This window comes from Oerskovia flava (genome assembly GCF_026163685.1).
GTDB lineage: Bacteria > Actinomycetota > Actinomycetes > Actinomycetales > Cellulomonadaceae > Oerskovia_A > Oerskovia_A flava.
This window is the reverse complement of sequence record NZ_JAOXSR010000001.1, coordinates 916,724-974,394: the sequence shown is the minus strand read 5'-3', so window position 1 is coordinate 974,394 and position 57,671 is coordinate 916,724. Positions and strand designations below refer to the sequence as shown.

Below are 57,671 nucleotides of genomic sequence, written 5' to 3'. Positions count from 1 at the left end.
CCGTGTTGGCGATCTCGACGCTCCGGCCGGAGTGCAGCCGCAGGACGTCGCCGGGTCGGTAGGACGCGGCGCCGACGTGGTTCTCGGCGAGCGGCAGGACGGCGGTCACCCGGTGACGGACACCGGCGTCGGCCGCGGCGAGCACCGTCGCGAGCGCCACCGCCGCACCGGCCATGTCGGTCTTCATGGGGACCATCGCCTCGCGAGGCTTGATGGAGAGCCCGCCGGTGTCGTACGTGATGCCCTTGCCGACGATCACGACGTGCCGTGCGCCCGGTGCGGCGTCGACGGGCTCGTAGGTGATCGTCGCGAGCCGAGGAGGGCTCGCGGAGCCCGCTCCGACGGCGAGGATCCCGCCGAAGCCCTGCGCCGCGAGCTCGCGCGGGCCGAGGACGCTCGTGCTCAGCCCTGCGGCGTCCGCGAGCGCCACGGCCCGGCGGGCGAACCAGGCCGGGTCCTTGATGTTCGAGGGGGTGTTGGCGAGGTCACGCACCAGCCACGTGGCCCGAGCCGCTCGCGCGGCCTCGGCGATCGTGTCCGGGACGTCGTTGCCGAGGAGCACGAGCTGCTCGGCGGGGTCCTGCGTGGCCGTCTCGCCCGAGCTCACCGGTGCGGGCCCGGTGAGGCGTGGCGGCCGGTAGGCGGCGAGGAGGTAGCCCTCGACGAAGGCCCGCACACCACGGGTGCCGGCACCTGCCGTCGCGGCGCTCACGACGCGGGCGAGCCCGCGCGTCGCACCGGCGAGTGCCGCGCCCGCGCGACGCAGATCGGTCGTCGTCCCGCCGCCGATTCCGAGGAGGACGATCCGCTGGGGCAGACCGTCCCAGGGCAGCCGGCCCGCACCGTGGGTCCGCGGCAGGTCGACGACCGCCACCTGACCGGCCACCCCACGGAACGCCGCGCCCCCCGCACGGTCGGACAGCTCGGCGAGATCGATCCCGTAGCGCGCGGCGGCGTCGACCGTCCCTGCCCGCGGCTGGAGGCCGTCCTCCGCCTCGCGCGGTGGTGCCACGGCGACGACGGTCGCGGAGACGTCGGAGTCGGCGAGGAACGTGCACTCGAGCAGCGTGCCGGGGGCGCCCACGACCTCGGGCAGCTCCCGGACGACGCCGGACGCCCGCACGCGCTCGACGGTCAGAGCGGTGTCACGTGGTGTCACAAGCGTCAGCCCACCACGGCCTGAAGAGCCTCGCCGAGCTCGCTCGCCTCGGTCGCGTTGAGCTCGACCACCAGACGTCCACCGCCCTCGAGCGGAACTCGCATGACGATGCCGCGCCCCTCCTTGGTGACCTCCAGCGGGCCGTCGCCCGTCCGCGGCTTCATCGCAGCCATGGGTGGCTCTCCATTTCGTTAGATCCAAGGTTCGCCCTCGCGGTGGCGAGAGCGCGCGGGCGCTCGTGCCGATCATCGCCCAGTCCTCGATCGATCCTCGGATCAGCACTCGATCGGCGCGAACACCCTGGACCATTCTAGGTCAGAGTGCCGAGGGTCACGTGCGGCAATTGCGCGGAACGCGCGTCGCACCTCTCAGGGCGGCCAGCCCGACGGCGGAACGAGCCGCCACAGCTCCCACACCCACCACACCTGCCCGGCGAGCCCGGCCGTGACCACCGCTGTCAGCCACCAGCGCGACCGCGTCCACCCGACGACGACCGCCGCGAGCGGGAAGTCGAGCAGGACGAAGCGCACGAGGCTCGTCCCGGGCTGGATCGCGGCGACGACGTAGACGAGGTAGGCGCCGGCCCAGGCGTGCATCTCCCGCCCGAGACTCACCGCCACGGGGTTGACCACGAGGAGGCCGACACCCACGGTGAGCGCACCGAGCAGCCACGGTCCCGCGCCGTCGAACAGCCACCGCGAGACCTCCAGCCACGGGACGAACGGCTCGACCGGCGCGCCACCACGCCACGCGGACTGGGTGACGAGGTACGCGTCGGCCCGGCCCGTCGCCGTCGCGGCGACGACCTGCCACAGGACGCCGCTGACGAGGGCGACGAGCAGCAGCCCGGCGAGGCGCACCAGGTCCGCGCGCGGGGCGCGGCCGCGGACCCGGCCGACCCCGTGCCACAGCACCACGGCGACGACGGGCAGCGCGACCGGCCGGGTGAGGCCGAGGGCGAGCACGACCACCGCGGTCCAGCCGTACTGCCGCCGGCGCATCAGCAGGAGCGTCGAGGCGACGAGCAGCAGGGCGAGGGACTCGGTGTAGGCGACCTGGAGCGCGGGCGCTGCCGCGGCCGTGCTCACCACCGCGACCGTCGCCAGCGGCAGGCCCGGCCGACGCGCGCACGCCACCTGTGCAGAGGCCACGAGGCGATGGATCACGAGCACCGCTCCCGCGCCGCTCACCAGCGCGAGCGTCGGCGCGACGGCGTCCCAGCTCCCGCCCGTCACGGCCATGAGCGCCCGGGCCAGGGCGGGGAACAGCGGGTAGAACGCCCACGGGTTCTGCGGGACCACGCCGTCCGGGCTCGTGGGGAGCGGCACGGGGTACCCGACGGTCGCGATGTGCTCGTACCAGCCCGCGTCCCACATGCTGCCCGTGTAGGCCGCGTACGACGGCGCCGCGCCGGTCCAGAGGTTGGCCTCCTGGGCCCGGGCGACCACGACGAGAATCACGGCGCTGGCGGCGCGGGCCAGTCCGTAGACGACGAGCACCTGCACCCACCACGGCCAGAGCCGCGGGTGCCGGGATGACCAGACGCGGGTGCCCGGGCGCACCCGCGACGACATGCTCGTACCGGACGCCCGCACCCGCTCAGACCAGCCCGCGCACAGCCGCTGCAGGCGGGGCGTCGCCGCGCACCGCGGCCACCATGTCGAGGACCCGCCGGGTCGCCGCGACGTCGTGGGCGCGGAAGACGCGAGCGCCGAGCCAGGCGGCCACGGCCGTCGCGGCGAGCGTGCCCTCCAGCCGCTCGTCAGGCGGCAGCGCGAGCGTCTCCCCGACGAAGTCCTTGCGCGAGAGCGCCATGAGCAGCGGGAACCCGAGGTCGGCGAGCGCCGCGGTCCGCCGCACGAGGTGCAACGAGTGCCACGTGTTCTTGCCGAAGTCGTGCGTCGGGTCGACGAGGACGGACTCCGCGGGCACCCCGCACGCCACCGCGCGACGAGCCGCGGCGCGCAGCGTGGCGACGACGTCGTCGACCACGCCGTCCCGCGCGGGGTACGCGACGCGGTAGGGGTCGGTGCGCGGGACGGCGCCCCCGGTGTGCGAGCACACCACCCCGACGCCGAGCTCGCCCGCCACCTCGACGAGGCGCGGGTCGTGCCCGGCCCACGTGTCGTTGACGAGGTCCGCGCCCGCGAGCGCCGCCTCCCGGGCCACCTCGGCACGCCACGTGTCGACGCTCACGAGCAGGTCCGGGTGCTCGGCCCGCACCCGCTCGACGAAGGGGACGACGCGGCGGATCTCCTCGGCGACCGTGACCTCCGGACCCGTCCCGGCGCGCACTCCCCCGATGTCGACGATCGCGGCACCCTCCGCCTGCGCCCGTCCCACGGCGTCCATGGCGGCGCCGTCGTCGTACTGGCGGGCGCCGGCGTAGAACGAGTCGGTCGTCCGGTTGACGATCGCCATGACGACCGGTCGGGTCGGGGGCGGTCCGCCCGCGGCCGCACCGGCGCCGTCGGCCCCGACGACCCGTCCGCGCAGGACGAGCGGGGCGCAGGCGGGCGGCACCCCCGTGGCGCCGGCCGCCCCGGCCGCTGGTGTCATGGCTCGGAGGGAGCCCGTCGCGCGGCGGCCGCCGCCGCGCGCGCCGCGTCGTGCGACGCCGCCGTCTCCGGGGTGGTCCGCATCCCGCCGGTGCCGAGCTCGGTGCCGCGCTCGCACACGTAGTCGACGGCCTCGGCCGGGTCGTCGCACAGGTAGAGCAGGTCGAGGTCGCGCGGGCTGATCATGCCCCGCCCCGCCACGGACGTGCGCGCCCACTCGAGCAGCCCGCCCCAGTAGTCGGAGTCGACGAGCGCGATCGGGAACTCGGTGACCTTGTGGGTCTGCACGAGGGTGAGCGCCTCGAACAGCTCGTCGAACGTGCCGAACCCGCCGGGCAGGACCACGAAGCCCTGCGCGTACTTGACGAACATCGTCTTGCGCGCGAAGAAGTAGCGGAAGTTCACGCCGAGGTTCACGTAGGGGTTCATCCCCTGCTCGAAGGGCAGCTCGATCCCGAGCCCCACGGAGAGCCCACCGGCCTCCTGAGCGCCCTTGTTCGCAGCCTCCATGATCCCCGGGCCGCCGCCGGTGATGACGCCGTAGCCCGCCTCGACCAGCAGGCGCCCGACCTCCTCGGCCGCCGCGTAGTCGGGGTGCGTCGCGGCGGTGCGCGCGGACCCGAAGACCGAGACCGCCGGCCCGACCTCGGCGAGCGCGCCGAAGCCCTCGACGAACTCGCTCTGGATGCGCAGCACGCGCCACGGGTCGCTGTGCACCCAGTCGGTGTTCTCGGAGGTGTCCAGCAGGCGCTGGTCGGTGGTCTGCTGCGGGATCTGGCTGCCCCGCAGGAGCACCGGGCCCTTGCGGTAGCCGGATCCGGTCTGGGGAAGTCCGTCGTCGCTCATGGGTCCGAGCCTAGGTGGTCCAGCGTCAGCGGGTGAGCCACGCCGCCAGCGCGTCGTGGCACGTCGTGAGCTGCCACACGGGGCACCGCTCGTCGTCCTTGTGGGCGAGGAGCGGGTCGCCGGGGCCGAAGTTCACGGCCGGGACGCCGAGCTCGGCGAAGCGTGCGACGTCCGTCCAGCCGTACTTCGGCGCGGGCGCACCCCCGGTGACGGCGAGGACGGCGTCGGCGAAGTCCGCGGCGAGCGGGTCGTCGAGACCCGGCCGGGCACCCGGGGACGCATCGGTGACGACGACGTCGAAACCGGCGAACAGCTCGCGGACGTGCTCCTGCGCCTCGCCGACCGTCCGCGACGGCGCGAACCGGTAGTTCACCGTGACGACGCACTCGTCCGGGATGACGTTGCCCGCGATCCCGCCGCGGATCCCGACGGCGTTCATCCCCTCCCGGTACACGAGCCCGTCGACCTCCTGGTCGCGCGGCACGTAGGCCGCGAGCCGACCGAGGACCTCGCCCGCCGCGTGCACGGCGTTCGTGCCCATCCAGGATCTCGCGGAGTGCGCGGTCTGCCCGGGCACGCGCACGTCGACGCGCAGCGTGCCGTTGCACCCGCCCTCGATGCCCGCGTTCGTCGGTTCACCGAGGATCGCGAAGTCCGCCGCGAGCAGGTCCGGCCGGTTGCGGGCGAGGCGTCCGAGCCCGTTGCGCTCCGCCTCGACCTCCTCGTGGTCGTAGAAGACCCACGTGACGTCCTGCGTCGGGGCGTCCAGCGCCGCGGCGAGCGCGAGCTGGATCGCGACGCCGCCCTTCATGTCGACCGTCCCCCGACCCCAGATCTCGGCGTATGCACCCTCCCCCACCGTGCGGGTGGGCAGGTTCGGCGGGTCGGTCAGGGGGACGGTGTCGATGTGGCCCGCGACGACGACCCGGCGCTCACGTCCGAGCGAGGTCCGGGCCACGACGGCGTCGCCGTCCCGGACGACCTCGAGGTGCGGGTACACGCGCAGCGCCGCCGTGATCGCGTCCGCCAGCGGGGTCTCGTCCCCGCTCACGGACGGGATGTCGCACACCGCGCGGAAGAGGGTGGGCAGGTCCGAGGTGAGATCGAGGTCAGCCACACGCGAACCCTACCGCCGCCGGCTCCGGTTAGGGTTGTGGTCATGACCTCAGCGACTCCCGCGGCCGCTGGCGCCGCGTCCTCCCCCCGCACCGCGTGGGGCCACGGCCTGGCCACCGTCACCGGGGACGGCTCCGTCCTCGACGTCTGGTACCCCTCGCCGGCCCTCGGCACCGCGCCGGCCGACCACGAGGTCCCGGCCTCGCTGGCGGCGCTCACCGAGACGGACGAGGCCCGCGGTGTGGAGCTCGTCGCCGTGTTCACGGAGATCGACCTCGACACCGCGCCCGCCGACGCCGCCGACGCCTACCTGCGCCTGCACCTGCTCTCCCACCGGCTCGTCGTCCCGCACGGCCAGAACCTCGACGGTGTGTTCGGTGTGCTCGCCAACGTCGTGTGGACCAACCACGGCCCGTGCGCCGTCGAGGGGTTCGAGGAGACCCGCGCGCGACTGCGTGCCGCGACCGGGCAGCCCGTCACCGTCTACGGCGTGGACAAGTTCCCCCGCATGGTCGACTACGTCGTGCCCACCGGCGTCCGCGTGGCCGACGCCGACCGGGTGCGCCTCGGTGCGCACCTCGCCGCCGGCACCACCGTCATGCACGAGGGCTTCGTGAACTTCAACGCGGGCACCCTCGGCACCTCGATGGTCGAAGGCCGGATCTCCGCGGGCGTCGTCGTGGGTGACGGGTCGGACATCGGCGGTGGCGCCTCCATCATGGGCACCCTGTCAGGCGGCGGGCGCGAGATCATCTCGGTCGGCCGCCGCTCCCTGCTGGGCGCCAACGCGGGCCTCGGCATCCCGCTCGGCGACGACTGCGTGGTCGAGTCCGGCCTCTACGTCACGGCCGGCACCAAGGTCACCCTGGTGGGCGAGACCGGCGACGACGGCGCCCCGCGGGTCGTCAAGGCCCGGGAGCTGTCCGGCCAGGACAACCTCCTGTTCCGCCGCAACTCTGTCTCCGGCACCGTCGAGGTGGTCTCCCGGGCAGGCAGCGGGATCGAGCTCAACGCCGCCCTGCACAACAACTAGCCGACCCGCGACCGTGCACGCCGAGCAGCCGGGCAGCCCCCCGGACCCGTTCGCCCCGAGCGGCGCACCCCGCCCACCCGGTCCGCGTGTCCACGGACGGGACGTACGTCGCCGTCGGCTGCGCCCGTTGCGCGTCGCGGTCACGCTCGTCACCGTCACGGCCGTCGTCACGGCCGGGATCGTCGTCGCGCTCAACCGCCTCGACAGCGCGCCGCCCGTCGCCGAGCGCTGCGCCGCGGAGCTCGACGGACAGTCGTGGTTCCTGTCACCCGTGCAGGCGGACAACGCGGCGCTCATCGCGATCACGCCCCTGCGCCGCGGGTTCCCCGCGCGAGCCGGGACCATCGGGATCGCGACGGCGCTGCAGGAGTCGAAGATGGTCAACATCGACTACGGCGACCGTGACTCCGTCGGGCTCTTCCAGCAGCGGCCCTCGCAGGGCTGGGGCACGGTCGAGGAGATCATGGACCCCGTCTACTCGACGAACCTCTTCTACGACGTCCTCGACACGATCGACGGCTACGAGGACATGGAGGTCACGGTCGCGGCGCAGGCGGTCCAGCGTTCCGGCTTCCCCGACGCGTACGCCCAGCACGAGACCCGGTCACGGGCGTGGGCCTCGGCCCTCAGCGGCCACTCCGCCGCGGCGCTCACCTGCGAGCTCGCGCCCGTCGCCACCCAGGACGCGGCGGACGGTACGTCCGGCGAGCCGCCGAGCGGCGAGCAGGAGGCGGGCGACCCGCTCGAGCCCTTCCAGACCCGGCTCGAGCGGGACCTGCTCGACCTGCCCGCGGAGCCCGACGGCGTCGGGCAGCTCGTCGTCGACGCCCGCGCGCTCGGCCCGGGCGAGGACGACGAGCGCTACGCGTGGGCGTTCGCCCAGTGGGCCGTCGCGGCGGCGGACGCCACGGACGTGGTCCGGGTCGAGGTCGCCGGCCAGGTCTGGACGCGCGAGGACGCGGCGTGGACGGAGGGCGCCGAGCCGGCACCCGGCACCGGCCACGTCCGCGTCACGGTCGCCGTCGCAGAGTCCGGCGAGGACGAGCCTGCCTGACCCGCCCACCGGGCACGACGACGGCCGGGCACCTCGCGGTGCCCGGCCGGGAGAACGTCGCGATGCCCGCCGAGGCCCTCAGCGCTCGGTGACGGGGACGTAGTCCCGCTCGGTGGCGCCCGTGTAGATCTGGCGCGGGCGCCCGATCTTGGTCTGCGGGTCCTTCATCATCTCGCGCCACTGGGCGATCCAGCCCGGCATACGCCCGAGAGCGAACAGCGGGGTGAACATCGCCGGCGAGAAGCCCATGGCCTTGTAGATGAGCCCGGTGTAGAAATCGACGTTGGGGTACAGCTTGCGCTCGATGAAGTAGTCGTCGTTGAGCGCGATCTCCTCGAGGCCCATGGCGATGTCGAGGAGCTCGTCCTTCTTGCCCAGCGTCGACAGCACGGCGTCGGCGCTCTTCTTGACGATCGCGGCGCGCGGGTCGTAGTTCTTGTAGACCCGGTGGCCGAAGCCCATGAGCCGGACGCCGTCCTCCTTGTTCTTCACCTTCTTCATGAAGGTGTCGACGTCGTACTCGGCGCCGGCGATCTTGTCGAGCATCGACAGCACGGCCTCGTTGGCGCCGCCGTGGAGCGGGCCGGAGAGGGCGTTGACGCCTGCGGCGACCGACGAGTAGAGGTTCGCGTGGCTCGAGCCGACGATGCGCACGGTCGACGTGGAGCAGTTCTGCTCGTGGTCGGCGTGGAGGATGAGGAGCTTGTCGAGGGCGTCGACCACCGTGGGGTCCGCCTCGTACTGCTGGTACGGGGTGGCGAACGTCATGCGCAGGAAGTCGTCGACGTACCCGCGCGAGTAGTCCGGGTACAGCAGCGGCTCGCCCACCGCGCGGCGGTGCAGGTAGGACGTGATGGTCCGCGTCTTCGCGAGCAGGAGGACCGTCGCGAGCTCGATCGTGTCGTCGTCGAACGGGTCGAGCGACTCGGGGTAGAACGTCGACAGGGCGTTGATCGCCGACGACAGCACGGCCATCGGGTGGCCGTTGCGGGGGAACGTCCCCATGAACGTGCGGAAGTCCTCGTGGACGAGCGTGTGACGGTTGACCCGCTCCACGAAGGCGTCGAGGGTCGGGGCATCCGGGAGCTCGCCGTGGATGAGCAGGTACGCGACCTCCAGGAAGCTGGAGTCCGAGGCGAGCTGCTCGATCGGGTACCCGCGGTAGCGCAGGATCCCCGCGTCGCCGTCGATGTAGGTGATCTCCGACGAGCACGAGGCGGTGTTCATGAAGCCCGGGTCGACCGTCACCATGCCGGTGGACTTGAGCAAGGAGGACACGACGATCCCGTCGTTGCCCTCGCTCGCCGGGACGACGGGCAGGTCCTGGGCCGCGTCGTCGACGACCAGCTGCACCGTCGGCTGCTGTGTGGTGGTCATGGTTTCCTTCCTGCACGCTGCTCGGACGCTGATCCCGCGAGGGTCGCGCGAGCGCGGATCGTCGGTGTCGCAGCGATGGCCACGTGCACCCCTGGGGCCTCCTGGTCGTGGCCGTGCGTCGAGGACAGCCATGGCCTGGATTGACGGTACCCCGCCTCAGGCTCACGTGACCAATCCGGTACGGTCACGAAACCGTCACGTACCTGTGATGCGGATCACATCAGGAGGTATCCCGGGGTGATGGGTCGACGGCAGGCGATCGACCGCGGGCGTCGCGACCGCCGCGCCGCGCCTCAGCGCGCCGCCAGGCGGTCCGCCGCCTCCTGCACACGCTCGTCGGTGGCCGTCACCGACACCCGCACGTGCACCGCGCCGGCCGCCCCGTAGAACGCCCCCGGCCCCACGAGGATGCCGAGGTCGGCCAGGTCGGACACCGTCCGCCAGCAGTCCTGCTCCCCGCCTGCCGGGCGGCACCAGAGGTAGAGGCCGCCCTGCGAGGAGTCCACCACGAGACCCGCGGCCTCGAGCGCCGGGAGCAGCACCTCACGCCGTCGCCGGTACGTCTCGCGCTGGGCCACGACGTGCGCGTCGTCGTCGAGGGCCGCGGTCATCGCCGCCTGCACCGGGCCGGGCACGATCATGCCCAGGTGCTTGCGCGTCGCCAACAGGTCCGCGACGAGCACCGGGTCGCCCGCCACGAACGCCGCACGGTACCCCGCGAGGTTCGACTGCTTCGAGAGCGAGTACGCGGCCAGGAGCCCGTCGTGCGAGCCACCGCACACCGCCGGGTCGAGGACGCTCGGCACACCCTCGGCGAACGGCTCGGCCCAGCCGAGCTCGGCGTAGCACTCGTCGCTCGCCACGACTGCGCCGATCTCCCGCGCGGCGGCGACCACCCGCGCGAGCTGCGGCGCGGTGAGGACCTCGCCCGTCGGGTTCCCCGGCGAGTTCACCCAGACCAGCCGGACGTCGCCGCGCCCGGCCCACTCCTCGACATCGTCCGTCGCCAGCGGGGTCGCGCCCGCCAGGCGCGCACCGACGTCGTACGTCGGGTACGCCGTCCGGGGGTGCACGACGACATCCCCCGGCCCCAGGCGCAGCAGCGACGGCAGCAGCCCCACCAGCTCCTTGGAGCCGATCGTCGGCAGGACCGCCTCGGGGTCGAGCCCCGGTACGCCGCGGCGACGCGCGAACCACGATGCGACCGCCGTACGCAGGGCCAGGGTCCCGTGCGTCGTCGGATACCCGTGGGAGTCCCCCGCGGACGCGAGCGCGTCGCGCACGACCGCCGGTGTCGGGTCGACGGGCGTCCCGATCGACAGGTCGACCAGCCCGCGCGGGTGCGCGCGGGCACGCTGCGCGAACGGCGCGAGGGAGTCCCAGGGGTAGGACAGCGAGGAGAGGTCGGCGAAGCCCATCCGCGAGGCCGTCAGGCCTGCGGCGGGAGCTCGGCGATCATCGGGTCGTCCTTCTCGATGAGGCCCAGCTTGGCCGCGCCGCCGGGCGAGCCGAGGTCGTTGAAGAACTCGACGTTCGCCCGGTAGTAGTCGTTCCACTCCTCGGGGACGTCGTCCTCGTAGTAGATGGCCTCGACCGGGCAGACCGGTTCGCACGCCCCGCAGTCCACGCACTCGTCCGGGTGGATATACAGCGACCGCTTGCCCTCGTAGATGCAGTCCACGGGACACTCCTCGATGCACGCCTTGTCCTTGACATCGACGCACGGCTGAGCGATCACGTAAGTCACGGGAAGGATCCCTTTCGGTGGAGCACGGTCTTGAGCGTCTAGTATCGCTCAGGACGGGTGGTCCCGGGCCACCACCGACCACTGAGCGGACACGAGGAACTGTGAACTCCCCGACACCCCCCTCTTCGCCGCCCGGGGATCCGGCCCCGTCCGGGTCTGCCTGGACCACGTGGCGGCCGGGCGTGCGGGTCGCCGTCCGGCGTCGTCTGAGCGACGCGGACGCGCACGCGTCGGGGAAGCTCCACACCGACCACATCGGGATCGTCCTCGAGGTCACGCCCGCCCACCTCGTCCTGCGCCCCGACGCCGGCGGGGACCACCGTGACGGCCCCGTGCCCGACGTCGTGATCCTCGCCCAGGACGTCGTCGCGGGGCGGATCGTGCCGCCCCGACCGCCGCGCCGGATCCCGCCCCACCCCGTGCGCTGAACGTCAGTGCACGACGAGCCGTTCGCCCGCCTCGTCGACGCCCACGACCGGTCTGCCGGCCGCTCCGAGCGAGGTGAGGGTGTCCCGCCACCCCGGCTCGCCGAGGGTGACCGAGGCGCGCGGGTGCACGTCACGGCTGTCGCCGCTCGTGCGCAGGGCCTGCGCGCGGTCGAAGAACTCCGCGGTCGAGGCGTTGGACTCGAGCGCGGCCACGAGCGCCTCGAGATCACGCAGCACGACCCGTAGCGCCGACGCCACCCACGGTGCGTTCTCCGTGACCATCGCCTCGGTCCGGCGTGGGTCGGTCCGACCGACGCGGGTGCCGTCCCGGAAGCTCCCGGCCGCGAGCGCGACCGCGACGTCGCTGATCGGTGCGGTGGCCACAAGGTTGAGCAGCTGCGTCGCGAGGACGTGCGGCACGTGGCTCACGAGCGCGGCCGCCTCGTCGTGCACGTCGTCGGTGAGGACGTACGCCGTTCCGCCGAGCGGACCGGTCACCAGCCGGAGCACCGTCGCCAGGTGGTCGGGGCAGGTGTCCTCGTCGAGCGTCACGGCCCACCGGGCACCGACCAGCAGGTCCGGGTCGGAGGCGGCGAACCCGGAGTGCTCGGTCCCGGCCATGGGGTGGGCGCCGACGTAGCGGTCACCGAGCCCGGCACCCGCGACCGCCGAACGCACCGCCGCCTTGACGCTGCCCACGTCCGTGACGACCGCCGTCGCGGGCAGGTACCGCGCCACCTCGTGCGCGGTCGCGCGCATGGCGCGCAGCGGCACGGCCAGCACGACGACCTGCGGCGCGGCGGCGCACAGCTCGTCGATCCCCGAGGCCACGCGGACCCCGGCCGCGGTGGCCTGCGCGCAGGTCACCGCCGAGGCGTCGTACCCCCGTACGTCCACGCCCTGCTCGGCGAGCGCCCGCGCCAACGAGCCGCCGATGAGGCCGAGGCCGACGACGGCGACCTGCTCGGTGGAGGTCAGTCCCACAGCAACCCCCCGGAGGTCAGGTCGGCCGTGGTCCGGTCGTCGACGCTGCCCACGGGCACGTGCATCGCGTCCAGGGCGTCGTCCAGCTCGCCCCGCGCCGGGAAGACACCGAGCGTCTTGACCCAGTCCCCTGCCCCGAGGAGGTCCTCGAGGACCGCACGCACCGTGGTGTCCCACGGCGCCGCGTCCGCGGTGAGGACGAAGACGTACTTGCCCTCCTGCGCCTTGAGCGGCCGGGTGATGAGGCTCGACAGGTTGACGCCGCCGGTGCCGAACGCGTGCACGATGCGCGCCAGGACGCCCGGACCCGTCGTCTTCGGGGTGATCGCGAGCATGGTGCGCCACCGGGCGCCGTCCGAGCGCGACCCGGGGAGCAGCGCACGCGCCACGTCGCGCCGCGCGAGCGTGAGGAACCGTGTCCTCGCGCCGTGGAAGTCCTCGACCGCACGCGCCGTCGTCTCGAGCCCGTAGAGCTCACCGCAGATCGTGGGGCCGAGCGCGACCTGGTGCGGGGCGGCGTCGCGGCACGCGGCGGCGTTCGAGGCCGCCGGGACGGGCGTCAGCCCGCTGCGGCGGACGAACTCCTGACACTGGGCGAGGCCGTGCGGGTGCGCGGTGATCTCGGTGAGCTCGGTGCGGTCGGGCCGCACGAAGGCGTCGAACGTCACGTCGAGCACGGTCTCGTCGACGGCGACGACGTCCGCGGAACCGAGGAGTGCGTCCAGGGACGGCACCACGTACCCCTCGACGGTGCTCTCGATCGCCACCACCCCACGTTCCGCGTCGCCCCGGGAGACGGCCGCGGAGACCTCCGTGACTGTCGGCAGCGCCACCAGGTCGTGCCCGCCGGCACCCGTCGCACGGGACCAGCGCAGCGCGGCCTGGTGTGTGAACGTGCCCTCGGGACCGAGGTACGCGACCCGGCTCACGCGTCCACGGACCTCGTCGACCACTGCGGGACGATCGCCTCAGGACCAGGGACGAAGTCCTCGCCCGCCATCACGGCGAGCACCCGGTGGGCGACCCCTCGCTCGTCGAACTCTCCCGTGAGCCTGTCCAGGACGGCCGAGTCCGGGCACGTGAACGACGAGAAGAAGATGTGCGGCCCGGCCTGCGACCGGTGGCTGCGCAGGTGCTGCATGTCGATGCCGGCGTCGGCGATCACGGTGAGCGTCTGCTGCAGCGAGCCGCGGTGGTCGTCGTGCGGCCCGAACGCGAGCCAGACCTGCGACGGCCCGTCGAAGCGCGGGGCCGCGGCCCGGGCCTGGACGAGTCCGTACCAGACCGGCGGCCCCTCGCTCAGCCGCTCGCTCCCGGGGAGCTCGACGTACCCGGCGGGGACGTTCTGCCGCTCGAGCACGAGCGTGCCGCCCTGCCCGGCGATCGCCACCCGCTCCTCGATGGTCGTGCGGGTCGGCACGAGCCGTGGGCTCGCACCCATCGTCCGCAGGACGTGGCGCCGGTCCCGCATCCCGGCCTCGTCGACGACGACACTGCCCGTGGCGTCCGTCGAGCGCCCGACCCAGACCCACTGCGCGGGCACCGCGACGGCGGACGTGATGACCAGCCGGGGAGGCGCGGCGAGCAGGGCTCGCTCGAGGTCGTGCGACGGCTGCGCCGGGTGACCGACGTGCACGACCGCGGCGAGGTCCTCGATGTTGGCGACGGTCGCGAGCGTGGCCGACGTCGAGCCGAGGTCGAGCGGCGGCCCACCCGCCGGCCCGCTCCCCGCGCTCCCCGCGGTCGACCATCCCGCGAGGGTGGCGGCGAGCTCCGCCTGCGCCCCCGACTCACGTTCGCTGCGTCCGAGCATCGACCCGCCTTCAACCTCGGCTGCGCACGCGCAGCATCGTTTCCGATCGTCCGTCCGTCCGCTCCTGCGTCCGGCCGGTCAGTCTAGTCGGCGCTCCCCGTCGGCACGGGTGCCGTCGCGCGCAGCGCACCGCTGTGCCTCATTCGCAGCGCACCGCGTTGTCCGGCTTGTACCGCCACGAGTCGGCCTCGTCCTTGACGAGCTCGCCGTCCAGGTACACCTTGCGGTACGTCGTGATCGCGAACCCGGGGTTGCCCATGGGCTGCGGTACGCAGTCCGGACCCGAGTGGGTCACGGTCGTCGGCTGGACGACCTCCTGCTGGCCGCTCGACGTCGTCTCCACCACGAAGTGCTTGGTGCTCCAGACCGCGACGTGCAGCTCACCGCCGCCGACCCAGGACTGCAGGAGCACGCCGTACGGGGTGTCGTTGGCGAACTTCATGTCGATCGAGCCGACGAAGATCGTCGCCTCCCGCCCGGCCGGGTAGCGGCTGAACCAGTAGCTGTGCTGGCGGTGCTCGACGTCCTCGAGCCCCGCGAAGAAGCCCGCGTTGTACGCCGTGGTCGCCATCTGGGACAGGCCTCCGCCCACACCCTCGACGTGCCGGCCGTCCTGGACGATCCCCGCCGAGAAGTAGCCGCCGGCGGCCGTGATCGGGGAGAGCGTGTCGATGAGGGAGAACGTCTCACCAGGCAGGACGAGGGTGCCGTTCACCTTGCTCGCCCCGACCCGCAGGTTCTCCGTCCGGGTCGCGTCGCTGGTGACGGGCGTGGAGAACTCCGAGATCTTCTCGACCACACCGAGCTCCTCGAGCGCCTCGATCGACTGCTGCGGGTCGCTCTCGACGAGTTCGACCGACGCCTCGCGCTCCTCGCTGACCGCGGCGGCCTCCACCGACTCCGCCAGAGCGGCAGGGTCGATGGTGGTCCCGGGCTCCCCGCCACGGATCACCGGCGACCCGTCGACGAACTCGAACCGTGCGTCGTCCGCGGACGTCAGCAGGTCCGTGGTCCGCGAGACGACGGCGTCGGTGAGCATGTCGGGGTCGAACGTCAGCGCGAGCCCGCCACCCTCCGGGGTGAACGACGCGGCCTCCGCGAGGACGTCGACCGGCAGGTCCGGGTTCTGTCCTCCGACAGCCACCGACACGGGCGCAGAGACCACCTGGCGGCCGACCTCGAGCGCGGCGTCCGTCGTGGCCTGGGTGATGTCGGGCTCGCGCGATTCCACCGGCAGCTCGATCGGCTCGGACGTCGTGAGCCAGGCGGTCGCTATCTGGTCGGCCGCCTCAGCAGTGACCAGCACGGAACCGTCCTTGGCGGGAGTCGCGACCGGCTCGCCGTCCGTGAAGACGACGCTCCCGTCGACCGGCTCCACGTTGAGGCTCGCCTCGAGCGACTCGACCTGCGCGGAGAGCGCGGCGTCGTCGACGTCGACGACCGGTGCGATGTCCTGCCCGCCGAACAGGTGCTCCCAGAGACGGACGGGGTTCATCGAGAACGCTGTCAGCCCGTCGACGGTCTCCTCGACGTCGAGCGCGAGCCCGGCCTCGGCCGGGTCGAACGACGTCGACGCACCGCCAGCCTGGACGGCGACGGGTTCCGCGGCGCGTGCCGAGAGCCCTTGCTCCAGCGTGGTGACAGCTTCCCCGTGGTCGAGCCCACCGATCTCGACACCGGCGACCCGTGTGTCCTGCGGCACCCGGTCGGAGAAGAACCACTGAGCCCCGGTGTAGAGACCGCCGACGACGAGGACACCGACCCCTGTCCACATCAGCGCCGTACGCCACGGGTGGCGCGGTGAGTCGTCGCCGAAGTCCTCGAGGAGAGCACGCTCCGGCCCGTCCGGCCCGACCGGTTCGAAGGCGGTCGCCAGGGGCGTCCGCACGGGCGCTGCCGCGGGCGCCGGCTGGTCCGCTCCCGCACCCGTCGGGGTGAACAGCGAGGGACGGACGACCACCGGTGGCAGGGACTTCGTCTCCGCGGACGCGGCGTTCTCGGTGACGGCCTTCTCGGTCGCGGTGGCAGCGTCCTCAGCGGCGGCCACCGGCGCCTCCGGCGACGCGATGCCCGCTCCGGTCGGAAGGAACGGTCGCAGAGGCTGAGTCTGGCCCGTCGGTCGGGCACGCCGACTCGTCGGGGTCGCGGTCTCCTCGCTCGGCGCACCCTCGTCCGGCGCGCTGTCGTCCGGCGCGCTCTCGACCGATGTGCCGTCGTCGGCCGCCGCGGTGGAGACCTCGTCGGACGCCGGAGCGTCACCGGGCCCGTCCGCCGAGGATCTGCCGCGACCCAGCTCGACGGACGTGGTCGGCTCGTCCGACAACGCCACCGCCTCACCGCCGGCCGATGTGGTGCCGCCGGCAGCGTCGGCGGACGACGTGCCGTCGAACGCGAAGAGGCGGGGAACGTACGGTTCCTCGTCCTCGTCCATGAACGACACCCGCCGGTCGGCACCACCCGACGCCTGCGCCGTCGCCGCCTCGGCGGCAGTTGCTGCAGGCCCGGGGTCCGCAGTACCGGGGGCCGCAGCACCAGAGTCCGCAGAACCGGGGTCTTCAGAACTGAGGGCTCCGGCACCAGGAGCCTCGTCGGCGACGGGGGGCGATGCCTCAGAGGCCTTCACGGCGGGCACGACCACAGGAGCTGCTCCGTCGTCGCCGACGGCCGCTCCGTCGGCCTGTGCAGCGTCCGGCGACGACGTCTCCGCCGCACCGGAGACCTCGACTGAACCAGCGGTCTCGACTGAACCAGGGGTCTCGACTGAACCAGGGGCGTCAGTGCCCTCGGCCTCGGCGACGGTCTCCGGCTCCGACGTTGCAGGCTCGAGCACCGGCTTCTCGCCCGGCTCGGCGTCGGCGGACGGAGCCTCGGGCTCTGGGGTCGAGTCCACGGCGTCCGGGGTCACGGCGTCCGGGGTCACGGCGTCCAGGGCTTCAGCGCTCAGGGCCTCAGCGTCAGCGGTGGCGGGCGCTGCGTCCGCGGGCGCCGACTCTGCGGGCGCGGCGACAGGCTCCTCGTCGGTCTCGTCCGCGGTCGACGGCTGCTCAGCCGTTTCCTGCTCGCCGGCGAAGGACTCCTCGACCTCGGCACCGTCGGCGGGCACGTCGCCGTCAGGCACGGTGTCGACGGGCACGTCGCCGTCGAGATCCGCGGGAGCCGCTGCGTCGTCGACCGTCGGGGCACCCGCCGTGTCGGCGCCGGTCGGCTCTGTACCGGTCGGCTCTGTACCGGTCGGCTCTGTACCGGTCGACTCCTCAGCGGGCGGCTCGGCAGCAGGCGACTCGGCAGCAGGCGACTCGGCAACGGGCGACTCGGCAACGGGCTCGACGGCGTCGTCGCCCCCGACGACCGCAGGGTCGGCCGCATCGGCTGGCTCCGCAGAGTCCGCCGGCTCCACGGCGGCCGTGGGCTCAGCCGGTGTCACCGGCTCGCCGGGCTCCTCCGGATCGTTCAGTGTCTCGTCGGTGCCGGGCTGCTCGCCCGGGTCCTCGTCGTGCTCGCTCGGGACATGAGCGTTCCCTCGCTCGGTCGGCAGACCCATCGACAATCTCCGTGACGGACGGGCCCACGGGTGATCCCGCGGGCGCAAGGGTGGTGCGGTGTCTCCGCACGGGTAATTCTATGCGTGCGTTCCGAATTGCCCGGCTCGTGTCTCAGGTGCCGACGCGAAGGGTTCGGCGCCGCCCTCCCACGTCCGTGCGCGGCGGGCCGGCTGATCGGCGAACCACCGGCGAGGCAGGAACGCCACGACCGCCACCACGAGCAGACCGCCGTAGATCCAGACGTACCCGATCGGCTCGTCCGGGACGAGGACGTCGCCGCCAGGCCCTTCGAGGGAGAGGATCTGCACGGCGACGACCCACCCGAGGCCGTATCCGAGCAGACCGCCGTACCCGGTCCACGCCCGGGCGAGAATGCCGGTGCTCGCGGTCGCGAGGAGGCACAGGACCAGCGCGATCGGCAGGTCCACGTCCAGCACGACGGCGCGGTGCATGACCGTGCCGACGACTCCGACGAGCACGCCGAGCAGCAGGCAACCGACGACGCGCCCGATACCGCGGGCCCCCAGTGTGTTCACCGGGTCAACGGTACTGCGGGTCACTGGAGGTTTCCTGCGTGCGCGGCGGACGCGGTGTGCGCACCACGTAGTACTCGTGTGCACCGATCGGCGCGAGCACGTCGTTGCTCAAGGCGTACCAGCCGATGATCATGCCCTCGTCCTCCCGCCCGTCGAGCGGTCCGTCCTGCGACCCGGGGCCCTCGAGGTCCGGCGTCGAGCAGGTGGCGTGCTGCACCTGGGTGGCGTGGGCGCGCATCGCGGCGACGACGGCACCGGCGACCGGCCCCACGTCGACACGAACGACGTCCCCGAGCTGCTCGGCCGGGACGACGAGGGGCGGCAGGACGCCGTCGAGGTCGGGGAGCGTGAGGTACGGGACCGACCTGAGCAGCTCACGGACCTCGGTCGAGGCGGCCAGACGACGGCGCACGACCCGCGCGACGTCGTCGGGCAGCACGGCGTGCCACAGCTCGGGCAGGTCGTCCCCCGCCTCCGCGAGGAGCTGCAGCGCCCGAGAGGTCACCTCGCTGGTCCGTACGTGGTCGGGGTGGCCGTATCCCCCGCCCGGCTCGTAGGTCACCACGACCCGGGGGCGCCGGGACCGGACGACCGCCGCGAGGCGCGCCGCCGCCTCGTCGAGGGGCACGGCGACGAACGCGCCCGGTGGCAGACTCGCGGCGGCCACCGAACGAGCGATGCCCGGCGCCGCCCACGCCATCCCCGAGTCCGTGTACCGCGCGGAGTCCTGCACTGAATCCTGTGCAGGGTCTGGCACGGTGTCCAGGAACACGTGGTCGCGCACGCCCAGGTGCGCGAGCGCGCCGGCGAGCTCGGTCTCGCGGTGGGCCGCCAGCGCCGGGCCGTCGCCCTCGAGCGTGGCGAGCCCCGCCGTCGGGCTACCAGGACGGGCGATGACCTCGCCTTCCTCGCCCCGCGTGCACGTGACGACCGTGACCGGCTCGCCGGTCGCGGCCCACGTCGCGAGCAGGGCACCCGTGGCAAGGGTCTCGTCGTCGGGGTGAGCGTGGACGGCCAGCAGCCCCCCGCGCGCCGGGTCGTTCACCGGGTCAGGCGCGCTTGGCCCGAGCGGTCGCGCGTGCGCGCTCCGTGTGGTCGAGGAGGACCTTGCGGATGCGCACGACCTCCGGCGTCACCTCGACGCACTCGTCCTCACGGGCGAACTCGAGCGACTCCTCGAGCGTGAGCTTCTTCGGCGGGGTGAGGTTCTCGAACGTGTCGCTGGAAGCAGCGCGCATGTTCGTGAGCTTCTTCTCCTTGGTGATGTTGACGTCCATGTCCTCGGCGCGCGAGTTCTCGCCGACGATCATGCCCTCGTAGACCTCCTGCGTGGGGTCGACGAAGAAGGAGCCACGCTCCTGGAGGTTGATCATCGCGAAGGGGGTCACGACGCCCGAACGGTCGGCGACGAGCGAACCGTTCACGCGCGTCTCGATGGGGCCGGCCCACGGCTCGTAGCCCTCCGAGATCGAGGACGCGATGCCCGTGCCGCGGGTGTCGGTGAGGAACCGGGTGCGGAAGCCGATGAGCCCGCGCGCCGGGACCATGAACTCCATGCGGACCCAGCCGGTACCGTGGTTCGCCATGGTCTCCATACGGCCCTTGCGCTGCGCGAGGAGCTGGGTGACGCTGCCGAGGTACTCCTCGGGCACGTCGATCGTCATGCGCTCCATCGGCTCGTGGGTCTTGCCGTCGATCGTCTTCGTGACGACCTGGGGCTTGCCGACGGTGAGCTCGAAGCCCTCGCGACGCATCTGCTCGACGAGGATCGCGAGCGCGAGCTCACCACGACCCTGGACCTCCCAGGCGTCGGGGCGCTGGGTCGGCAGGACCCGCAGCGAGACGTTGCCGACGAGCTCGGCGTCGAGACGGTCCTTGACCTGACGGGCGGTGACCTTGTGGCCCTTGCCGCCCTTGCCCGCCAGCGGCGAGGTGTTGATACCGATGGTCATGGAGATCGCGGGGTCGTCGACCGTGATGAGCGGCAGCGGGCGCGGGTTCTCGGGGTCCGTGAGGGTCTCGCCGATGGTGATGTCGGCGATGCCGGCGACGGCGACGATGTCACCCGGTGCCGCGGAGTCCGTGGGGACGCGGTCGAGCGCCTTGGTCTCGAGCAGCTCGGTGATCTTCACGTTCTGCAGGGTGCCGTCCTGGCGCGCCCAGGCGACGGTCTGCCCCTTGATGAGGGTGCCGTTGAAGATCCGCAGGAGCGCGAGGCGACCGAGGAACGGCGACGCATCGAGGTTGGTGACGTGGGCCTGGAGCGGCGCGCCCTCCTCGTACGTCGGGGCGGGGATCTTCTCGAGGATGGTCGAGAAGAGCGGCTCGAGGTCCTCGCTCGCGGGCAGCTGGCCGTCGCCCGGCTGCTCGAGCGACGCGCGGCCGGCGCGCGCCGCCGCGTAGACGACGGGGACGTCGAGGATCGCGTCGAGGTCGAGGTCGGGGACCTCGTCCGCGAGGTCGCTCGCGAGGCCGAGCAGGAGGTCGGTCGCCTCGGCGACGACCTCGGTGATGCGTGAGTCGGGCCGGTCGACCTTGTTCACGACGAGGATCACGGGCAGCTTCGCGGCGAGCGCCTTGCGCAGCACGAACCGGGTCTGCGGGAGGGGGCCCTCGGAGGCGTCGACGAGGAGGACGACACCGTCGACCATCGACAGGCCGCGCTCGACCTCACCACCGAAGTCGGCGTGCCCGGGGGTGTCGATGACGTTGATCGTGATGCCGCCCGGCTCCCCGACCGCCGCGGCCGCGGGGCCCGCGTAGCGCACCGCGGTGTTCTTCGCGAGGATCGTGATGCCCTTCTCGCGCTCGAGGTCGCCCGAGTCCATCACCCGCTCGCCGGCGGCCTCGGCGGCCCCGTGCGCGGTGAACGCACCGGACTGGTGCAGCATGGCGTCCACGAGGGTGGTCTTGCCGTGGTCGACGTGGGCGACGATCGCCACGTTGCGCAGGTCGGAGCGCACAGACATTGTCAGAACTCATTTCGGGTGGGGAGCAGCGACGGAGGTTCCGCCCCGGGGGCTTGCGGCCGCACGAGGCGGCCTGCACACCGGCGCCGTCGACCGAGCGTCGGCCGAGCGTCGGCTATCTTACCGGTTGACCGCTCCCGCGGTACCACGGAGTGCGTCACACGTCGCTGCTCGGCCCCGCTGCGGCCGTCCCGACGTCGCTCCCCCGACCCCTCCCGGACGGGTCACTCGTCGTCGCGGGCGTCCCTCTCGAGGTTGCGCACCCATCTCGGCAGGCGCGAGCGCGGGACCGGCGCAGCCGTGCGCCGTCGCGCCGCGCGGGTGTCGCCGGTGCCGTTCGTGTCCCAGATCTCGCCGTACTCCTCCGTGAGGCTCTCGGTGACCTGCTCGGTGACGGAGTCCGCCAGCAGCGCGCGGGCGCGACGGCGTTCGGCGCGCAGGATGGCGTTGTGCTCGACCCGGAACGAGCGCACCGTCGAGACGGCCATCCCGATCATCACGACGGAGAACGGCAGGGCGATGAGGATCGCCGCGGTCTGCAAGGCCTGCAGCCCACCGGCGACGAGCAGCGCGATGGCGAGCGCTCCCTCGAGCACCGCCCAGAACACCCGGCTCCATGCGGGCGGGTTGGGGTTGCCTCCCGAGGCGAGCATGTCGACGACGAGGGAGCCGGAGTCCGACGACGTCACGAAGAACAGCGTGATGAGGATGATCGCCAGACCGACCCAGATCGTGCCGCCCGGTAGCGCGCCGATGAGGTTGAAGAGCGCGGTGTTCGTGTCGACCGAGCCGTCCGCCTCCACCAGGTCCCCCGAGCCGAAGATCTGCTCGTACAGGGCGCTGCCGCCCAGGACGGAGAACCACAGGAACGTCACGATCGTCGGGACGAGCAGCGTGCCCATGACGAACTCCCGCACCGTGCGACCACGGGAGATCCGCGCGATGAAGACCCCGACGAACGGTGCCCAGGAGATCCACCAGCCCCAGTAGAACGTGGTCCAGGCCGCCTGCCACGCCTCTCCCGCCTCGCCCTGGAACGCCGAGTTGTCGAACGTCATCTGCAGAACGTTCGTGAGGTAGAAGCCGAGCGACTGCACGAAGTCTCGCAGGAGGAACAGGGTGGGGCCGAGCGCGAGCACCACGAGCAGGAGGAAGCCCGCGAGGACCATGTTGGTGTTCGACAACCACTTGATCCCCTTGGCCAGGCCCGAGACGACCGAGACGGTGGCGACCGCGGTGATGGCGCAGATGAGGATCACCTGCAGGGTCGTGGTCGCCTGGGCGAGACCCGCGTACTCCAGGCCGGCCGAGATCTGCAGGACACCGAGGCCGAGCGAGGTCGCTACCCCGAAGACCGTCCCGATGATCGCGATCACGTCGATCGTGTCCCCGAGGCCACCCTTGACGCGGTCCCCGAGGATCGGCTCGAGCGCCCACCGGATCGAGACGGGTCGCCCCTTGCGGTGGATCGCGTACGCGAGAGCGAGGCCGACGACCACGTAGATCGCCCACGCGTGCACACCCCAGTGCACGTAGCTCTGCGCGATCGCCTGCTGGGCCAGATAGGCGTCGCTCCCCTCGATGCCCGGCTTCGGGCTCGCGAAGTGGTTGAGCGGCTCGGCGACGCCGAAGAACACGAGGCCGATCCCCATCCCCGTCGCGAACAGCATCGCGAACCAGACGGGGAGCCGGAACGCCGGCTTCTCCTCGTCCTTGCCGAGGACGATGTTGCCGAAGCGGCTCACACCCATCCAGATGGCGAAGCCCACGAAGGACGCGACGAGCAGGATGTAGTACCAGCCGAAACCGCCGACGACGTCGGACTGCAGCGTGTTCATCACGGTCTCGACCGTGTCGGTGAACACGATCGTGACGATGACGAAGAGCGCGATGAGCCCCGCGGCCGGGTAGAACACCCGGGGCGCGACGTGCGCACCTCGACGGTCGGCGACCGGCGTACCAGGGAGCGCGGCGGACGGCTGCGCGTGCGCCGGGTGCCCGGTCGGTGCGTCAGACGGCGTTCCAGGTTCGCTCACGATGCTCCTTCGTCGTGCGGGTGCCCTGCTGCGCCCCCTGCCCGTCCACCCTGTCGCAGACCGAGGACCCGGACAACTCGAGCCCTCGGGGCAGCAGGCCCGCTACACGGCAGCAGCGACCGCCCGGCCGTCGTGCAGCTCGAGGACGCGGTCGGCGCGCTGCATGAGGATCGGGTCGTGGGTGGACACGACCGCCGCCACACCGCGCTCGTGCACGAGCGTCCGGATGAGGTCCATGACGACCGCCGCGGTTCCGGAGTCGAGCTGACCGGTCGGTTCGTCGGCGAGCAGGATCTCGGGCTCGGCGACGAGCGCCCGGGCGATACCGACGCGTTGCTGCTGGCCTCCTGACAGCTCGTACGGCCGCTGCTCGCCGTGCTCCGCGAGGCCGACCGTCTCGAGCGCGGCGGCGACCCGACGGGACCGTTCGGCGGGGTCGGTGAGCTGCAGGCGGAGCGGGATCTCGACGTTCTCCGCGGCGGACAGCACGGGGATGAGACCGAACGACTGGAAGATGTAGCCGATGTGCTCGCGCCGCACGGCCAGGACGTCGTCCTCGCGCATCGCTGTGAGCTCACGACCGTCCCCGAGGTGCACCGTCCCGCTCGTCGGCCGGTCGAGGCCGCCGAGGATGTTGAGCAGCGTCGTCTTGCCGGAGCCGGACGGCCCCCGGACCACCAGGAGCTCACCCGGGTGCGCGACCAGGCTGACGTCGGCGAGAGCGTGCACCACGCCCGCCCCGCGCCCGAAGCTGCGGCTCACGCCGTCGGCGCGCAGCCCACCCTCGCGGCGCCGACCCCCCGGGACGCCCGCCCCGATCTCGTCGGTCCGTGCGTGCCTCATCGGTCGTCCCCGTTCGTCTCGTCACGCTGCTCGGCCCGACGCCGGTCGGCCGTCGCGTCGGGCCACACCCCCACGTGGTCCGTCTCGAGCGCGAGCCGCACCCGGTCGCGCAGGTCGAGGCTCGCCACGAAGTCGGGCGGCAGCTGGAGGCGACCGACGCGGTCGACGACGGCGAACTCCTCCGCCACGTGCTGCTCCGCACCGTGCTCGTCGACCTCGGTGCGGCGCAGCGTCTCGGTCGACGTCCGCCCGTCGCGGATCTGCACGGTGCGGCGCACGTGCTCGGAGACCGTCGGGTCGTGCGTGACGATGAGGGTCGTCACGCCGAGCTCGGCGTTCACGCCCCGCATCGCCTCGAGGACCTCGACCGACGTCGCCTCGTCCAGCTCACCGGTCGGCTCGTCCGCGAGCAGCACCCGCGGCGAGCCCGCGACCGCGACGGCGAGCGCCGTGCGCTGCTGCTCACCGCCGGACATCTCGTCCGGTCGGCGGTCGCGGCAGTGGCCCACCGCGAGGAGCTCGAGGAGCTCGTTCACCCGGGCCGCGCGGTGCGAGCGCGAGCGGCCGGTGATCGCGAGGGGCACCGCGACGTTCTCGGCAGCGGTCAGGTAGGGCAGCAGGTTGCGGCTCGTCTGCTGCCACACGAAGCCGACGGTGTACCGCTGGTAGCGCAGCCGTTCCCGGCGTCCCATGGTCAGCAGGTCCGTCCCGGCGACGACGGCGGACCCTCCGGTCGGCCGGTCGAGACCGGACAGGATCGTCAGGAGCGTGGACTTGCCGGATCCCGACGCGCCCACGACCGCGACGAGCTCGCCGGGATCGATGCGGAGGTTCAGTCCCTGGAGCGCCTGGACCTCGACCCCGTCGGTCGAGAAGATGCGCACGAGGTCCTGGCAGAGGATGTCGGGCGTCGTCACGACCCCCGCTCCGGCCTCGGCCGGAGCGGCGTCTCCCGGGACTCCGCGTGGCATCCCGCGAGTGGTCGTCGCCATGTCGTCTCTCACCTCGTCCTGCCTCATCTCTCGTCGCCGCCCCGGAGCTGCGCGGCAAGGTCGGTGCGCCTGCTCAGCGCGGTGGAGATCGCGACCGCCGCGACCACCACCAGGGCGAACCCGCCGGCGACGGCCGCCAGCAGGACGGGGTCGACGGCGATCGCCGGTTGCGCCGCTCCCCCGGTGAACGTCGTCAGGTCGACGGTCGCCAGCACGACGGCGGGGACCGCCACCCCGAGACCCGCGCCCACGGCGAGCGCGACCAACGCCCAGGGCCCGAGCTCCCAGGCGACGAGCCGCTGCGCCTGGCGTCGCGTGAACCCGAGGGTACGCAGCACCGCCATGAGCTGCGCGCGCGCGGGCGCGCCGATCATCTGCGTCATGACCACCGCGACCGCGCACAGCAGGCCCGCCAGGACGATCGCGGCCACGAACAGCCGGTCCAGGCCGGTGGAGACAGGCGACTCGAGGATCGCGGCGGAGAGCTCGGCCGGGCTGGACTGCGCCGCGGTCGGCACGATCTCCCCGACGGCGGCGCTGACCGCCGCGAGGTCGGCACCCGGCTCGAGCGCGACGAGTGCCGTCCGCGGGCGGACGACGCCGAGCGCTTCCTCGGTCAGCGCACGGTCCGCGACGACGAACTCGCGCGGAGTGCGGACCCCGAGCACCGACGCGGTCGTCCCGACCACGTCGACGTCGACGCTCTCGTCGCCGATGAGCCGGACACCGTCGGCGCCCGGTGGGATCCCGAGCGACGACGCGAGCGCGACGGGCAGCGCACCGGCCTCGGCGGTCACGAGGCCGGCCGGAGGTTCCCAGGCTCCCGGCGCGCCGTCCTGCACCCGGCCCAAGGCCGCGACGTCGACCGCGAACAGCGTGACCCGCTGGCCGGAGACCGACTGCCGCAGCAGGTGCTCGCCGGCCTCGGCGACCCGCGCCACCTCCTCGACCCCGTCGATCGCGGCGATCCGCGCGGCGACGTCGTCGTCGAGGATCGGTCCCGTGACGCGCAGGTCTGCTCCCACCTGGGACCACGCCTCCTGCTCGACCGCACCCCGGACCGTCGAGAACATGACGGTCGAGAACGCCGCGACCGAGACGCCCACCACGAGCGCGAGCGCGGGCACGAGGCCACCGGCGGGATCCCGCACGGCACGAGCGGCGCCGAGGAAGGGCACCACCCCCCGTCGTCGTCGGAACAGCGCCTCGAGCGCCCGCACGGGGACCGGGTAGACCCGCAGCGCGACGACGCACGCCGCGAGCGCGAGCAGGAGCGGCGCCGCCGCCAGCAGGGGGTCGACGGAGGTTCCGGCGGTCTCCCCTGTCGTCGCCGGTGCCCCGCGCTGCAGGAGCAGACCGACGGAGAGCGCGGCGAGCACGCAGACACCGACCTCCACCATCCACCGGTACCGGCCACCGACCCGGCCGAGGTCGCTCCGCTCGGCCCGCAGCCCGCGCGCGGAGGTGGCGAGCGCCATGAGCGCGGCGGGGGCCAGCCCGGCGAGCAGCGCGGGGACGACCGGACCGAGCGCGACGGGACCGGGTGTCAGCGCCACACCGATCGCCGTGCCGGCCACCGCGGCCGGCACCCCGAGCGCCAGCCCGTCGAGCGCCATGAGCGCGCGCAGCTGGAGGCCGGAGGCGCCGCGCGCGGAGAGCAGCGCCAACGAGGAACGACGGCGGGCGACCACGAGCCGGGCGCCGAGCGCGAGGACGGCGACCGCGACCCCGAGCGGTCCGGCGGCGACGACGGCCACGACGGCGTTCGTGGTGGCCTGCTGGGACCGCAGGTGCTCGAGGACCGCCGTGAGCTCGGTCGCCATGCGGACGGTGGTGGCGGCGCCGTCGGGGCCCACCGGGTGCCCGGTCGCGGTGAAGCCACGGAGCTGGGCGAGGAGCGCCGGCACCTGGTCACCGGTGACCTCCGCGCCGGAGAGCGGGTACACGGTCCGCGTGGTACCGCCGAGGAACGTTCCGATCTTCGTGATCGTCGCCGGGTCCGGGTAGATCGTGGTGACGGCCGACCGGCCCATGTTGAGGTCGTCCTCGACACCGGGAGCAGCCGAGTACGGGTTGTGCTGCCAGTACGGGTCGTCGGGGTCGAGCGGCGTGTACGTCCCGGTCAGTCGCGCGGCGAGAACCGGACCGAGCGTGATCTCGTCCCCCACGGCCCACCCGAGCACCTCGGCCGCCTCGGCCGAGGTGACGACGTCGACGACCTGGACAGTCGGGTCCGTCGCACCCGAGATCTCGTCGGGGTCCACCGGCGTGACCGGGCCCGGCCAGGCGCCCTCGGTGAGCTGCACGTGGTCGCGCAGATAGACGTCGAGCTTCACCACCGCGCTCGGGAAGCGGACGTCGTTGCCGGGGACCTGCTCGAGGCCGACCTCCTCGCTCACCTGCGAGAACAGCGCCTGCCCCATCGCCGAGCGCAGAGGCTCCGGCTGTGCGCGTCGCAGCTCCTCGAGCCCGTCGACGTACGCCCCCCACGTCGCGTCCACGTCGGCAGGGAGGCCCGTCCTCGCACCCGGTCCCGCAGGCCCTGTCGCCGGGACCCCCTGCTGCACCGCGATGAGGTCGCGCTGGAGCGGGGTCGTCGCCGACAGCTGGTACGCGACCTGGTCGGTCTGGACCGCGGTGAGCGCCCGTGGTGCGGCAGCGAGCACACAGGCGACGACGAGCACGATGGCGGCCACGGCGCTCGACACCGCCCGGTGGGCGCCGAGCTGGCGGCGCGCGAGGTGCCCGGTGCCGAGCCTCATCGGATCTCCTCCCGGTACTCGCTGTCGAGCGCCTGGGCACGCACCCGGGCACCGGTCACCCCGGCCACCAGCACCAGGCCCGCGGCCAGGACCGCGACCCCGGCGGCGACCCCGGCCGGCTGCACCACGAGCGGGGCCGGGAGCACAGCGTCCACGTCGCGCGTCGTCACGAGCGCGAGCAGCGGCACGGTCGCGGTCGCGGTCGCCCAGCCGGCGAGCGCACCGAGGGCCGTCGCCGCACCGGTGACACCGAGGAGCTCGAGCTGGCGGCTGCGTGCCTGACGACGCGGCGGCACCCCGAGCGCCCGCAGGACCATCACCTCGCTGCGCCGGTCGCGCAGCAGGGCGACGACGACCGCGAGCACCCCCGCGAGGGCGAGCAGGACCGCCCCCGCGGACGCCAGCCAGAACGCGTTGCGCACGGGCGTGGCGGCGTCTGCACCCGCCGTCGGCGCGGCGGTGCTGGTCTCGGCCTCCACACCCAGGGACTCGCGGGCGAGGGCGCTCGCGTCCTGGGCGAGCACGTCCACGTCGGCGCCGGGGCTGGCCGCCAGCCACACCTGCTCGGGCTGCGGGACGGTCTGGCGGCTGCGCAGGAGCCGGTCGGTGGTCGAGGGCAGGTCGGCGACCGCCGCGAGCGGCTCGAGCGCGCCCGGGATCGCGTCGACCACGCCCGCCACCGTCACGACCAGCGCGGTCCCGGAGACCGTGACGTCCAGGTCGTCGCCGACCTCGGCCGCGAGCCGTTCGGCGAGCCCTGCCGAGACCACGACGGGCAGCGGCGCCGGCGGCAGCGCCCCGTCGGGCAGGAAGCGGACCCCGAGCACCGCGCCCGGTTCCTCGATGAGGCCGCTGAACCCGAGCTCGCCCACAGGGTCCAGCTCGGCGGCGGCCGTGCTCGACAGGTCGGGTGCCACCTCCCACGGGCCGGACCCTGCGAGGTCGACCTCCGTGGTGCCGTCGGGGGTCCCCGCAGTGACGCCCTCGACCTCGTAGGTGAGGTCGGACGCGAGCCACGGCAAGTCGGCTGCGACGTCGAGGGCCACGATCGTCCACGGCCCCGTGCCGGGCAGCTCGGCGGTGACCTCGTGGGTGCTCGGACGCTCGCCGACGTCCCCGGACCCCGTGCCGCCGTAGTCGAGCGACAGCATGTCGGCCGCCACCAGGTGGAGCGTGCCGTCCTCGCCGCGCAGCCACAGCGTGGTGCGCAGCTCACGGGCACGTTGCGCCTCTTCCCGGAAGAACGCGGAGTCGGCGTACAGCTCCCAGTCGACGGCTGCCGCCGCGCGCACGTCCAGCGTGAGCGACGTGGCGGCCTCGGGGACTGCAGCGCCGGGGAGGGAACCCGGGGCGAGAACGTCCGCCGTCCCAGCGAGGTCCGTGCTCCCGTCCGGGCTGGTCATCACCGCGGGCAGGGAAGCCGCGGCGAGCGCGGTGATCGTCACGGCGTCCTCCCCGACGGCGCCGGGCAGCTTGAGGACGTTGGTCGCGGCGGCCGCGCCGTCGAGCGCCGCGAACGGCTCCGCGGCCGGGACGGACCGGGTCGCGCTCACCGGGCCGCTCGCCGGGAAGGTGATCCGGACGTCGGCGCCGTTGCGCAGCTCGCCCGCGCCCGCCCGCAGCTGTGCGCTCGTCCCCGCGTACGCAGCGGCCAGCACCGTGCTGCCGACCGCGAGCGTGACGAGCACGACCGGGACGACGTATACCGCGAGCCTGCGCGAGACCTGCCGGGCGGCGAGCGGCAGCACCGTCCCCCGTCCTCGGCCGGCGACCCGTTCCGTCGTCGCGGTGACGGGTCCGAGGACCGCCGTGACCACGACCGCGAGCGCGGCCAGGCAGACCGCGGGCGCGAGCACCGCCAGCGGGTCGACGCGCAGGACGCCGTCGACCTCCACGAGAGGTGAGCCGTACCGCCGCAGCTGCCACAGGCACAGCACCCCGGCAGCAGTGGTGAGCAGGACCGTCCCGGCGGCGGCCGCACGACGGGTGCGGCCGGACCGGTCCGTCGCCGTGCGGCGCACGAGCCTCCGGGCCTGCAGCGCCGCGACCGCCGTCAGCGCGGCGACCGCGACGAGCGCGACGACCGCACCCCCGGTCCACGTCGCAGCGACCTGCATGGACGCCCCGGCCGGCAGAACGACCCTCAGCACCCCGAGGGCGACGAGGGTGCCCACGAGCGCGCCGACGCCGACGACCATGGTCGCCTCGGCCGCCGAGGACACCGAGAGCTGACGCACCGAGGCGCCGCGGGCGACGAGCAGGGCGACCTCCGTGGCCCGGGTCTGGGCGAGCAGTCGCGCCACCTGCACCATCGCCACGAGGCTCACGAGCGCCAGCAGCGCCAGGGGGACGAGGGTGACCGCGGCTGCCGCCTGCACCGTGGCACCGGTCACCGCCGCCGTCGTCCCCAGCTCTCCCTGCACCGTCAGTCCACGGACCGCGACCGCGTCGTCGCCGCGCAGCGTCGTGCGCAGGTCCTGCGCGCCTGCGGCGACGGTCGTCAACGCGTCCGGGTCGAGCTCACCAAGCCGTGGGACCAGCGTCCAGCGGACGAAGGGGGCGGTGCCGAGAAGGTCGAGGGTCGCCTCGTCGACGAGGAGCGGTCCGTACAGGGCCTCGTCCACGCCGGTCAGCGCGAGCCGGTCACCGAACCAGGACCCGGCCTCGACGTCGCTCGCTCGCCAGGTCCCTCCCACCACGACGTCGGTCTCGCCGTCCCTGCTCTCGATCGTCAGGACGTCGTCACGCTGCACCCCCAGTGCCTCGGCGGCGCCGGCGTGCAGCACGCCCGTGGGCGCCGTCCCCGACGTCGAGGGCGGGTCGCCGTCGAGGTCGAGGTCAAGGCCGGTCGTGCCTGACGCAGCCGGGTCCACGTCGAGCACGAGCCGGACCGGCTCGGACTCGGCGTCGAGCCGAGCGTCCAGGGGTTCGGTCCGCAGCGTGCGGACGACGTCGAGGGGCACCCCGGGGAAGTGGGCCGCGACGGCCGCCCGGACGCGGGCGTCCTGCTCGAGCGGGTCGGCGGCGAGCCGCGTCTGGACCTGCAGGGCGCGGCCGGTGGGGTCCACGGCGGCGAGCCCGTCACGTGCGGCGGCGACGGACGCGCTCTGGACGTAGCCGACGGTGCCGCCCACGGCCCCCGCGATGCCCGCAGCGAGCAGGAAGATCGTCACGAGCAGCCCGAGCTGCGCGCGTGCCCGCCTCGCGATCAGTCCGCCCCTGCTCACGAGCCCTCCTCGAGCGTCCCGGCGTGCTGTCGGCCCTGAAACCCCTCGCCCTGCCGAGGATGAGCCGTGACGAATACTGCCATGCGCGGCAGGGCGTGAACAGCAGCGGCCGGGGCGCTGTGCGCCCCGGCCGCTCTCGTCACCGTCGCCCGGTGCCCGTGGACGCCGTACCGGGGAGATCTCCCGGCGTCTGGAGCTCGGCGTAGTGCTCGCCCAGCTCGGCGAGCAGCGCGTGCCGGGCCTCGCGCCGACGGCGCTGCTCCCCCGGCTCCGGCACCGGAGCGGCCGCGAGCAGCCGCCTCGTGTACTCCTCGCGCGGGTTGTGCAGGACCTCGGACCGCAGCCCTTGCTCGACGACCTCGCCGTTCTGCAGCACGACGACACGGTGGGCGAGCAGGTCGATCACCGCGAGGTCGTGGCTGACGAACAGGCACGCGAACTTGTACCGCTCCTGCAGCGCGGTGAACATCGCCAGCACGCTCGCCTGGACCGAGACGTCGAGCGCCGAGGTCGGCTCGTCGGCGACGAGAAGCTCCGGGTCGAGCGTCAGGGCGCGAGCGATGCTCACCCGCTGCCGCTGGCCACCCGAGAGCTCGTGCGGGTATCGGTTGAACGCCCCGCGCGGCAGCTCGACCGCGTCGAGCAGCTCGTACACCCGCTGCTGCCGGGAGGCCGAGTCGCCGACCTCGTGGACCACGAGCGGCTCGGCGATGCAGTCACCCACGGGCATCCGCGGGTTGAGCGACGCCGCGGGGTCCTGGAACACCACACCGATGCGCTTGCGCAGATCTTTGAGCTGACGCTTGGTCATCGCACCGAAGTCGTTACCGAAGATCGACACCGATCCACTGGCAGCCGGGATGAGACCGAGCGCACACCGACCGATGGTCGACTTGCCGGACCCCGACTCCCCGACCAGCCCGACGATCTCGCCCTGGCCCACGTGGAACGACACGTCGTCCACCGCGCGGAACGGTGTCTTCCCGAGCCGCTGGTACTCGATGACCAGGTTGCGCAGGTCGAGGGCCGGCGCCTCGGCCACCACGTCGGCGACGTGGTCGATCTCGGTGGAGGACCCGAACTGCCCCGGCCCCGCCCCGAGGTGCGGCACCGACGCCAGGAGCCTCTTCGTGTACTCGTGCTGCGGGTGGTTGAGGACCTGGTCCGCGGTGCCCGTCTCCACGATGTCGCCCTTGAGCATCACCGCGACACGGTCCGCCATGTCCGCGACGACGCCCATGTTGTGAGTGATGAGCAGGATGCCCGTGTTGAGCTTGTCCTTGAGCGAGCGCAGCAGGTCGAGGATGTCGGCCTGGACCGTCACGTCGAGCGCCGTGGTCGGCTCGTCGGCGACGATGACCTTCGGGTCGCAGCTGATCGCCAGGGCGATCACCACACGCTGACGCTGGCCACCTGACAGCTCGTGCGGGTACTGCTTGAGCCGCCGCTCAGGCTCCGGGATGCCCACCATCCGGAGGAGCTCGACCGCACGGGCGTCCGCCTGCTTGCCGTAGGCGATCCCGTGCAGCTCGAGCGCCTCCGTGAGCTGGACACCGATCGTCAGCACGGGGTTCAGCGCGGTCATAGGCTCCTGGAAGACCATGGCCACGTCGTTGCCGCGCATCCGCCGCAGTCCGCGGGCGTCGAGCCCGCCGACCTCGAGGTCACCGACCCGCACCGTACCGCTCACCCGTGCGTTCTTGGGGAGCAGCCCCAGCGCCGTCATCGAGGTGACGGACTTGCCGGAGCCGGACTCACCCACGAGCGCGACGACCTCACCGGGGGCGACGTCGAGGGAGATGCCCTTCACCGCATGGACGGTGCCGAACTCGGTGCCGAACCGGACGTGGAGGTCCTCGAAGGACAGCACGCTGGGCGACGTGGACTCCGGGCCGTACCCCGGCCCGGTGGGGATGTCGAGCGTCGTCATCAGTCCTTGTTCCTGTTCTGCCGGGGGTCGAACGCATCACGCAAGCCGTCACCGAGGAAGTTCACCGACAGGGCGATCGCGAGGATGAGCAGACCCGGCCACCAGAAGAGCCAGGGCCGCGTCGTGAACGCGGTCTGGTACTGGGAGATGAGCAGGCCCAGCGACGTGTCGGGCGGCTGCACGCCGAACCCGAGGAAGCTCAGCGACGTCTCGAGAAGGATCGCCGCCGCGATGGCGAGGGTCGCCGAGACGATGATCACGCCGATCGCGTTGGGCAGGATGTGCTTGGTGATGATGCGCGCCGAGCCGGTCCCCACGGCACGCGCCGCGGTGACGAACTCCCGCTCGCGCAGAGACAGCACCTCACCGCGCACGAGCCGTGCGAGACCGGTCCGGGTGACGAGCCCGAGCATCAGGGCGAGGCCCCAGATGCCCCACCCGCTCGCGATCCGGCCGAGGACGGCCGCGAGGACGAGCAGCGGGATGACGATGAACAGGTCCGTCATCCGCATGAGGACGGCTTCGATCCAGCCGCGGTAGTAGCCGGCGAGCGCACCGATCAGCGTGCCGAGGAAGGTGCTGATGAGCCCGACGCCCAGGGCGATGATGATCGACTGCTGGGTGCCTCGCATGACGAGGGCGAAGTAGTCCTTGCCGACGGTGTCCTGCCCGAAGGGGTGCTCCCACGAGGGTCGACCACCGTTGATGGCGTCACCGGCGAGCCGGAAGTCCTTGTCCCACCAGCCCGGGATGGGGCCGATCCCGATGGAGGTGAACGCCACGATCGTGATGAGGACGAGCACGACAAGGGCCGCCATCGCGCCCTTGTGCCGGAAGAACCGGCGGCGGACGAGCTGGCCCTGGCTGTAGGACTTGTCGTCGTCGATCGGCGACTCGACCTCGATGCCGGTGGGCTTGCCGCCCTCGATGTCGGCGCCGTACATCGTCGGGATCACCTCGAACGACTCACCGTCGCCGGTGGCCCTCTTGTCCTGCTTACTCATCTCGGCCTCCGACGTGGCTGGTCGCGCAGGTCGTGCGCGGTGAGGTGTGCGTGGGCTGCGTCATCCCGTTCACCGCCGAATCCGGGGGTCGAGGTAGGCGTACGCGATGTCCGCGAGCATGTTCATGAGCACTGCCGCGATGCCCGTCACGAGGAAGAACGCCATCACGGGGTTGGGGTCGACGTGCAGCAACCCGCTGCGGAAGAGTTCACCCATGCCCTTCCAGCCGAAGACCGTCTCGGTGATGACCGCGCCGCCGATGAGGCCGGCGAAGTCGAAGGCGACGATCGTCGTGATGGGGATCAGGGCGTTGCGGAACGCGTGCTTGGTGATGACCGCACGCTCCGAGAGGCCCTTGGAGCGCGCCGTACGGACGTAGTCCTGGTTCATCACCTCGAGCATCGACGAGCGGGTGTAGCGGCTGTACGACGCGACCGAGATGAGGGTGAGGATGATTGTCGGCAGGAGGAGCTGGGCGCCCTTGTCGAGGAAGCTCTCCCAGAACCCGCCCGTGAAGTTCGGCGTCTCGGAGCCGATCGTCGAGATCGGGCGGGACTTGAGGCCGAGGAAGCTCGCCCAGTGCGCGAGCGCGATGTCCGCGACGATGATCCCGCTCATGAGGACGGCCGTGACGTTCGAGGCGAAGATCGCCTGCCGCCGCGAGTAGCCGCCCCACAGGGCACCGATGACGCTCGCGAGGATGATCGCCAGGACGAAGAGCCCGATGAGGATCGGCCACGTGGGCTCGGCGAGGACGGATCCGAGCGCGAAGTAGGAGATCACGCCGACCGCAACCGTGGTCAGGGCGGCGTAGAGCACCCGCCGGTTGGCCAGTCCGGTGACGAGCGAGACGACGAGCACCGCGGCACCGACACCGACGACCGCGACGAGCGCCGGCCCCATCGCCGGGTTGCGGTAGAAGTCGACGGCGTTGAAGTAGAAGAGCGCGGCGGCGACGAAGGCGAAGGTCCCGCCGGCCGTGATCAGCCGACGCCGGGAATCTCCACCGAGGATCGCCTGTGCGACGAACCCGAGCAACGCGGCCACGAGTACCACGACGACCGGACTGATCGTGCCGACCGCGATCCAGTCGTTGAAGCGGATCGCGCCGAACTCCTTGAGCAGCACGGCGGCCCAGAAGACCGGCAGGGAGTAGAAGAGGAAGGCACCGAACGTCACGGTGTAGTCGAAGCCGGAGTACTGCCGGATCGCCGTGAGCATGCCGAAGGCGATACCGATGACGATGGCGGCGAGGGTGGCGATGGTCACGAGGCGCAACGTCGAGCCTGCGGCCTGGCCGAGGAGGCTGCCGACGTCGACCCCGTTGCGGGTCACGCCGAGGTCGCACTGGAGGACGACGCACTTGCTGACGCCGGTGAGCCAGTTCCAGTAGCGCAGGTACCACGGGTCGTTGAGACCCATGAAGTCCTCACGGCGTTCCATGAGCTGTTCGCGGTTCTCCGCATTGGACTCCCGCAGATCCTCCAGGGGGTCACCCGAGTTGATCGTGAGGATGTACATGAGGAATGACGCGCCGAGGAGCACCAGGAACGAGATCCCGATGCGCCGCAGGATGAATCTGAGCACGTTTCTACCCTTCAAGGCGGACGCCGGTGGGCGTCTGCTCCGGTGGACAGCATGTCACTGTATGGCACCGGAGCCCTGTCTCCACTATCGGAACCCTGCCGAGCGCCGCTGTGGGGCAGGAGGCCCGGGCCTCCTGCCCCACAGGGTCGTCTCGGCAGGGTGAGCCCCCGGTCGCGGACGCGACCGGGGGCTCACAGTGCTCAGCTAGCGCGGACCCACTGCTCCGCGTTCCAGACGATCTGGTCCTGGGTAGCGGTCTTGCGCAGGCCCTCCAGCGAGGAGCTGTACGCCGCGACACCGGGGTGCGCGAAGACCGGGATGCCGAACAGCTCGTCCCAGAGCAGCTTCTCGATGACCTTGACCTGCTCGAGGTGGATGTTGGGGTCCACCGTCGAGGCGAGAACCTGCCATGCCTCGTCGACCGCGTCGCTCGAGAACTGGCCGTAGTTCTGGCCACCGGTCGTCGAGTAGATGTTGCGGCCCGAGGCGATCTGGCCGGAGCCGGCCCAGGCGAACAGCGCGACCTCGTAGTCACCGGCAGGCAGCGTCACGCTGAAGAAGTCGGGGTCACCGACGTCGACGATCTCGAAGCCGACCTGGTCGCAGCTGGACTTGATGAACTCGACCTCGTTGGTACGGCGCGGGTTCGGGGCGCTGTAGCCGATGCGGACCTGCGTGCCCTCCTCGGCGCCGGACTCCTCGAACTTCGCGATCGCGGCGTCGAGGTCGACCTGGTCGTAGCGGCCGTCGTACGACGCCTCGACGACCTCGTCATAGGTGTCCTGGAACGGGAACACCTCGCGGGCGTTCATGACCACGGCCTCGGGGTTGACCGGGACGATGAGGTTGTCGACGATCTGCTGACGCGGGACGCACAGGGCGAAGGCCTCGCGCAGCGCGAGGTTGTCGGCGAAGACGTTGCCCTCGGCGAAGTTGAAGTCGAGGTGCTCCCACGTGAGCGTGTCGCCCAGTGCGACGGACACCGTGTCACCGATGGCGTCGAGCTGGCCGAGGGTGTCGACCGTGGCCTGCGGCTCGATGACGTCGAGGTCACCGTTCTGCAGGGCCTGGACGTGCGTGTCGGCAGCCGAGAAGCGGAACGTCAGCTCGTCGGTCCCGGGGGGCGTGCCCCAGTAGGCCTCGTTGGCCTCGAGCGTCAGGGACTGACCGGCCGTCCAGCCGTTCTCCTTGAACGTGTACGGGCCGTTGACGACCGCGATCGACGGGTCGGGGAGCTCGCCGGGGACGGGCGAGAGCCAGCCCTCGTTCCAGAACTCCGCGGCCGGCTCGAGGATCTCGTAGTCGCCCTCCTGCAGCGCGACGACGAGCTCGTCGAGCGTGACGCCGATCTGCTCGGCGACGACGTGCGCGGGCTTGGCGGTGGTGACCTGGATCTTCCAGTCCGCGTTGACCGTCTCGTAGTCGTAGACGAAGGACTTGTCGCCGTTGGCGCCCGTGGGGGGCTCCGGCACGAACTCGCTCAGCTCGAGGCCGCCGACGTAGTTGAACAGCGCGTCCTCGCCGCCGTCGACCGTGTACTTCTGCGTGGCCCAGGCCAGCAGGTAGTCCGCGTACTGGACCGGCTCGCCGTCAGACCACACCGCGTCGTCGTTGACCGTGTACTCGACCTGCAGCGGGTCCTCGGACAGGACCTCGAGCGTGCCGAACTCGGTGTTCTCGCAGACGGTGCCGTCGACGCCGAAGTAGACGAACGCGCTCTCGACGCGGCCGTTGACCACGCTGTTGTAGACCGAGTAGGTCTCCGGGGTGTCGCCGTTGATCCCCAGCCACTCGTCCTCACCGACGGAGTAGGAGATGTTCCCCTCCGCGGTCTCCGTGATGCCGGAATCGACCTTGCACGGGTCGGTGATCTCGTCCTCGCCCTCGGCCGTGGTGGTCTCACCCGGCTCCGGGTCATCGGTTCCAGCAGGGCTGGTGCACGCCGTGAACAGCAGTGCACCCGTGGCGGCCACCGCGATGGCAGCGCTCGTGCGCCTGATCTTCAATGTTCCTCCTCAAAAGGATGGCGATCCCCCTCGGGCACTCCGGCGCATGAGCGCCTCAACCCGTTCGTGGGGGGACCCACCATGGTTTGGTGCCACCGTACCTACCCAGATGGGCGGGTTCTTCCACTTGCCCCGTTCGAGAGGCTGATCGTTACCGAGTTGATACTGGTCGGTACACGAGCGCCCCACGCCCGATATCCCGCGGAAACGTGCCCGTTACGTCCGACCTTCAACACGACGGCGACCCCGCGCGATCTCACCATGCGGCACGTCCATCTCGCCAGGCGAATGCTGACGGGCTGGACCTTCCTGACGTGCACCCGACCGGCACCCGCTACCGCCGTCAACCCGAACCCTCCCCCAGAATGTCGTTGCGCGGACGGTCGGAGTCGGGTGGGATCGCTCCATGAGGGTGGCGATGAAGATCCCCGGCGTGGAGGACCTGCGCCACGTGGCCGACACGCTCGGCGGGTGGCAGGTCGACGACGGCGCGCTCCACCTGCACCCTGGTGACCTGGGCTGGTACTCGATGAGGGGTGCGGCGGCGACAGCCGCGGCCCTCCGCACGTGGTCGCGCGATGGCAAGCTCTGCGCGCTCGGGCTCCTGGACGGACCCGGGCTGCTGCGCATGGCTGTCGATCCGGACCTGCGCGACGACGACGAGCTCGCCCAGCAGGTCGTCGCCGACGTCAGAACCCCGGAGCGCGGGGTGCTGGATGCGGGGAGCGCAGCTGTCGAGGCACGTGGCGCTCGGCGCGTCGCGCAGGTGCTCGCCCAGCACGGATGGCAGCCGGACGAGCCGTGGACCCCGCTCCACAAGAACCTTGCCGCCCCTGTCGGCGACGTCGGACTCCGCGTCGAGCCGATCGACCCGGACCGGGCCGAGGTCTGGGTGGCCGTCCACTGGTCAGCGTTCCGCGGCACTCCGTTCACCGAGGAGGACCGCCACCGTTTCGTGGGCCGCTGGCGCACCATGGCGAGCGGCCCGTTCTCCGCGCTGGGCCGCAGCGTGGCCGGCTTCGACGCGGACGACAACGCGGTGGCCGTGGCCACGGTGTGGTCGGCCGGGCCAGGCCGACCCGGACTCGTGGAGCCCATGGGGGTGCACCGGGACCATCGGGGGCACGGCCACGGTACCGCGATCACCCGGGCCGCGACCGCGACCCTGCGCGACATGGGGGCGTCCAGCGCGATCGTGTGCGCCGAGAGCTCCAACGCGGGCGCCGTCGCCACCTACGTCGCGGCCGGGTTCACCGCGCACGAACCGGTGGCCGACCTGCGCCGGATCACCTGACGAGCGCAAGCCGAGCGGAGATCCACGACTGCTTGCTGATCGTGCACGTCGTTGTTGCCTTCCGTCAGATGACCGATCGGTCCGTGTCCGCGCCCGCCGAGAGCGCCCCGAAGCACACTGGTCCTCTCGCACTCCTGGGTAAACGCGCGCCGGAACCGAGCGAACGAGGAGCTCGCAAGCGTTCAGCCCGCACCGCCACCTGGCAGCTCAGGCGCCAGCGTGCGTCGACACGCGCGCAGCGAACCCCCTGACCCACGACGGTCAGGAACTCCTCAACCGGGCGGCTTCCCTCTCGATCTGGAGCCTGAGCTCACCGGCGGCGACCAGCTCGCCGCTGCCCGGGTACGTCCCCCCGACGCACCAGTACGCTCCACGTTCGCACGTGCCCTGGAGCTCCAAGCTCCAGTGGCTCGTCCTCACTGACCAAGAGCGTCCGGGCCGCTGAGCGCGCTCGAGGAAGTCGAGGATCCACTTCCCGACGTCGGCGGGTTCCACGAAGTCCAGCCGCTTCCCTCGCTCTGCTCCTCCATCCGTCCACAGCACGACGGCGTGCTGCCGGCCGATGTTCGCCGTCAGCTCGGGGAGCTCCGAACTCTCGCCGTGCCCCCCTACGCTGATCCGGCCGTCTCGCCGCCACAGCGGCTGCGCACCGAGACGCACCTCGGGCACCGCCCGGCCAGCACCGTCGACCATCCCCAGCTCGTGCAAGGGCTGCGCCTCCACCGAGGCGGAGAACCTGCGCCAACCGTGCCCGTACCAGCTCCTCTCGAGCCACCTGACAGCGGACGGCAAGAGCACAGGGCCACGGCTGGTCGCTAGGGAGGTGCGCGCCTGCGCCGAGGACCAAGGAGGCAGAACCGCAGAGGAACCATCCGCGGTGAGCGGGGTCGTACCGCCCTGGGCATCGGTCTCCCACCGCGGACGGAACCACTCGGGCAGAAGCCCCGGCATGATGACCACGAAGGCTGCCGCCAGCAGCACGCAGACGACCGTCACCACGGCGATCGCTGCCGCTCGGGCCACGGACCCATCGGGCTCGCTCCCGGCTGCCCGGGTGACGACCCCGGTGACCAGCCCGGACCCGCTGAGCACGGCGACTCCCAGTCCGATCGGGAGTAGCGCCAGGGGTATGTAGGGGCGCTGGGGAGTGTAGCTACGCCACGTACCGCGGTAGAAGAGCCAGCCGGCAGCGGCGATCGCGAGACCGGCGATGAGGGTCGCAGCACTGGTGCCGATCACGGACGCCTCCCACGGTGTCGCCTCGTGCTGTCGCGCTTCGCCGCAACACCTGGATCCTTGGGCGCGACCCCCAGAAGACTCGCTCCGATCATGAGGATGCCGAAGACCGCGGTCAGCACTTGTGCCCCGACGGAGCGGTCGAGCCGGCTCCCCACGTCGGGCAGGACGAAGACGACCAGCAGGCAGCAGAGGCCGAACGACCCGACGAGCACGCGCAGCGCAGGCTTCACGGTCACTCCCCTCCTTCATGCTCCTCGCCTCGCTGATGGCGCTCGTGGAAGCTCGTTCTTCAGAGCGTCTCGGCGGGCCCTCGGCTCAGCAGCATCGTGCGCTGACGGTCGAGGGCCTCACCGAACTGCTCGCAGAAGGCCGCGCGAGCGCGACGGCGCTCGGACGCGCACTGCTCTGACGTGCCAGGACATGGCACACGAGGGTCCAGGAACGACAGCGGTTCCCGTGCGCGACTACACGTTGAACCGGAACTCCACGACGTCGCCGTCGACCATGACGTAGTCCTTGCCCTCGATGCGCGCCTTGCCGGCGGCGCGCGCGGCGGCGACGGAACCGGCGGCGACGAGGTCGTCGAACGAGACGACCTCGGCCTTGATGAAGCCACGCTCGAAGTCCGTGTGGATCACACCGGCCGCCTGGGGCGCCGTCCATCCCTTGCGGATGGTCCAGGCACGCGCCTCCTTGGGCCCGGCGGTCAGGTAGGTCTGGAGACCGAGCGTCTCGAACCCGACGCGTGCGAGCTGGTCGAGGCCGGCCTCGTCCTGCCCGGACTCGGAGAGCATCTCCTTGGCCTCGTCCGGCTCGAGCTCGACGAGCTCGGACTCGAACTTCGCGTCGAGGAAGATCGCGTGGGCCGGCGCGACGAGCTCGCGCAGCCGTGCCTGCATGGCGTCGTCGGCGAGGCCCGCGTCGTCGGTGTTGAAGACGTAGATGAACGGCTTGGCCGTCAGGAGCTGCAGGCTCGCGACGTCGGCGAGGTCCAGACCGGCCGCCGCGGCACCCTGGAACAGGGTCGCGCCCGACTCGAGCACCTTCTGCGCCGTCGTCGCGGCCTCGAGGAGGGCGGCGTCGCCCTTCTTGATGCGCACCTCCTTCTCGAGGCGCGGCAGCGTCTTCTCGAGCGTCTGGAGGTCGGCGAGGATGAGCTCGGTGCTGATCGTCTCGATGTCGCCCGCGGAGTCGACCGAGCCCTCGACGCGCACGACGTCCCCGTCCTCGAAGGCGCGGGTCACCTGGCAGATCGCGTCCGCCTCGCGGATGTTGGCGAGGAACTTGTTGCCGAGCCCCTCCCCCTCGCTCGCGCCCTTGACGATGCCTGCGATGTCCACGAAGGACACGGTCGCGGGCAGGATCCGCTGGCTGGAGAAGATCTCCGCGAGCTTCGTCAGCCGTTCGTCAGGGAGGGAGACCACCCCGACGTTCGGGTCGATCGTCGCGAACGGGTAGTTCGCGGCGAGGACCTGGTTGCGCGTGAGGGCGTTGAAGAGGGTGGACTTGCCGACGTTGGGCAGGCCGACGATGCCGATAGTGAGTGCCACGTCGAGCGAGTCTACGTGCTCGCCGCGCCGGCCCCGCAGGATCGGGGCCGGCGGGCCTGCTCACGCGTACGTGAGGACCTGCTGCAGCAGCTCGGGAGAGCGCCGGTCGTAGATGCGTGCACCCCAGCGGGCGCCCGCGACGAGCAGCGCCGAGCCGAGGCCGATACCCACCACCAGCGCGACCCACCCGAGCGCGGGCTGCGGCCAGAAGATCGCGAGCGCGCCGAGGACGAGCACCGGCAGGGTGAGGACGAACATCATGAGCATCGCGAGCATCTGGGCGACCAGGGTCGCCATCGCGGCACCCTGCGGCTGCTTGAACGGGCTGTCGCCGGGCTTGGGGACCGGGTAGAGCAGCCGCGCGGACGACACGCAGGACACCGCGAGCGAGGTCGTGATCGTCCCGAGCGACACCCCGAGGACGGCGGGCAGGGTGTCCCAGCGGTCGGCGACCGCGACCGAGACCACCGCGAACAGCAGCACGACGGGGATGCCGAACGCGAGCACGGGCAGCACGCGGCCCCAGCGGTCCGCGCGTCCGTCCACCCCGGTCGACACGTGGAGCGCGAACGCCGTGTGGTCGTACGCGACGTCGGCCGACAGCGCGAACCCGAGGATCCACGCGGTCAGGGGCGCGAGCGCGAGGAAGACCACCGAGCTGGCCCCGCCGCCGAGGACGAGCAGCACCACCGGGATGAGCGGCACGACCGCGATGGACCCGGAGTAGCGCGGGTCGCGCAGCCAGTACGTCATGCAGCGCGCCGCCACCGCGCCCGTGGGCGTGGCAGGGAACCGCGCGAACCAGCCGAGCCCCTTGGCCTGGGCGGCCGCGCCCGACGTCGGCGGGCTCACCAGCGCTCGACCGAGCGCCCGGTCCCAGACCACCCAGACGACGCCCAGCGTGACGAGCGCCACGACGAGACGGGCGAGGACGAGGCCCCACGCGCCGTCGTGCACACCGGCGGCCAACGCCCACGGCGCACCGAACGGCGTCCACGCGACGACGCCGGCGAGGTCGGCGACCAGGCTGCCGACGCCGCCCCCTGGGCCTACCGTGACGCCGTCGTCCGAGCCCAGCCGGGCCCCCACCCAGGCGAAGGCCGGGCCGATGAGCATGATCGGGACGAACGCCGCGATGGTCACGACCTCGCGGTAGCGCCGGGACTCGAGCAGCGGGGCGAGCGCCGTCGTCGTCGCGCGGGACCCGACGACGCACGTCGCCAGCGCCAGGAGCCCGCCCACCACGGCGGCGACCAGGGCGAGGGGCGAGCGCCACCACGCCAGCGAGGTGCCGAGCGCCACCAGCAGCGTGACGATGCCGGGGATGCTCACGACTCCCGCCGTGGCGAGGCCCGCGAGGAGCGTCCGGCGGGGCATCGCGTAGGTGACGAACCGCTGCGGGTCGAGGGTCGCGTCGACGCCGAAGGCGAAGAGCGGGACGATCCACCAGCCGAGCACCACCAGCGCACCGCCGAGGGTGATGATCCCGCCCGCCAGGACCGGGTCCTGCGACCCGAGCACGGTCAGGCCGATGACGACCATGCCCACGACGAACAGTCCGTAGAGGGCGCCGGCGACGAACCCGATGGTCTGCCACGTGCTCCGGCGGAACGAGTTCGCCATGAGCGTCAGCTTGAGCCTTACGAACTGCGCAACCACGCGAGGCCCTCCGTGCTCTGACGGCCGCCGACGAGCTCGACGAACCGGTCCTCGAGGCTCTGGCCCGCGCGCACCTCGTCGACCGTGCCGGCCGCCAGGACGTGCCCGGCCGCGACGACCGCGACGTGGTCGCACATGCGCTGGACCAGGTCCATGACGTGCGACGAGACCACGACCGTGCCGCCGGACGCGACGTACCCGGAGAGGATGTCGCGGATGTTCGCGGCGGAGATCGGGTCGACCGCCTCGAAGGGCTCGTCGAGCACCAGGACGCGCGGCGCATGGATGATCGCGCTCGCCAGGGCGATCTTCTTGGTCATGCCCGCGGAGTAGTCCACGACGAAGGTGTTGGCGTCGGCCGCCAGGTCGAGGGCCTCCAGGAGGTCGTGCGTGCGCTCGGCGACCGTGTCCCGGTCCATCCCGCGCAGCAGGCCCGCATAGGTGACGAGCTGGGCGCCCGTGAGGCGGTCGAAGAGCCGCACGCCGTCGGGCAGCACGCCGAGGAGCCGCTTGCCCTCGACGGGGTTCGCCCAGATGTCGACCCCGTGCACGTGCACCGAGCCGTAGTCGGGGCGCAGCATTCCCGTCGCCATCGACAGCGACGTCGTCTTGCCCGCGCCGTTGGGGCCCACCATGCCGTAGAACGAGCCGGCGGGGACGTCCAGGTCGATGCCCGCGACCGCGATCTTCTCGCCGAAGCGCTTCCAGAGGCCGCGCACGGAGATCGCCGACGGCGTCTGCCCGGCGCCCGGTGCGGCGGCGGCCGCGGGATCCGGGTCGACCGGCCCCGGTGCGACGGGGGTGACGGGACTGGTACCGGCGGTGCCGGCGGGAGCCGGCACGGGGACAGGAGGTTCGGGAGCGTCGACCATGGCACCAACCTAACAATCAACCGAACCGGACATCTCCGCCGCACGCTCGCGACAGGGGCACGAGCCGGGCCGTGGGGCGGGCGCACGGATGGACGGGGGGACAGGTGTGTGGGTGGGAGGTGGGAGGGTGCCGGGTATGGACACCTCGTCATGGTTGATGCTGCTCGTCGGACTCGTCCTGGGCCTCGTGCTCGGGGCGGGGGCAGGCTGGCTCGCGCGCAGGTCCAGCCCCGACGGCGGCCGTGCGGAGATCACCCGGCTGACCGGTCTGCTCGCCCAGGCCCAGCAGGAGGCCGCCCGGGGTGCGGGACTCGCGGAGCGCGTGGCGGCCGAGCGTGAGGGCTTCGAGCGGCAGATCGCCTCCGAGCGCGACGCGTTCGCCCGGCAGCTCGGTGCGGCCGAGCGCGCGGCGGACGAGCGCCTCGACCTCGCCCGCGCGAGCCACGAGCGCCAGCTCGCCGACCTGCAGGCGGCGTCGCAGCGGCGCCTGGCCGAGATCCAGGGTGACCACCAGCGGCTCGAGGCCCAGTTCGAGACGCTGTCGCGCAAGATCCTCGCCCAGAGCACCGAGCAGCTCCTCGCCCAGGCCGACGAGCGCTTCAAGCGCAGCCAGCAGGCCGGTGACGCCGAGCTGGCGAAGCGCGAGACGGCCGTGCGCCAGCTCGTCGAGCCCCTCAGCAGGGCCCTCGACCAGGTGAAGGCCGAGGTCTCCGCGGCCGAGCGGGCGCGCATCGAGGCGCACAGCACGCTCACCGAGCACGTCCGCGGCGTGCGCGAGGCGTCCGACCTCCTGCGCGGCGAGACCGGCCAGCTCGTCACCGCGCTGCGTTCCTCGCAGGTGCGGGGCGCGTGGGGCGAGCTCCAGCTGCGGCGGGTCGTGGAGGCTGCCGGGATGGTCGCGCACGTGGACTTCGTCGAGCAGGACCAGGTCACGACGGACGACGGCGCGCTGCGGCCCGACATGGTCGTCCGGCTCGCCGGGGGCAAGAACGTCGTCGTGGACGCGAAGGTGGCGTTCCTCGGCTACCTCGACGCCCAGCAGGCCACGGACCCGGCGGTCCGCGCGGACCGGCTCTCGGCGCACGCGCGCCACCTGCGCAAGCACGTCGACGACCTCGGCGACAAGCGCTACTGGGACCAGTTCAGCCCGGCGCCCGAGTTCGTCGTGATGTTCGTGCCGGCGGAGTCGTTCCTGTCCGCGGCGCTCGAGCAGGACCCTTCGATCCTCGAGTACGCCGTGTCGCGCAACGTCATCGTCGCCACGCCCATGACGATGATCGCGCTGCTGCGCACCGTCGCGTACGCCTGGCGGCAGGATGCGCTCGCGGAGAACGCGCAGCAGGTGCTCGTCCTCGGCAAGGAGCTGCACGGCCGCCTCGCGGTGATGGGCAACCACCTCGCGAAGCTCGGCCGCCAGCTCCAGGGGGCCGCCGACTCCTACAACCGCACGGTGGGGTCGCTCGAGACGCGCGTCCTCGTCAGCGCACGACGGTTCGCCGACCTCGAGGTCGTCGACGGCGACCTGCCCACTCCCCCGGCCGCCAACCCGCAGCTCAGCGCGATCAGCGCACCCGAGCTGCTCGCCTCGGTCAACGAGAGCGTCGTCGCGATCGACGAGGAGGCCGAGGCCTCCTGACCGTCGGGCCGCACCGGCCTGACGGTCAGACCGGCTCGACCGACAGCGCGGTGCGGTTCTCGCGGCGCGGGCGGGCCGGGGCGTTCCCGGCGGCCTTGAGGTCGGCGCGCAGCTCGCGCGGCAGCGAGAACATGAGGTCCTCGGTCGCCGTGCGCACCTCCTCGACCTCGCCGTACCCGCGGTCGGCGAGGTAGCGCAGGACGTCGTCGACGAGGATCTCGGGGACCGACGCACCGGACGTGAGCCCGACCGTGGTCACGCCCTCGAACCACGCGGGGTCGATCTCCTGCGCGCGGTCGACACGGTACGAGGACCCCGCCCCCGCACCGAGGGCGACCTCGACGAGGCGCACCGAGTTCGACGAGTTCGCGGAGCCCACGACGATGACCAGGTCGCAGTCCGGCGCGAGCTTCTTCACGGCGACCTGGCGGTTCTGGGTCGCGTAGCAGATGTCGTCGCTCGGCGGGTTCTGCAGGGTCGGGAACCGCTCGCGCAGCCGGTCGACCGTCTCCATCGTCTCGTCCACCGAGAGCGTCGTCTGGGAGATCCACACGACCTTCTCGGGGTCGCGGACCGTGACGTTGACGACGTCGTCCGGGGAGTTGACGACCTGCACGTGGTCGGGCGCCTCGCCGGCGGTGCCCTCGACCTCCTCGTGGCCGTCGTGCCCGATGAGGAGGATGTCGTAGTCGTCCTTGGCGAAGCGCACGGCCTCCTTGTGCACCTTGGTCACCAGGGGACACGTGGCGTCGATCGTGTCGAGGTTGCGGGCGGCCGCGGCCGCGTGGACCGCCGGCGAGACGCCGTGCGCCGAGAACACGACCCGAGCGCCCTCGGGGACCTCGTCGGTCTCGTCGACGAAGACCGCACCGCGCTCGGTGAGGGTCTCCACGACGTACTTGTTGTGCACGATCTCCTTGCGCACGTAGACCGGGGCGCCGTAGTGGTCGAGCGCCTTCTCGACCGCGATCACGGCGCGGTCGACGCCTGCGCAGTAACCGCGCGGGGCAGCCAGCAGGACGCGCTTGCGCGCGTCGGGCCGGGGCGTGACGGACGTGCTGGATGTCGGACTGCCGGTGGAGCTCACGCCGACCAGTCTAGGTGACCCGCGCGCGCTCGCCGTGTTCCGGGTGTGGGTCGCGTACGGCAGGCTGTGGAGGGTGACACCCGACGCGACCTCCGGCACCCGCGACCAGGACGGCTCCCTCGCGACCCCCGGCGCGGACTCAGCGTCGAGAGCGGCCGCGCGGCCGCGGGCGCCTGCGCGCGCACTGGACACCACGGCCGAGAACCCCTGGCCGGTGCGCCTGCTGTCGAGCAAGATCGCCGAGTACGTCGACCGGATGGCCCCCGTGTGGGTCGAGGGGCAGGTCGTCCAGCTCAACCGTCGCCCCGGCACGTCGATGGCCTTCCTCACGCTGCGGGACACCGACCAGGACATGTCGCTGCCCGTCGCGGCGTTCGCCCAGGTCGTCGACGCCGTGGCGACGCCGCTCGCGGAGGGAGCGCACGTCGTCGTGCACGCCAAGCCGGTCTTCTGGGCCCGGCGCGGCTCGTTCCAGCTGCAGGCGCAGGAGATCCGCGCGGTGGGGGTCGGCGAGCTGCTCGCGCGGATCGACCACCTCCGACGCATCCTCGCGGCCGAGGGCCTGTTCGACCCGGACCGCAAGGTGCCGCTGCCGTTCCTGCCCGCCGTGGTGGGGCTCGTGTGCGGGCGCGAGTCGAAGGCGGAGCACGACGTCGTGGTCAACGCCCGCGCGCGCTGGCCCCAGGTGCGCTTCGAGATCCGTGAGGTCGCCGTCCAGGGATCGGGCGCCGTCGCCCAGGTGAGCGCGGCGATCGCCGAGCTGGACGCGCGCACCGACGTGGACGTGATCGTCGTCGCGCGCGGCGGGGGCGCCGTCGAGGACCTCCTGCCGTTCAGCAACGAGGCGCTGGTGCGCGCCGCCGCGGCCTGCCGCACGCCGCTCGTGAGCGCTATCGGCCACGAGACGGACGCACCGCTGCTCGACCTCGTCGCGGACTACCGCGCGTCGACCCCGACGGCTGCGGCCAAGCGCATCGTCCCCGACGTCGGCGAGGAGCGCGCCCGCCTGGCGCAGGCACGCTCCCGGATGCGCCAGGCGATCACGGGTCGGCTCGCCCGCGAGCAGGCCGGTCTCGACGCCCTGCGTTCCCGCCCGGTGCTCGCCGCGCCCCGCACCATGGTCGACGCGCGGGAACGGGACGTGCTCGCGGCGCGCGACCGGGCCCGGCGCGCCCTCGACACGCTCCTGCTGCGGGCGGGAGGTGACGTCGGGCGGCTCTCCGCCCAGGTGCGCACGCTGTCCCCGGCCTCCACGCTCGAGCGGGGCTACGCCGTCGTGCAGCTCCCCGGTGGCGCCGTCGTGCGCTCCAGCACCGAGGTCCGCACCGGCGACGACCTGCACATCCGCGTCGCCGAGGGCACCGTCGAGGCGCAGGCACGATGACCCACACGGTGCTCCACACGGTGACCCACGTTTCCGTCCCTGCGACCAGATGAGGTTGACTACTCCCGTGACCACCGAAGACAACGCTGTCATGCCCGAGGTCTCGGGCCTGACCTACGAGCAGGCCCGGGACGAGCTCGTCCAGGTCGTGTCCCGGCTCGAGGCCGGCGGCGAGCCGCTCGAGGACTCGCTGGCGCTCTGGGAGCGCGGCGAGGCGCTCGCCGCGCGCTGCCAGGAGTGGCTCGACGGCGCCCGGCGGCGGCTCGACGCCGCACGCACCACCGGGACCGGGCCGGACGGCGCGGACCCCACCACCGAGGAGGACGCGCGATGACCGCCCCCACCCTGCCCGAGCACGTCCTCGTCGTCGGCGAGGCCCTCATCGACGTCGTCCACCGCGCCGACGGCAGCGTCGACGAGCACCCCGGCGGCAGCCCCGCGAACGTCGCGCTCACGCTCGGCCGCCTCGGCCGCGACGCACGCGTCCTGACCTGGGTCGGGGCCGACGCGCACGGCGAGCTCGTCGGGCGCTGGCTCCGGTCTTCCGGGGTCCGCCTCGTCGCCGGCAGCGAGGACGCCCCGGCCACGTCGCTCGCCACCGCCCACCTCGACGCGAGCGGTGCCGCCACCTACACGTTCGACCTCACGTGGCAGGTCCCGGCCGGGGCCCGCGCCGAGCAGGGCGCTCTCGCCGTGCACACGGGGTCGATCGCCGCGGTCCTCGAGCCCGGCGGCACCGGGGTCCTCGAGCTCGTCCGGGCGGCCCGGGAACACGCGACCGTGACCTACGACCCGAACGCCCGTCCGCAGATCATGGGCGACCCCGCGCAGGTCCGCGCCCGCATCGAGGACTTCGTCGCGGCGTCGGACGTCGTGAAGGTCTCCGACGAGGACGTCGAGTGGCTGGTCCCGGGCCACGACCCGGTCGACGTGGCCCGGCAGTGGCTCGCGCTCGGCCCGGCCGTCGTGGTCGTGACGTTCGGCGGTGAGGGCGCGGTCGCCGTCACGGCTGCGGGCGAGACCCGGGTCGCCGCACCGCGCATCGACGTGGTCGACACCGTCGGTGCCGGCGACTCCTTCATGGGGGCGCTGCTCGACGGGCTGTGGACCGCCGGGCTCCTCGGGGCGGAGCGTCGCGAGGAGCTGGGCTCGATCGACGAGCCCACCCTGCGCACCGTCCTCGAGCAGTGCGTGGCGGTCGCCGCGGTGACGGTCTCGCGCGCCGGCGCCAACCCCCCGACCCGCGCCGAGCTCACCGCCGGCTGAGCCCACGGCTCCCCCCGGTGCGCGGCGCGCGTCCCCTCAGGCCTTCGCGGCGCGCGCCGACGCCCGTTCGAGCGATGCCCGACGGTCCTCCTCGTTCTCGCGGTCGAGACGCTCGGCCGTCTCGTCGTCGCGCGTGAGGTTCTCGCTCGACTCGGGGTCGAAGACCATCATCGCGTCCGGGTCGAACCACAGCGTCGTCTCGTCGCCGTCCCGCACCCGCGAGGCGGCGTCGAGCGCGACGACGAACTGCGTCCGCATCCCCTCGCCGTCGAGCTCGCGGTCGAGCTCCTCGAGCTTGCTCGCCACCGAGTCGTGGGTCTCGAACGGAACGTAGGCGTAGAGCTCGGCCCCGAGCCACTCCGTGACGTCGATCGACGCCTCGAAGGTCTGACCGCGGTCCTTCTTGGTCGGGTCGACGAGCCGGGCGTCCTCGAAGTGCTCGGGTCGCAGCCCGGCGATGACGAGCTCGCGGTCGCCGATCGCGTCGCGGAGTCGGTCCGTCAGCTCGAACGTGCCGAAGGGCAGCGTGATCGCCCCGTCGGCAACCTGCCCGGGCAGGAAGTTCATCGGCGGAGACCCGATGAACCCCGCGACGAAGAGGTTCACCGGCTGCTCGTAGAGCGCCCGCGGGCTCGCGATCTGCTGCAGCTCGCCCTTGCGCAGCACCGCGACACGGTCACCGAGGGTCATCGCTTCGGTCTGGTCGTGCGTGACATAGACCGTCGTCGTCGCGAGCCGCCGCTGGAGCCGTGCGATCTCGGTGCGCATCTGCCCGCGCAGCTTCGCGTCGAGGTTCGACAACGGTTCGTCGAAGAGGAAGGCCTTGGCGTCCCGGACGATCGCGCGGCCCATCGCGACCCGCTGGCGCTGCCCGCCCGAGAGGTTCGCCGGCTTGCGGTCGAGATGCTCGCGCAGCTCGAGCAGGTCCGCCGCGTGCTCGATCTTCTCGCGGATCTCCTCCTCGGTGAACTTGCCCTTCGTCAACCGCAGCGGGAAGGCGATGTTCTCCCCCACCGTCAGGTGCGGGTACAGGGCGTAGTTCTGAAACACCATCGCGAGGTCACGGTCCCTCGGCGCCTTCTCGTTGACCCGGGCACCGTCGATCTCGAGCTCGCCCGAGGTGATGTCCTCGAGCCCGACGATCATCCGCAGCAGGGTCGACTTTCCGCAGCCGGACGGTCCGACGAGGATGACGAACTCGCCGTCCCCGATGTCGATGCTGACGCCGTTGACGGCGGGGAAGCCGTCCCCGTACTTCTTGACGATGTCCTTGAGGGTGATCGACGCCATCAGCTCTCTCCTCGAACGACTGGATCGGTGGGTGCAGGTGCCGCGCTCATCCCTTCACCGCGCCCTGGGTCAGGCCGGCAACGATCTGGCGCTGGAAGAGCACCACGAGCACGACCACGGGGATGGTGACGACGATCGCCGCGGCGGAGATCGCGCCCGTCGGCTCCTCGAAGAACGACTCGCCGGTGAAGAACGCGAGCGCCGCGGGGACCGGGCGGGCCGCGCTCGTCGAGGTCAGGGAGATGCCGTACACGAAGTCGTTCCACGCGATGAAGAACGCGATGAGCGCCGTCGTGAAGACACCGGGCGCGGCCAGCGGGACGATCGCCTTGCGGAACGCCTGCCACGGTGTGGCGCCGTCCACCTGCGCCGCCTGCTCGAGCTCCCAGGGGATCTGCCGGAAGAACGCGGCGAGCGTCCAGATGGAGATCGGGAGCGTGAGCGACAGGTACGGGATGATCAGCCCCGGCCAGGTGTCGTACAGGCCGATGCTGCGCCACAGGTTGAACAGCGGCGTGACGATCGAGACGACCGGGAAGATCGAGACGCCCAGCGCCGTGGTGAGGATGAGGCGTTTGCCGGGGAAGTCGAGGCGGGCGATGGCGTATGCGCACAGCGTCGCGAGGACGACCGCGATCCCGGTCGCGATGAGCGAGATCCCGACGGAGTTGCGCAGCGCGGAGAGGAAGAGGTCCTGCGCCGAGCCGCTCGGCGCGAGGATCTGCTCGTAGTTCTCCGTGCTCCATCGCGGCGGCAGGAAGGTGCCCGAGTTGATGTCGGCGGACGCCTTGAAGCTCGTCATGAAGATCGACGCCACGGGGAACAGCGCCCCCACGAGCACGACGACCGTGATGACGCCCCACACGACGCGGGCTCGGGTCGTGAGCACGCTCCCCATCACTTCTCCCCTCTCGCGCCGGCGAGATCGACCTTGAAGAGCTTGATCGCGACGAAGCAGAGGGCGATCACGCACAGGAAGAGCAGGACGGAGATGGCCGACCCCATCCCGATCTGCAGCTGTCCGATGGAGGTGCGGTAGGCCAGGAGCGAGAGCACCTCGGTGTTGTTCGCGCCGTTGGTCATGATGAAGACGTTGTCGAAGATCCGGAAGGCGTCGAGCGCCCGGAACAGCACGGCGACCATGATGGCGGCCTTCATGTTCGGCACGATCACCCGCGTGAAGCGCTGCCAGGCGGTGGCCCCGTCGACCTTCGCGGCCTCCTCGAGCTCCCCGGGCACCTGCGCGAGGCCGGCGAGCAGGAGGAGCGAGATGAACGGCGTCGTCTTCCACACCTCGGAGGCGATGATGACGAACAGGCTCGTGCCCTGGCTGGCGAACCAGTTGAGGTCCGGGCTGATCCCGGGGACCCAGTCGAACCAGTGGTTGACGAACCCGGAGGTGATGTCGAACGCGTAGAACCACGCGAACGCCGAGACCACCGTGATGATGCCGTACGGCACGAGGATCGCGGTGCGCAGCAGCCCCCGCAGACGCTTGATCGCGCGGTGCATGACGAGCGCGAGCGCGAAGCCCAGGACGAGCTCGACGAGCACCGAGACGACCATGATGAAGAACGTCACGCCGAAGTCCCGCCACCAGACGGGGTCGGTGAGGATGACGGCGTAGTTCCCGAGCCCGACGAACGCCCGGTCGTCGGGCGCCGTGAGCTTGTAGTTGAACAACGAGTCGTAGAAGGCCTGCAGGATCGGGTACAGCGTGACGGCCAGCATGACGACGAAAGCGGGACCGGCGAGGTACCAGCCGAGGCGCGCCTCGGAGCGGGTCCGGTCCGACCGTGCGGCGCGCGCGGTCGGCTCGTCGCCGGTCTCGGCGTCGCGCGCGGCGCCGGGGATCGTGGTGCTCACAGCAGTCGCTCCCCTCGCAGGACGGCGACGATGAAGTCGGTAGAGGTCTCCGGCGTGCTGTCGGGGTCGACCTGTGCCGGCGGGTGCCAGGTCTGCTGCAGCCCCGTCGAGACCTCGTTGTAGTACAGGGTCTGGGGGCGCGGGGCCGCCTGCTCGAGCGAGTCCCGGATGAGCTCGTACATGGGGTACGCCTCCTGGACGTCCGGGTCCTCGTACGCCTCGGTGCTCGCCGCGGGGTTGCCGTTGGTGACGAAGTACTCGGCCTGGTTCTCCGGGCTCACGATGCACCGGACGGCCTCGTACGCGAGGTCGGTGTGCGCGCTGAACGCCCCCACCCCGATGCTGATCCCGCCGTACGGCGGCCGGGCGTCCTCGCCCTCGACGACCTGCGGGTAGGGGGCCCAGCCGATGTCGTCCAGCAGCTCCTCGTCCAACGACCCGGCGTCCACGGCGCCGACGGTCGAGGACCACACGAACGGCCAGTTGACCATAAAGCCCCCCCTGTCCCCCTGGAACACCGTCAGGGACGCGGACTCGTCGGCGTTCGGCAGCCCCGGCCCACCGACCCCGGAACCACCGATCTCCCCGACGATCCGCGCGGCCTCCCGGCCGGCGTCGGTCGCGAGGCCCAGCTCGAGCTCGTCCGCCGGTGCCTCCGGGTCCGTGATGATCTCGCCGCCCGCGGACGCGACGAGCGCGTTGATCCACACCGTCAGCGACTCGGCGCGCGCACCCTGCACGGCGAGCACGGTGTCCTGGTCGTCCGACGCCTCGATGATCTCGTCCCACGTCACCGGTTCGCTCATGTCCAGCCCGGCGGCCTCCGCGACCGACTCCCGGTACCAGAGCACCTGCGTGTTGGCCCAGAACGGGATCGCGACGAGCTCGTCCTTCCAGGTCGACGCGTCGATCGCGCCCTGGACGACGTCCTGCGTCGTCTCGTCGGCGACGTCGTCCGGGACGTCGGCGAGGAAGCCGGCTCCGGAGAACTCCGGGATGAACGGCGGGTCGAGGCTCATGAGGTCGATCGACCCGTCGTTGGCCGCGAGCCGGCGCACGAGCTGCTCGCGCTGGGCGGCGGCGTCACGGGGCAGCAGCGACGTCTCGATGCGGTACTCGCCGTCCGCCTCCTCGGTGCACGACGCCGCGATCTCGGCCTGACCGCCGTTGTCCGGGTTGATGTACCACGTGAGGACGGGCGGACCTGACTCGCCGGTCGCGCACGCCGCCAGCGGTGCGGCGACCCCGATCGCGAGCAGGACCGCGAGGGGTCTGGTGCGTCTGCGCACTCGGGCTCCTTCGTCGAGGTCCAGGCGCCGCCCGGTGCTCGTCCGGACGACCTCGTGCCATCTCCATGGCTACACCCGGCACGGCCCGCCCGCCAGGTGAACGGGGTGCACGACACCCGCCGAGGTGCGCGAAGATGTGGTCATGGCACCGACACGACCTTCGACGCCCGCCGAGGCCTGGGCGGCCCTGCGCGACGGCAACACCCGCTTCGTCTCCGGCGCGCCGGAGCACCCGTCCCAGGGAGCCGACCACCGGCGCGAGCTCAGCGTCGCGCAGCACCCGCACACCGTCGTCTTCGGCTGCTCGGACTCCCGCGTCGCCGCCGAGATCATCTTCGACCAGGGCCTCGGCGACGTGTTCGTGGTGCGCACCGCCGGGCACGTGCTGGACACGACCGTCATCGGCTCCATCGAGTACGGCGTGCAGGTCCTGGGCGCACCGCTCGTCGTCGTGCTGGGTCACGACAGCTGCGGCGCCGTCGGGGCGGCGGTCCACACCCTCACCACCGGCGAGCAGGCGGCCGGGTTCGTCCGGGCCGTCGTGGACCGCGTCATCCCCTCGATCGTCAACATCACGAGCGCCAACGGGGGCGGCCTGACGTCGCTCGACCCGGACGTGCTGCGGCGCGAGCACGTACGGCACACGGTCGACATGCTGCACTCGTACTCCGCCGGCGTCGCCGAGGCGGTCGCCGAGGGGCGCTGCGCGATCGTCGGCGTCGAGTACGCGCTCGCGGACGGGCAGGCCCGGCTGGTGGACGTCGTCGGCGACGTCGGCGACCTCCCGGAGCACGCGCCGGCCGTCGCGGCCGGGTGAGATCCGGGGTCGAGGTCGGCCCGCCGGGTGCGGCACCATAGGGCCATGACTTCTGCTGCTACCCCTGACGTCCCTGCCGGCACCGACGCCGCGGCGAGCCCCGAGTACCGCATCGAGCACGACACCATGGGTGAGGTCCGCGTCCCCGCGGCCGCCCTCTACCGCGCGCAGACGCAGCGCGCGGTGGAGAACTTCCCCATCTCGGGCACCACGCTCGAGCGCGGGCACATCGAGGCGCTCGCCCGGGTGAAGAAGGCCGCCGCCCGCGCCAACGCCGAGCTCGGTGTCCTCGACGAGGACGTCGCCGCCGCGATCGTCGCCGCCGCGGACGAGGTCGCCGCGGGCGCCCACGACGAGCACTTCCCGGTCGATATCTTCCAGACGGGGTCCGGGACGTCGTCGAACATGAACACCAACGAGGTGCTCGCGACGCTCGCCACGCGCTCCCTCGGCCGCGACGTGCACCCCAACGACCACGTCAACGCCTCGCAGTCGTCGAACGACGTGTTCCCGACGTCGGTGCACCTGGCCGCGACGGCCGGTGTCGTGCACGACCTCGTGCCGGCGCTCACGCACCTCGCCGAGGCGCTGGAGGCCAAGGCCGCCGAGTTCGCGACGGTCGTGAAGTCCGGCCGCACGCACCTCATGGACGCGACCCCCGTGACGCTGGGCCAGGAGTTCGGCGGCTACGCCGCCGCGATCCGCTACGGGATCGAGCGGCTGACCACGGCGCTGCCGCGTGCCGCCGAGGTGCCCCTCGGCGGCACGGCCGTCGGCACCGGGATCAACACGCCCGCCGGCTTCCCCCAGCGGGTCATCGCGCTGCTCGTCGAGGACACGGGCCTGCCGCTCACCGAGGCCCGCGACCACTTCGAGGCGCAGAGCTCGCGCGACGGGCTCGTCGAGCTGTCCGGCGCGCTGCGGACCGTCGCGGTGTCGATCACGAAGATCTGCAACGACCTGCGCTGGATGGGGTCGGGCCCCAACACGGGGCTCGGCGAGATCTTCATCCCCGACCTGCAGCCCGGCTCCTCGATCATGCCGGGCAAGGTCAACCCCGTCATCCCCGAGGCCGTGCTCATGGTCGCTGCCCGGGTGATCGGCAACGACGCCACCGTCGCCTGGGCCGGGGCGAGCGGCTCGTTCGAGCTCAACGTCCAGATCCCCGTCATCGCGCTCGGTGTGCTCGAGTCCGTGCGCCTGCTGTCCAACGCCTCGGTCGTGCTCGCCGACAAGACGGTCGCGGGCATCACGGCGAACGTCGAGCGTGCGCGTGCGCTCGCGGAGTCCTCCCCGTCGATCGTCACCCCGCTCAACCGGGTCATCGGCTACGAGGCGGCCGCCAAGGTGGCCAAGCACTCCGTCGCGCAGGGCGTCACGGTGCGCGAGGCCGTGGTCGACCTCGGCTACGTCGAGCGCGGCGAGGTCACGGAGGCCCAGCTCGACGACGCCCTCGACGTGCTGTCGATGACGCGCCCGCCGCAGGCCTGACACCGGCAGCCTGACGACAGGCGGACGTCGGCGAGGGGCGGGACCCGTCCGGGTCCCGCCCCCCCGCGTGCCCGATCGTGACCGGTGCGACACCGCCCGGAAACCGCCTCCCACCACCGGTAACGGCCGCGAAACGACACCGCTCCCCTGGCCGAAACGTCGTGTCCCTAGGCTCCGAGTTCCCGGCACGTGCCGGGTCGCGGACCACCGGGTCCTCGTCGTCACGAGCGGAGCGCCTCCATGACCATTCCCCCCTCCCCACGCCGTCGTCGGCTGCGCACAGCGGTGCGCGCCACCCTCGCCGCGGGGGTCGCGCTCACGCTGGCCGCCTGCTCGAGCGGGTCGGACGGGACGGGCGGCGGCGAGGGCGACGACGCGGACCACGGCGAGATCTCCGTCCAGCTCTCCTGGATCAAGAACGCGGAGTTCATCGGCGAGTACTACGCCGACGACCGGGGCTACTTCGAGGAGGCGGGCTTCTCGAGCGTCAACCTCGTCGCCGGACCGAGCACCGGCATCGCGGAGCTCGTCTCCGGGCAGGCCTTCGTCGCCCTCAGCGACGCCGTGTCCGCGGGCACCGCGATCGCGAACGAGGACGCGCCCGTCAAGATCATCGGCACCACGTTCCAGAAGAACCCGTTCACCATCCTGTCGCTCACCGACGGCGGTGACATCGCGACCGCCGACGACCTCGTGGGCAAGCGCATCGGCGTGCAGGACTCGAACACCGCGCTGTTCAGCGCGCTGCTGTCCGCGAACGGCATCAGCCCGGACGACGTGACGGTCGTGCCGGTGCAGTACGACGCCTCCGTCCTGACGAACGGCGAGGTCGACGGCTACGTCGCCTACCTGACGAACGAGTCGATCATCGTCGAGGCCGAGGGCTTCGCGGTGACGAACCTGCCCTTCGCGGACAACGGGCTGCCGTTCGTCGCCGAGACCTTCACCGTGACCGACGAGTCCATCGCCGAGGACCGGGACAAGCTCAAGGACTTCCTGGTCGCCGAGATCCGTGGGTGGACCGACGCGCTCGCCGACCCCGCCGGGGCCGTGCAGCTCTCGCTCGAGAACTACGGCGCGGACCTGGGCCTCGACGAGGCGACCGAGATCGCGTCGGCCGAGGCGCAGAACACCCTGCTCGTCGTCTCCGAGGAGACCGCGGCCAACGGCCTGTTCACGATCTCCGAGGAGCTGCAGGCACAGACCCTCGAGAGCCTCGCGGGCGCAGGCCTCGAGCTCGAGGCGGCCGACCTGTTCGACATGTCGTTGCTCGCCGAGGTCTACGAGGAGAACCCCGAGCTGCTGGACTACGAGGGCTGATGTCCCGGCCGACCGTCGACCCCGAGGTCGACACCCCCACCGCCGGTGCCGGGGAGCGATCC

Annotated in this window: 48 protein-coding genes (2 of these 48 running past the window's edge); 13 read left to right on the top strand and 35 right to left on the bottom strand. The window is 72.3% G+C overall.

All coding sequences use genetic code 11. The features are described 5' to 3' along the window. The 6 genes from OHL10_RS04270 to dapE form a co-directional block, all read right to left on the bottom strand. On the bottom strand, nucleotides 1-1,159 hold the 5' portion of the coding sequence (locus OHL10_RS04270) for a leucyl aminopeptidase family protein (RefSeq protein ID WP_265520899.1). 461 nt of this gene lie to the left of the window's left edge; 1,159 of the gene's 1,620 nt are visible here — the first part of the coding sequence; its start codon is at nucleotides 1,157-1,159; its stop codon lies beyond the left edge, outside the window. Between the two features lie 5 nt (nucleotides 1,160-1,164). Next, entirely contained in the window at nucleotides 1,165-1,332 is a 168-nt protein-coding gene (locus OHL10_RS04265; protein ID WP_064506638.1) for a DUF3117 domain-containing protein, read from the bottom strand. 195 nt (nucleotides 1,333-1,527) lie between these two features. After that, on the bottom strand, nucleotides 1,528-2,733 hold the full coding sequence (locus OHL10_RS04260) for a hypothetical protein (RefSeq protein WP_265520898.1): 1,206 nt from the start codon (nucleotides 2,731-2,733) through the stop codon (nucleotides 1,528-1,530). Nucleotides 2,734-2,758: 25 nt separating this feature from the next. Beyond that, a complete protein-coding gene (folP, locus tag OHL10_RS04255) occupies nucleotides 2,759-3,718 on the bottom strand; it encodes a dihydropteroate synthase (protein ID WP_265520897.1) in 960 nt (319 codons plus the stop codon). After that, nucleotides 3,715-4,563 carry an LOG family protein gene (locus OHL10_RS04250; RefSeq protein ID WP_265520896.1) on the bottom strand — a complete coding sequence of 283 codons (849 nt, stop codon included), beginning with the start codon at nucleotides 4,561-4,563 and terminating at the stop codon, nucleotides 3,715-3,717. Before OHL10_RS04250 ends, folP begins: the two co-directional genes overlap by 4 nt. Nucleotides 4,564-4,588: 25 nt before the next feature. Then, nucleotides 4,589-5,680, bottom strand: coding sequence for a succinyl-diaminopimelate desuccinylase (dapE, locus tag OHL10_RS04245; RefSeq protein ID WP_265520895.1), 1,092 nt, complete (start codon nucleotides 5,678-5,680; stop codon nucleotides 4,589-4,591). Nucleotides 5,681-5,722: 42 nt separating this feature from the next. Between dapE and dapD the strand changes: the two genes are divergently transcribed. Next, nucleotides 5,723-6,712 carry a 2,3,4,5-tetrahydropyridine-2,6-dicarboxylate N-succinyltransferase gene (gene dapD, locus OHL10_RS04240; protein ID WP_265520894.1) on the top strand — a complete coding sequence of 330 codons (990 nt, stop codon included), beginning with the start codon at nucleotides 5,723-5,725 and terminating at the stop codon, nucleotides 6,710-6,712. A 118-nt stretch (nucleotides 6,713-6,830) separates the two neighbouring features. Continuing rightward, nucleotides 6,831-7,766, top strand: coding sequence for a hypothetical protein (locus tag OHL10_RS04235; protein ID WP_425498954.1), 936 nt, complete (start codon nucleotides 6,831-6,833; stop codon nucleotides 7,764-7,766). A 78-nt stretch (nucleotides 7,767-7,844) separates the two neighbouring features. Here OHL10_RS04235 and OHL10_RS04230 read toward each other — a convergent pair whose 3' ends face one another. From OHL10_RS04230 to fdxA, 3 genes are all read right to left on the bottom strand, one after another. Beyond that, on the bottom strand, nucleotides 7,845-9,143 hold the full coding sequence (locus OHL10_RS04230; protein ID WP_265520892.1) for a citrate synthase: 1,299 nt from the start codon (nucleotides 9,141-9,143) through the stop codon (nucleotides 7,845-7,847). A 293-nt stretch (nucleotides 9,144-9,436) separates the two neighbouring features. Beyond that, nucleotides 9,437-10,561 (bottom strand): succinyldiaminopimelate transaminase, encoded by a 1,125-nt coding sequence (gene dapC, locus OHL10_RS04225; protein ID WP_265520891.1) that lies wholly within the window; start codon nucleotides 10,559-10,561, stop codon nucleotides 9,437-9,439. Nucleotides 10,562-10,572: 11 nt separating this feature from the next. Continuing rightward, nucleotides 10,573-10,890 (bottom strand): ferredoxin, encoded by a 318-nt coding sequence (gene fdxA, locus OHL10_RS04220; RefSeq protein WP_265520890.1) that lies wholly within the window; start codon nucleotides 10,888-10,890, stop codon nucleotides 10,573-10,575. A 182-nt stretch (nucleotides 10,891-11,072) separates the two neighbouring features. Between fdxA and OHL10_RS04215 the strand changes: the two genes are divergently transcribed. Further along, nucleotides 11,073-11,318 carry a hypothetical protein gene (locus tag OHL10_RS04215; protein WP_265520889.1) on the top strand — a complete coding sequence of 82 codons (246 nt, stop codon included), beginning with the start codon at nucleotides 11,073-11,075 and terminating at the stop codon, nucleotides 11,316-11,318. Between the two features lie 3 nt (nucleotides 11,319-11,321). Here the strand turns inward: OHL10_RS04215 and OHL10_RS04210 are convergent, their stop codons facing one another. From OHL10_RS04210 to OHL10_RS04135, 16 genes are all read right to left on the bottom strand, one after another. Further along, nucleotides 11,322-12,302: a prephenate dehydrogenase gene (locus tag OHL10_RS04210; RefSeq protein ID WP_265520888.1), complete on the bottom strand. Its 981-nt coding sequence runs from the start codon at nucleotides 12,300-12,302 to the stop codon at nucleotides 11,322-11,324. After that, entirely contained in the window at nucleotides 12,293-13,231 is a 939-nt protein-coding gene (locus tag OHL10_RS04205; RefSeq protein WP_265520887.1) for a prephenate dehydratase, read from the bottom strand. The genes OHL10_RS04210 and OHL10_RS04205 overlap by 10 nt, the downstream gene beginning before the upstream one ends. Further along, nucleotides 13,228-14,115 carry an ACT domain-containing protein gene (locus OHL10_RS04200; protein ID WP_265520886.1) on the bottom strand — a complete coding sequence of 296 codons (888 nt, stop codon included), beginning with the start codon at nucleotides 14,113-14,115 and terminating at the stop codon, nucleotides 13,228-13,230. Before OHL10_RS04200 ends, OHL10_RS04205 begins: the two co-directional genes overlap by 4 nt. A gap of 139 nt (nucleotides 14,116-14,254) precedes the next feature. Further along, nucleotides 14,255-17,656 carry a VanW family protein gene (locus OHL10_RS04195; RefSeq protein WP_265520885.1) on the bottom strand — a complete coding sequence of 1,134 codons (3,402 nt, stop codon included), beginning with the start codon at nucleotides 17,654-17,656 and terminating at the stop codon, nucleotides 14,255-14,257. 78 nt (nucleotides 17,657-17,734) lie between these two features. Further along, nucleotides 17,735-18,193, bottom strand: coding sequence for a DUF6113 family protein (locus OHL10_RS04190; RefSeq protein WP_265520884.1), 459 nt, complete (start codon nucleotides 18,191-18,193; stop codon nucleotides 17,735-17,737). A gap of 4 nt (nucleotides 18,194-18,197) precedes the next feature. Next, nucleotides 18,198-19,238, bottom strand: coding sequence for a PIG-L family deacetylase (locus OHL10_RS04185; protein ID WP_265520883.1), 1,041 nt, complete (start codon nucleotides 19,236-19,238; stop codon nucleotides 18,198-18,200). 4 nt (nucleotides 19,239-19,242) lie between these two features. Then, the gene (typA, locus tag OHL10_RS04180; protein WP_265520882.1) at nucleotides 19,243-21,162 is read right to left on the bottom strand and encodes a translational GTPase TypA; all 1,920 of its coding nucleotides are present in this window, start codon (nucleotides 21,160-21,162) and stop codon (nucleotides 19,243-19,245) included. A 224-nt stretch (nucleotides 21,163-21,386) separates the two neighbouring features. Continuing rightward, a complete protein-coding gene (locus OHL10_RS04175) occupies nucleotides 21,387-23,198 on the bottom strand; it encodes a BCCT family transporter (protein WP_425498938.1) in 1,812 nt (603 codons plus the stop codon). Nucleotides 23,199-23,300: 102 nt separating this feature from the next. After that, nucleotides 23,301-24,041: an ABC transporter ATP-binding protein gene (locus OHL10_RS04170; RefSeq protein WP_265520881.1), complete on the bottom strand. Its 741-nt coding sequence runs from the start codon at nucleotides 24,039-24,041 to the stop codon at nucleotides 23,301-23,303. Continuing rightward, entirely contained in the window at nucleotides 24,038-25,033 is a 996-nt protein-coding gene (locus OHL10_RS04165; protein WP_265520880.1) for an ABC transporter ATP-binding protein, read from the bottom strand. Before OHL10_RS04165 ends, OHL10_RS04170 begins: the two co-directional genes overlap by 4 nt. A 23-nt stretch (nucleotides 25,034-25,056) precedes the next feature. Further along, nucleotides 25,057-27,795 (bottom strand): ABC transporter permease, encoded by a 2,739-nt coding sequence (locus OHL10_RS04160; RefSeq protein ID WP_265520879.1) that lies wholly within the window; start codon nucleotides 27,793-27,795, stop codon nucleotides 25,057-25,059. Next, the gene (locus OHL10_RS04155; RefSeq protein ID WP_265520878.1) at nucleotides 27,792-31,022 is read right to left on the bottom strand and encodes an FtsX-like permease family protein; all 3,231 of its coding nucleotides are present in this window, start codon (nucleotides 31,020-31,022) and stop codon (nucleotides 27,792-27,794) included. Before OHL10_RS04155 ends, OHL10_RS04160 begins: the two co-directional genes overlap by 4 nt. 139 nt (nucleotides 31,023-31,161) lie before the next feature. Next, nucleotides 31,162-32,952 (bottom strand): ABC transporter ATP-binding protein, encoded by a 1,791-nt coding sequence (locus tag OHL10_RS04150; protein WP_265520877.1) that lies wholly within the window; start codon nucleotides 32,950-32,952, stop codon nucleotides 31,162-31,164. Then, nucleotides 32,952-33,956, bottom strand: coding sequence for an ABC transporter permease (locus OHL10_RS04145; protein WP_265520876.1), 1,005 nt, complete (start codon nucleotides 33,954-33,956; stop codon nucleotides 32,952-32,954). Before OHL10_RS04145 ends, OHL10_RS04150 begins: the two co-directional genes overlap by 1 nt. Nucleotides 33,957-34,025: 69 nt before the next feature. Continuing rightward, nucleotides 34,026-35,543: an ABC transporter permease gene (locus OHL10_RS04140; RefSeq protein ID WP_265520875.1), complete on the bottom strand. Its 1,518-nt coding sequence runs from the start codon at nucleotides 35,541-35,543 to the stop codon at nucleotides 34,026-34,028. Between the two features lie 200 nt (nucleotides 35,544-35,743). Then, entirely contained in the window at nucleotides 35,744-37,549 is a 1,806-nt protein-coding gene (locus tag OHL10_RS04135) for an ABC transporter substrate-binding protein (RefSeq protein WP_265520874.1), read from the bottom strand. 418 nt (nucleotides 37,550-37,967) lie between these two features. On the opposite strand from OHL10_RS04135, the gene OHL10_RS04130 reads away from it, so the two are divergent. Further along, nucleotides 37,968-38,843 carry a GNAT family N-acetyltransferase gene (locus OHL10_RS04130; RefSeq protein WP_265520873.1) on the top strand — a complete coding sequence of 292 codons (876 nt, stop codon included), beginning with the start codon at nucleotides 37,968-37,970 and terminating at the stop codon, nucleotides 38,841-38,843. A 261-nt stretch (nucleotides 38,844-39,104) separates the two neighbouring features. Here OHL10_RS04130 and OHL10_RS04125 read toward each other — a convergent pair whose 3' ends face one another. Then, nucleotides 39,105-40,082, bottom strand: coding sequence for a hypothetical protein (locus OHL10_RS04125; protein ID WP_265520872.1), 978 nt, complete (start codon nucleotides 40,080-40,082; stop codon nucleotides 39,105-39,107). Beyond that, complete coding sequence (locus OHL10_RS04120) at nucleotides 40,079-40,318, bottom strand: hypothetical protein (protein WP_265520871.1); 240 nt, start codon at nucleotides 40,316-40,318, stop codon at nucleotides 40,079-40,081. The genes OHL10_RS04125 and OHL10_RS04120 overlap by 4 nt, the downstream gene beginning before the upstream one ends. Nucleotides 40,319-40,329: 11 nt before the next feature. Here OHL10_RS04120 and OHL10_RS04115 point away from each other — a divergent pair, with 11 nt between their 5' ends. Continuing rightward, nucleotides 40,330-40,491 carry a hypothetical protein gene (locus OHL10_RS04115; RefSeq protein WP_265520870.1) on the top strand — a complete coding sequence of 54 codons (162 nt, stop codon included), beginning with the start codon at nucleotides 40,330-40,332 and terminating at the stop codon, nucleotides 40,489-40,491. Nucleotides 40,492-40,546: 55 nt separating this feature from the next. Here OHL10_RS04115 and ychF read toward each other — a convergent pair whose 3' ends face one another. From ychF to OHL10_RS04100, 3 genes are read right to left on the bottom strand one after another with little or no spacing between them, the layout of a single operon-like run. Then, a complete protein-coding gene (gene ychF, locus OHL10_RS04110) occupies nucleotides 40,547-41,632 on the bottom strand; it encodes a redox-regulated ATPase YchF (RefSeq protein ID WP_265520869.1) in 1,086 nt (361 codons plus the stop codon). A gap of 60 nt (nucleotides 41,633-41,692) precedes the next feature. Then, nucleotides 41,693-43,291: a hypothetical protein gene (locus OHL10_RS04105; protein WP_265520868.1), complete on the bottom strand. Its 1,599-nt coding sequence runs from the start codon at nucleotides 43,289-43,291 to the stop codon at nucleotides 41,693-41,695. Further along, complete coding sequence (locus tag OHL10_RS04100) at nucleotides 43,273-44,163, bottom strand: ABC transporter ATP-binding protein (protein ID WP_265520867.1); 891 nt, start codon at nucleotides 44,161-44,163, stop codon at nucleotides 43,273-43,275. The genes OHL10_RS04105 and OHL10_RS04100 overlap by 19 nt, the downstream gene beginning before the upstream one ends. A 136-nt stretch (nucleotides 44,164-44,299) precedes the next feature. Between OHL10_RS04100 and OHL10_RS04095 the strand changes: the two genes are divergently transcribed. Beyond that, on the top strand, nucleotides 44,300-45,799 hold the full coding sequence (locus tag OHL10_RS04095; RefSeq protein ID WP_265520866.1) for a DNA recombination protein RmuC: 1,500 nt from the start codon (nucleotides 44,300-44,302) through the stop codon (nucleotides 45,797-45,799). Nucleotides 45,800-45,824: 25 nt separating this feature from the next. On the opposite strand, the gene OHL10_RS04090 is transcribed toward OHL10_RS04095, so the two are convergent. Continuing rightward, entirely contained in the window at nucleotides 45,825-46,886 is a 1,062-nt protein-coding gene (locus OHL10_RS04090; RefSeq protein WP_265520865.1) for a 4-hydroxy-3-methylbut-2-enyl diphosphate reductase, read from the bottom strand. Nucleotides 46,887-46,959: 73 nt separating this feature from the next. Here OHL10_RS04090 and xseA point away from each other — a divergent pair, with 73 nt between their 5' ends. Genes xseA through OHL10_RS04075 form a run of 3 tightly spaced genes read left to right on the top strand, consistent with a single transcriptional unit; the run spans nucleotide 46,960 to nucleotide 49,536 of the window. Further along, entirely contained in the window at nucleotides 46,960-48,270 is a 1,311-nt protein-coding gene (xseA, locus tag OHL10_RS04085; RefSeq protein ID WP_425498937.1) for an exodeoxyribonuclease VII large subunit, read from the top strand. A 49-nt stretch (nucleotides 48,271-48,319) separates the two neighbouring features. Then, nucleotides 48,320-48,604 carry an exodeoxyribonuclease VII small subunit gene (locus OHL10_RS04080; RefSeq protein ID WP_265520864.1) on the top strand — a complete coding sequence of 95 codons (285 nt, stop codon included), beginning with the start codon at nucleotides 48,320-48,322 and terminating at the stop codon, nucleotides 48,602-48,604. Further along, entirely contained in the window at nucleotides 48,601-49,536 is a 936-nt protein-coding gene (locus OHL10_RS04075; RefSeq protein ID WP_265520863.1) for a carbohydrate kinase family protein, read from the top strand. Before OHL10_RS04080 ends, OHL10_RS04075 begins: the two co-directional genes overlap by 4 nt. Before the next feature lie 36 nt (nucleotides 49,537-49,572). Here OHL10_RS04075 and OHL10_RS04070 read toward each other — a convergent pair whose 3' ends face one another. The 4 genes from OHL10_RS04070 to OHL10_RS04055 are packed head-to-tail and all read right to left on the bottom strand — an operon-like array spanning nucleotide 49,573 to nucleotide 53,981. Continuing rightward, on the bottom strand, nucleotides 49,573-50,826 hold the full coding sequence (locus OHL10_RS04070; RefSeq protein WP_265520862.1) for an ABC transporter ATP-binding protein: 1,254 nt from the start codon (nucleotides 50,824-50,826) through the stop codon (nucleotides 49,573-49,575). A 46-nt stretch (nucleotides 50,827-50,872) separates the two neighbouring features. After that, entirely contained in the window at nucleotides 50,873-51,724 is an 852-nt protein-coding gene (locus tag OHL10_RS04065; protein WP_265520861.1) for a carbohydrate ABC transporter permease, read from the bottom strand. Continuing rightward, nucleotides 51,724-52,692, bottom strand: a complete 969-nt coding sequence (locus OHL10_RS04060; RefSeq protein WP_425498936.1) for a carbohydrate ABC transporter permease — start codon at nucleotides 52,690-52,692, stop codon at nucleotides 51,724-51,726. The genes OHL10_RS04065 and OHL10_RS04060 overlap by 1 nt, the downstream gene beginning before the upstream one ends. Further along, nucleotides 52,689-53,981, bottom strand: coding sequence for a sugar ABC transporter substrate-binding protein (locus OHL10_RS04055; RefSeq protein WP_265520860.1), 1,293 nt, complete (start codon nucleotides 53,979-53,981; stop codon nucleotides 52,689-52,691). The genes OHL10_RS04060 and OHL10_RS04055 overlap by 4 nt, the downstream gene beginning before the upstream one ends. 142 nt (nucleotides 53,982-54,123) lie before the next feature. Here OHL10_RS04055 and OHL10_RS04050 point away from each other — a divergent pair, with 142 nt between their 5' ends. From OHL10_RS04050 to OHL10_RS04035, 4 genes are all read left to right on the top strand, one after another. After that, a complete protein-coding gene (locus tag OHL10_RS04050; protein ID WP_265520859.1) occupies nucleotides 54,124-54,798 on the top strand; it encodes a carbonic anhydrase in 675 nt (224 codons plus the stop codon). Between the two features lie 45 nt (nucleotides 54,799-54,843). Continuing rightward, entirely contained in the window at nucleotides 54,844-56,289 is a 1,446-nt protein-coding gene (locus tag OHL10_RS04045) for a class II fumarate hydratase (RefSeq protein WP_265520858.1), read from the top strand. A gap of 240 nt (nucleotides 56,290-56,529) precedes the next feature. After that, complete coding sequence (locus tag OHL10_RS04040; protein ID WP_265520857.1) at nucleotides 56,530-57,609, top strand: ABC transporter substrate-binding protein; 1,080 nt, start codon at nucleotides 56,530-56,532, stop codon at nucleotides 57,607-57,609. Then, on the top strand, nucleotides 57,609-57,671 hold the start of the coding sequence (locus OHL10_RS04035) for an ABC transporter ATP-binding protein (protein WP_265520856.1). It continues 765 nt past the right edge of the window; the window shows 63 of its 828 coding nt (coding positions 1-63); the start codon lies at nucleotides 57,609-57,611; its stop codon lies off the right edge, out of view. Before OHL10_RS04040 ends, OHL10_RS04035 begins: the two co-directional genes overlap by 1 nt.

Excerpts from the sequence above, each read along its gene's own strand:
- OHL10_RS04265 (WP_064506638.1), bottom strand. The coding sequence starts at position 1,332 with ATGGCTGCGATGAAGCCGCGGACGGGCGACGGCCCGCTGGAGGTCACC.
- OHL10_RS04260 (WP_265520898.1), bottom strand. The coding sequence starts at position 2,733 with ATGTCGTCGCGGGTGCGCCCGGGCACCCGCGTCTGGTCATCCCGGCAC.
- folP (WP_265520897.1), bottom strand. The coding sequence starts at position 3,718 with ATGACACCAGCGGCCGGGGCGGCCGGCGCCACGGGGGTGCCGCCCGCC.
- OHL10_RS04250 (WP_265520896.1), bottom strand. The coding sequence starts at position 4,563 with ATGAGCGACGACGGACTTCCCCAGACCGGATCCGGCTACCGCAAGGGC.
- dapD (WP_265520894.1), top strand. The coding sequence starts at position 5,723 with ATGACCTCAGCGACTCCCGCGGCCGCTGGCGCCGCGTCCTCCCCCCGC.
- OHL10_RS04230 (WP_265520892.1), bottom strand. The coding sequence starts at position 9,143 with ATGACCACCACACAGCAGCCGACGGTGCAGCTGGTCGTCGACGACGCG.
- dapC (WP_265520891.1), bottom strand. The coding sequence starts at position 10,561 with ATGGGCTTCGCCGACCTCTCCTCGCTGTCCTACCCCTGGGACTCCCTC.
- OHL10_RS04200 (WP_265520886.1), bottom strand. The coding sequence starts at position 14,115 with ATGCTCGGACGCAGCGAACGTGAGTCGGGGGCGCAGGCGGAGCTCGCC.
- OHL10_RS04195 (WP_265520885.1), bottom strand. The coding sequence starts at position 17,656 with ATGGGTCTGCCGACCGAGCGAGGGAACGCTCATGTCCCGAGCGAGCAC.
- typA (WP_265520882.1), bottom strand. The coding sequence starts at position 21,162 with ATGTCTGTGCGCTCCGACCTGCGCAACGTGGCGATCGTCGCCCACGTC.
- OHL10_RS04170 (WP_265520881.1), bottom strand. The coding sequence starts at position 24,041 with ATGAGGCACGCACGGACCGACGAGATCGGGGCGGGCGTCCCGGGGGGT.
- OHL10_RS04165 (WP_265520880.1), bottom strand. The coding sequence starts at position 25,033 with ATGGCGACGACCACTCGCGGGATGCCACGCGGAGTCCCGGGAGACGCC.
- OHL10_RS04160 (WP_265520879.1), bottom strand. The coding sequence starts at position 27,795 with ATGAGGCTCGGCACCGGGCACCTCGCGCGCCGCCAGCTCGGCGCCCAC.
- OHL10_RS04150 (WP_265520877.1), bottom strand. The coding sequence starts at position 32,952 with ATGACGACGCTCGACATCCCCACCGGGCCGGGGTACGGCCCGGAGTCC.
- OHL10_RS04145 (WP_265520876.1), bottom strand. The coding sequence starts at position 33,956 with ATGAGTAAGCAGGACAAGAGGGCCACCGGCGACGGTGAGTCGTTCGAG.
- OHL10_RS04130 (WP_265520873.1), top strand. The coding sequence starts at position 37,968 with ATGAAGATCCCCGGCGTGGAGGACCTGCGCCACGTGGCCGACACGCTC.
- OHL10_RS04115 (WP_265520870.1), top strand. The coding sequence starts at position 40,330 with ATGCTCCTCGCCTCGCTGATGGCGCTCGTGGAAGCTCGTTCTTCAGAG.
- OHL10_RS04100 (WP_265520867.1), bottom strand. The coding sequence starts at position 44,163 with ATGGTCGACGCTCCCGAACCTCCTGTCCCCGTGCCGGCTCCCGCCGGC.
- OHL10_RS04095 (WP_265520866.1), top strand. The coding sequence starts at position 44,300 with ATGGACACCTCGTCATGGTTGATGCTGCTCGTCGGACTCGTCCTGGGC.
- OHL10_RS04080 (WP_265520864.1), top strand. The coding sequence starts at position 48,320 with ATGAGGTTGACTACTCCCGTGACCACCGAAGACAACGCTGTCATGCCC.
- OHL10_RS04075 (WP_265520863.1), top strand. The coding sequence starts at position 48,601 with ATGACCGCCCCCACCCTGCCCGAGCACGTCCTCGTCGTCGGCGAGGCC.
- OHL10_RS04070 (WP_265520862.1), bottom strand. The coding sequence starts at position 50,826 with ATGGCGTCGATCACCCTCAAGGACATCGTCAAGAAGTACGGGGACGGC.
- OHL10_RS04065 (WP_265520861.1), bottom strand. The coding sequence starts at position 51,724 with ATGGGGAGCGTGCTCACGACCCGAGCCCGCGTCGTGTGGGGCGTCATC.
- OHL10_RS04050 (WP_265520859.1), top strand. The coding sequence starts at position 54,124 with ATGGCACCGACACGACCTTCGACGCCCGCCGAGGCCTGGGCGGCCCTG.
- OHL10_RS04045 (WP_265520858.1), top strand. The coding sequence starts at position 54,844 with ATGACTTCTGCTGCTACCCCTGACGTCCCTGCCGGCACCGACGCCGCG.
- OHL10_RS04040 (WP_265520857.1), top strand. The coding sequence starts at position 56,530 with ATGACCATTCCCCCCTCCCCACGCCGTCGTCGGCTGCGCACAGCGGTG.